General features: G+C 42.1%; 66 protein-coding genes and 1 pseudogene (2 of these 67 cut by a window edge). 44 read left to right on the top strand and 23 right to left on the bottom strand.

What is annotated here, in order from left to right; translation table 11 throughout:
* The 3 genes from NSS78_RS18070 to NSS78_RS18060 form a co-directional block, all read right to left on the bottom strand.
* A protein-coding gene (locus NSS78_RS18070; protein WP_050944496.1) for a cupin domain-containing protein crosses the window boundary here: on the bottom strand, positions 1–58 show its 5' end (the start). It extends 560 nt beyond the left edge of the window; 58 of the gene's 618 nt are visible here — the first part of the coding sequence; it begins with the start codon at positions 56–58; its stop codon lies beyond the left edge, outside the window.
* A gap of 132 nt (positions 59–190) precedes the next feature.
* Positions 191–733 (bottom strand): spore coat protein GerQ, encoded by a 543-nt coding sequence (gerQ, locus tag NSS78_RS18065; protein WP_003215192.1) that lies wholly within the window; start codon positions 731–733, stop codon positions 191–193.
* 185 nt (positions 734–918) lie between these two features.
* The gene (locus NSS78_RS18060) at positions 919–1584 is read right to left on the bottom strand and encodes a YIP1 family protein (protein ID WP_223251281.1); all 666 of its coding nucleotides are present in this window, start codon (positions 1582–1584) and stop codon (positions 919–921) included.
* Positions 1585–1768: 184 nt separating this feature from the next.
* On the opposite strand from NSS78_RS18060, the gene NSS78_RS18055 reads away from it, so the two are divergent.
* The 12 genes from NSS78_RS18055 to NSS78_RS18000 all read left to right on the top strand — a co-directional run bounded on the left by NSS78_RS18055 (position 1769) and on the right by NSS78_RS18000 (position 12816).
* Positions 1769–2539, top strand: a complete 771-nt coding sequence (locus NSS78_RS18055; protein WP_327839474.1) for a glycosyltransferase family 2 protein — start codon at positions 1769–1771, stop codon at positions 2537–2539.
* 6 nt (positions 2540–2545) lie between these two features.
* The gene (locus NSS78_RS18050) at positions 2546–3958 is read left to right on the top strand and encodes a CDP-glycerol glycerophosphotransferase family protein (RefSeq protein ID WP_327839475.1); all 1413 of its coding nucleotides are present in this window, start codon (positions 2546–2548) and stop codon (positions 3956–3958) included.
* Between the two features lie 21 nt (positions 3959–3979).
* Positions 3980–5158: a DegT/DnrJ/EryC1/StrS family aminotransferase gene (locus tag NSS78_RS18045; RefSeq protein ID WP_113387471.1), complete on the top strand. Its 1179-nt coding sequence runs from the start codon at positions 3980–3982 to the stop codon at positions 5156–5158.
* Positions 5155–6030 carry a GNAT family N-acetyltransferase gene (locus NSS78_RS18040; protein WP_327839476.1) on the top strand — a complete coding sequence of 292 codons (876 nt, stop codon included), beginning with the start codon at positions 5155–5157 and terminating at the stop codon, positions 6028–6030. Before NSS78_RS18045 ends, NSS78_RS18040 begins: the two co-directional genes overlap by 4 nt.
* A 1-nt stretch (position 6031) precedes the next feature.
* Positions 6032–7156, top strand: coding sequence for an N-acetylneuraminate synthase family protein (locus NSS78_RS18035; protein WP_327839477.1), 1125 nt, complete (start codon positions 6032–6034; stop codon positions 7154–7156).
* Positions 7146–7886: a glycosyltransferase family protein gene (locus NSS78_RS18030; protein ID WP_342468243.1), complete on the top strand. Its 741-nt coding sequence runs from the start codon at positions 7146–7148 to the stop codon at positions 7884–7886. Before NSS78_RS18035 ends, NSS78_RS18030 begins: the two co-directional genes overlap by 11 nt.
* Positions 7883–8911, top strand: a complete 1029-nt coding sequence (locus NSS78_RS18025; protein ID WP_137054235.1) for a glycosyltransferase — start codon at positions 7883–7885, stop codon at positions 8909–8911. Before NSS78_RS18030 ends, NSS78_RS18025 begins: the two co-directional genes overlap by 4 nt.
* A gap of 2 nt (positions 8912–8913) precedes the next feature.
* Positions 8914–9654 (top strand): sugar phosphate nucleotidyltransferase, encoded by a 741-nt coding sequence (locus NSS78_RS18020; protein WP_050944489.1) that lies wholly within the window; start codon positions 8914–8916, stop codon positions 9652–9654.
* Positions 9651–10616, top strand: coding sequence for a dTDP-glucose 4,6-dehydratase (gene rfbB, locus NSS78_RS18015; protein ID WP_342468242.1), 966 nt, complete (start codon positions 9651–9653; stop codon positions 10614–10616). Before NSS78_RS18020 ends, rfbB begins: the two co-directional genes overlap by 4 nt.
* A gap of 3 nt (positions 10617–10619) precedes the next feature.
* A complete protein-coding gene (rfbD, locus tag NSS78_RS18010) occupies positions 10620–11474 on the top strand; it encodes a dTDP-4-dehydrorhamnose reductase (RefSeq protein WP_003214612.1) in 855 nt (284 codons plus the stop codon).
* Entirely contained in the window at positions 11467–11922 is a 456-nt protein-coding gene (locus tag NSS78_RS18005; RefSeq protein ID WP_342468241.1) for a dTDP-4-dehydrorhamnose 3,5-epimerase family protein, read from the top strand. The genes rfbD and NSS78_RS18005 overlap by 8 nt, the downstream gene beginning before the upstream one ends.
* 102 nt (positions 11923–12024) lie before the next feature.
* A complete protein-coding gene (locus NSS78_RS18000; RefSeq protein ID WP_342468240.1) occupies positions 12025–12816 on the top strand; it encodes an SDR family oxidoreductase in 792 nt (263 codons plus the stop codon).
* A gap of 14 nt (positions 12817–12830) precedes the next feature.
* Here NSS78_RS18000 and NSS78_RS17995 read toward each other — a convergent pair whose 3' ends face one another.
* The 6 genes from NSS78_RS17995 to NSS78_RS17970 all read right to left on the bottom strand — a co-directional run bounded on the left by NSS78_RS17995 (position 12831) and on the right by NSS78_RS17970 (position 18931).
* Positions 12831–14024, bottom strand: a complete 1194-nt coding sequence (locus NSS78_RS17995) for an aminotransferase class I/II-fold pyridoxal phosphate-dependent enzyme (protein WP_342468239.1) — start codon at positions 14022–14024, stop codon at positions 12831–12833.
* An 18-nt stretch (positions 14025–14042) separates the two neighbouring features.
* Complete coding sequence (locus NSS78_RS17990) at positions 14043–15464, bottom strand: ATP-grasp domain-containing protein (protein WP_327839481.1); 1422 nt, start codon at positions 15462–15464, stop codon at positions 14043–14045.
* Between the two features lie 15 nt (positions 15465–15479).
* Positions 15480–16241 (bottom strand): glucose 1-dehydrogenase, encoded by a 762-nt coding sequence (locus tag NSS78_RS17985; protein WP_106029500.1) that lies wholly within the window; start codon positions 16239–16241, stop codon positions 15480–15482.
* The gene (locus NSS78_RS17980) at positions 16238–16945 is read right to left on the bottom strand and encodes a cupin domain-containing protein (protein ID WP_327839482.1); all 708 of its coding nucleotides are present in this window, start codon (positions 16943–16945) and stop codon (positions 16238–16240) included. The genes NSS78_RS17985 and NSS78_RS17980 overlap by 4 nt, the downstream gene beginning before the upstream one ends.
* A 1-nt stretch (position 16946) precedes the next feature.
* Positions 16947–17549 carry a hypothetical protein gene (locus NSS78_RS17975; RefSeq protein ID WP_003215386.1) on the bottom strand — a complete coding sequence of 201 codons (603 nt, stop codon included), beginning with the start codon at positions 17547–17549 and terminating at the stop codon, positions 16947–16949.
* A gap of 149 nt (positions 17550–17698) precedes the next feature.
* Positions 17699–18931, bottom strand: coding sequence for an MFS transporter (locus NSS78_RS17970; protein ID WP_050944482.1), 1233 nt, complete (start codon positions 18929–18931; stop codon positions 17699–17701).
* A 145-nt stretch (positions 18932–19076) separates the two neighbouring features.
* Between NSS78_RS17970 and NSS78_RS17965 the strand changes: the two genes are divergently transcribed.
* Positions 19077–19556: an Lrp/AsnC family transcriptional regulator gene (locus NSS78_RS17965; RefSeq protein ID WP_327839483.1), complete on the top strand. Its 480-nt coding sequence runs from the start codon at positions 19077–19079 to the stop codon at positions 19554–19556.
* A gap of 13 nt (positions 19557–19569) precedes the next feature.
* On the opposite strand, the gene NSS78_RS17960 is transcribed toward NSS78_RS17965, so the two are convergent.
* The gene (locus NSS78_RS17960) at positions 19570–19737 is read right to left on the bottom strand and encodes a hypothetical protein (protein ID WP_233421712.1); all 168 of its coding nucleotides are present in this window, start codon (positions 19735–19737) and stop codon (positions 19570–19572) included.
* A gap of 196 nt (positions 19738–19933) precedes the next feature.
* Here NSS78_RS17960 and NSS78_RS17955 point away from each other — a divergent pair, with 196 nt between their 5' ends.
* A complete protein-coding gene (locus NSS78_RS17955; RefSeq protein WP_106918397.1) occupies positions 19934–20902 on the top strand; it encodes an alpha/beta hydrolase family protein in 969 nt (322 codons plus the stop codon).
* Between the two features lie 345 nt (positions 20903–21247).
* On the opposite strand, the gene hemQ is transcribed toward NSS78_RS17955, so the two are convergent.
* A complete protein-coding gene (hemQ, locus tag NSS78_RS17950) occupies positions 21248–22018 on the bottom strand; it encodes a hydrogen peroxide-dependent heme synthase (RefSeq protein ID WP_309216063.1) in 771 nt (256 codons plus the stop codon).
* A gap of 240 nt (positions 22019–22258) precedes the next feature.
* Between hemQ and pta the strand changes: the two genes are divergently transcribed.
* From pta to NSS78_RS17860, 18 genes and pseudogenes are all read left to right on the top strand, one after another.
* Positions 22259–23230, top strand: coding sequence for a phosphate acetyltransferase (gene pta, locus NSS78_RS17945; RefSeq protein WP_003215086.1), 972 nt, complete (start codon positions 22259–22261; stop codon positions 23228–23230).
* Positions 23231–23363: 133 nt separating this feature from the next.
* The gene (locus NSS78_RS17940) at positions 23364–24215 is read left to right on the top strand and encodes a MurR/RpiR family transcriptional regulator (RefSeq protein ID WP_327839484.1); all 852 of its coding nucleotides are present in this window, start codon (positions 23364–23366) and stop codon (positions 24213–24215) included.
* A 143-nt stretch (positions 24216–24358) separates the two neighbouring features.
* Complete coding sequence (locus tag NSS78_RS17935; protein WP_137054240.1) at positions 24359–25030, top strand: RraA family protein; 672 nt, start codon at positions 24359–24361, stop codon at positions 25028–25030.
* 11 nt (positions 25031–25041) lie between these two features.
* On the top strand, positions 25042–25917 hold the full coding sequence (locus tag NSS78_RS17930; RefSeq protein ID WP_050944478.1) for a prephenate dehydrogenase/arogenate dehydrogenase family protein: 876 nt from the start codon (positions 25042–25044) through the stop codon (positions 25915–25917).
* Positions 25918–25962: 45 nt separating this feature from the next.
* Positions 25963–27297 (top strand): TRAP transporter large permease subunit, encoded by a 1335-nt coding sequence (locus tag NSS78_RS17925; RefSeq protein WP_003214816.1) that lies wholly within the window; start codon positions 25963–25965, stop codon positions 27295–27297.
* A 13-nt stretch (positions 27298–27310) separates the two neighbouring features.
* Positions 27311–27577 (top strand): hypothetical protein, encoded by a 267-nt coding sequence (locus NSS78_RS17920; protein WP_003215032.1) that lies wholly within the window; start codon positions 27311–27313, stop codon positions 27575–27577.
* Positions 27578–27752: 175 nt separating this feature from the next.
* On the top strand, positions 27753–28163 hold the full coding sequence (locus tag NSS78_RS17915) for a DUF5082 family protein (RefSeq protein WP_309216061.1): 411 nt from the start codon (positions 27753–27755) through the stop codon (positions 28161–28163).
* Positions 28156–28434: a YwqI/YxiC family protein gene (locus NSS78_RS17910; protein WP_309216060.1), complete on the top strand. Its 279-nt coding sequence runs from the start codon at positions 28156–28158 to the stop codon at positions 28432–28434. Before NSS78_RS17915 ends, NSS78_RS17910 begins: the two co-directional genes overlap by 8 nt.
* An 11-nt stretch (positions 28435–28445) precedes the next feature.
* Positions 28446–29972 carry a T7SS effector LXG polymorphic toxin gene (locus NSS78_RS17905; protein ID WP_309216058.1) on the top strand — a complete coding sequence of 509 codons (1527 nt, stop codon included), beginning with the start codon at positions 28446–28448 and terminating at the stop codon, positions 29970–29972.
* Positions 29973–29987: 15 nt separating this feature from the next.
* Entirely contained in the window at positions 29988–30314 is a 327-nt protein-coding gene (locus NSS78_RS17900; protein WP_309216057.1) for a hypothetical protein, read from the top strand.
* A 244-nt stretch (positions 30315–30558) separates the two neighbouring features.
* Positions 30559–30954, top strand: coding sequence for a hypothetical protein (locus NSS78_RS17895; protein WP_309216056.1), 396 nt, complete (start codon positions 30559–30561; stop codon positions 30952–30954).
* 117 nt (positions 30955–31071) lie between these two features.
* Positions 31072–31764, top strand: a pseudogene (locus tag NSS78_RS17890) (pre-toxin TG domain-containing protein); the annotation flags it as partial.
* Positions 31764–32207 (top strand): SMI1/KNR4 family protein, encoded by a 444-nt coding sequence (locus NSS78_RS17885; RefSeq protein WP_050944474.1) that lies wholly within the window; start codon positions 31764–31766, stop codon positions 32205–32207. The pseudogene NSS78_RS17890 and the gene NSS78_RS17885, both read left to right, overlap by 1 nt.
* A 162-nt stretch (positions 32208–32369) precedes the next feature.
* Positions 32370–32762, top strand: coding sequence for an SMI1/KNR4 family protein (locus NSS78_RS17880; RefSeq protein ID WP_050944473.1), 393 nt, complete (start codon positions 32370–32372; stop codon positions 32760–32762).
* A 167-nt stretch (positions 32763–32929) separates the two neighbouring features.
* Positions 32930–33775, top strand: coding sequence for a lipoate--protein ligase family protein (locus NSS78_RS17875; protein WP_327839485.1), 846 nt, complete (start codon positions 32930–32932; stop codon positions 33773–33775).
* Between the two features lie 28 nt (positions 33776–33803).
* Positions 33804–34289: a tetratricopeptide repeat protein gene (locus tag NSS78_RS17870; RefSeq protein ID WP_003215006.1), complete on the top strand. Its 486-nt coding sequence runs from the start codon at positions 33804–33806 to the stop codon at positions 34287–34289.
* A gap of 126 nt (positions 34290–34415) precedes the next feature.
* Positions 34416–36692: a glycosyltransferase gene (locus NSS78_RS17865; RefSeq protein WP_050944470.1), complete on the top strand. Its 2277-nt coding sequence runs from the start codon at positions 34416–34418 to the stop codon at positions 36690–36692.
* On the top strand, positions 36689–36922 hold the full coding sequence (locus tag NSS78_RS17860; protein ID WP_050944469.1) for a DUF5970 family protein: 234 nt from the start codon (positions 36689–36691) through the stop codon (positions 36920–36922). The genes NSS78_RS17865 and NSS78_RS17860 overlap by 4 nt, the downstream gene beginning before the upstream one ends.
* Before the next feature lie 34 nt (positions 36923–36956).
* Here NSS78_RS17860 and NSS78_RS17855 read toward each other — a convergent pair whose 3' ends face one another.
* Complete coding sequence (locus tag NSS78_RS17855) at positions 36957–37757, bottom strand: RsfA family transcriptional regulator (protein ID WP_044140194.1); 801 nt, start codon at positions 37755–37757, stop codon at positions 36957–36959.
* A gap of 238 nt (positions 37758–37995) precedes the next feature.
* On the opposite strand from NSS78_RS17855, the gene NSS78_RS17850 reads away from it, so the two are divergent.
* The 3 genes from NSS78_RS17850 to NSS78_RS17840 all read left to right on the top strand — a co-directional run bounded on the left by NSS78_RS17850 (position 37996) and on the right by NSS78_RS17840 (position 40220).
* Positions 37996–38217 (top strand): DUF1450 domain-containing protein, encoded by a 222-nt coding sequence (locus NSS78_RS17850; RefSeq protein WP_003215259.1) that lies wholly within the window; start codon positions 37996–37998, stop codon positions 38215–38217.
* A gap of 170 nt (positions 38218–38387) precedes the next feature.
* Positions 38388–39689, top strand: a complete 1302-nt coding sequence (locus NSS78_RS17845; protein ID WP_007497716.1) for an HD domain-containing protein — start codon at positions 38388–38390, stop codon at positions 39687–39689.
* Positions 39690–39719: 30 nt separating this feature from the next.
* Positions 39720–40220 (top strand): YwgA family protein, encoded by a 501-nt coding sequence (locus tag NSS78_RS17840; RefSeq protein ID WP_050944468.1) that lies wholly within the window; start codon positions 39720–39722, stop codon positions 40218–40220.
* Positions 40221–40312: 92 nt separating this feature from the next.
* On the opposite strand, the gene NSS78_RS17835 is transcribed toward NSS78_RS17840, so the two are convergent.
* The 8 genes from NSS78_RS17835 to ssuE are packed head-to-tail and all read right to left on the bottom strand — an operon-like array spanning position 40313 to position 45819.
* Positions 40313–41056 (bottom strand): amino acid ABC transporter ATP-binding protein, encoded by a 744-nt coding sequence (locus NSS78_RS17835; RefSeq protein ID WP_003215167.1) that lies wholly within the window; start codon positions 41054–41056, stop codon positions 40313–40315.
* Complete coding sequence (locus tag NSS78_RS17830; RefSeq protein WP_268459161.1) at positions 41053–41763, bottom strand: ABC transporter permease subunit; 711 nt, start codon at positions 41761–41763, stop codon at positions 41053–41055. Before NSS78_RS17830 ends, NSS78_RS17835 begins: the two co-directional genes overlap by 4 nt.
* Positions 41764–41779: 16 nt before the next feature.
* On the bottom strand, positions 41780–42622 hold the full coding sequence (locus NSS78_RS17825; protein WP_003215163.1) for a transporter substrate-binding domain-containing protein: 843 nt from the start codon (positions 42620–42622) through the stop codon (positions 41780–41782).
* Between the two features lie 17 nt (positions 42623–42639).
* On the bottom strand, positions 42640–43401 hold the full coding sequence (locus tag NSS78_RS17820; RefSeq protein WP_003215084.1) for an amino acid ABC transporter permease: 762 nt from the start codon (positions 43399–43401) through the stop codon (positions 42640–42642).
* Between the two features lie 13 nt (positions 43402–43414).
* Positions 43415–43978 carry a GNAT family N-acetyltransferase gene (locus NSS78_RS17815; protein WP_003215102.1) on the bottom strand — a complete coding sequence of 188 codons (564 nt, stop codon included), beginning with the start codon at positions 43976–43978 and terminating at the stop codon, positions 43415–43417.
* A gap of 26 nt (positions 43979–44004) precedes the next feature.
* Positions 44005–44259 carry a glutaredoxin family protein gene (locus NSS78_RS17810; RefSeq protein ID WP_284907446.1) on the bottom strand — a complete coding sequence of 85 codons (255 nt, stop codon included), beginning with the start codon at positions 44257–44259 and terminating at the stop codon, positions 44005–44007.
* Positions 44259–45284 (bottom strand): LLM class flavin-dependent oxidoreductase, encoded by a 1026-nt coding sequence (locus NSS78_RS17805; RefSeq protein WP_003215315.1) that lies wholly within the window; start codon positions 45282–45284, stop codon positions 44259–44261. The genes NSS78_RS17810 and NSS78_RS17805 overlap by 1 nt, the downstream gene beginning before the upstream one ends.
* Entirely contained in the window at positions 45268–45819 is a 552-nt protein-coding gene (gene ssuE / locus NSS78_RS17800; protein WP_050944466.1) for an NADPH-dependent FMN reductase, read from the bottom strand. Before ssuE ends, NSS78_RS17805 begins: the two co-directional genes overlap by 17 nt.
* 150 nt (positions 45820–45969) lie before the next feature.
* On the opposite strand from ssuE, the gene NSS78_RS17795 reads away from it, so the two are divergent.
* Complete coding sequence (locus NSS78_RS17795; RefSeq protein WP_106032098.1) at positions 45970–46854, top strand: LysR family transcriptional regulator; 885 nt, start codon at positions 45970–45972, stop codon at positions 46852–46854.
* A gap of 38 nt (positions 46855–46892) precedes the next feature.
* Here NSS78_RS17795 and NSS78_RS17790 read toward each other — a convergent pair whose 3' ends face one another.
* A complete protein-coding gene (locus tag NSS78_RS17790; RefSeq protein WP_309216054.1) occupies positions 46893–48221 on the bottom strand; it encodes an LLM class flavin-dependent oxidoreductase in 1329 nt (442 codons plus the stop codon).
* A 373-nt stretch (positions 48222–48594) separates the two neighbouring features.
* Between NSS78_RS17790 and NSS78_RS17785 the strand changes: the two genes are divergently transcribed.
* Positions 48595–49407, top strand: a complete 813-nt coding sequence (locus NSS78_RS17785) for a zinc-dependent metalloprotease (protein WP_050944464.1) — start codon at positions 48595–48597, stop codon at positions 49405–49407.
* A gap of 52 nt (positions 49408–49459) precedes the next feature.
* On the opposite strand, the gene NSS78_RS17780 is transcribed toward NSS78_RS17785, so the two are convergent.
* Positions 49460–49645, bottom strand: coding sequence for a 2-hydroxymuconate tautomerase (locus NSS78_RS17780; RefSeq protein ID WP_003214939.1), 186 nt, complete (start codon positions 49643–49645; stop codon positions 49460–49462).
* A 107-nt stretch (positions 49646–49752) separates the two neighbouring features.
* On the opposite strand from NSS78_RS17780, the gene NSS78_RS17775 reads away from it, so the two are divergent.
* Both NSS78_RS17775 and NSS78_RS17770 read left to right on the top strand, forming a co-directional pair.
* Positions 49753–50415, top strand: coding sequence for a site-2 protease family protein (locus NSS78_RS17775; RefSeq protein ID WP_309216052.1), 663 nt, complete (start codon positions 49753–49755; stop codon positions 50413–50415).
* A gap of 12 nt (positions 50416–50427) precedes the next feature.
* On the top strand, positions 50428–50946 hold the full coding sequence (locus tag NSS78_RS17770) for a YwhD family protein (protein ID WP_253622063.1): 519 nt from the start codon (positions 50428–50430) through the stop codon (positions 50944–50946).
* A 125-nt stretch (positions 50947–51071) separates the two neighbouring features.
* Here NSS78_RS17770 and NSS78_RS17765 read toward each other — a convergent pair whose 3' ends face one another.
* On the bottom strand, positions 51072–53141 hold the full coding sequence (locus NSS78_RS17765; RefSeq protein ID WP_137054258.1) for a transglycosylase domain-containing protein: 2070 nt from the start codon (positions 53139–53141) through the stop codon (positions 51072–51074).
* Between the two features lie 224 nt (positions 53142–53365).
* Here NSS78_RS17765 and speE point away from each other — a divergent pair, with 224 nt between their 5' ends.
* The 5 genes from speE to argS form a co-directional block, all read left to right on the top strand.
* On the top strand, positions 53366–54196 hold the full coding sequence (speE, locus tag NSS78_RS17760; RefSeq protein ID WP_003214614.1) for a spermidine synthase: 831 nt from the start codon (positions 53366–53368) through the stop codon (positions 54194–54196).
* Between the two features lie 69 nt (positions 54197–54265).
* Entirely contained in the window at positions 54266–55138 is an 873-nt protein-coding gene (gene speB / locus NSS78_RS17755; RefSeq protein WP_003214818.1) for an agmatinase, read from the top strand.
* A gap of 78 nt (positions 55139–55216) precedes the next feature.
* Positions 55217–55450: a hypothetical protein gene (locus NSS78_RS17750; protein WP_309216049.1), complete on the top strand. Its 234-nt coding sequence runs from the start codon at positions 55217–55219 to the stop codon at positions 55448–55450.
* 238 nt (positions 55451–55688) lie between these two features.
* On the top strand, positions 55689–56111 hold the full coding sequence (locus NSS78_RS17745; protein WP_003215400.1) for a DUF1934 family protein: 423 nt from the start codon (positions 55689–55691) through the stop codon (positions 56109–56111).
* Positions 56108–56528, top strand: partial view of an arginine--tRNA ligase gene (argS, locus tag NSS78_RS17740; RefSeq protein WP_050944459.1) — the start only. The gene runs 1253 nt beyond the window's last position; the window shows 421 of its 1674 coding nt (coding positions 1–421); it begins with the start codon at positions 56108–56110; its stop codon lies off the right edge, out of view. Before NSS78_RS17745 ends, argS begins: the two co-directional genes overlap by 4 nt.

The raw sequence follows: 56528 nt of genomic DNA, 5'->3' as shown, positions 1-56528 counted from the left end.
GATTCAGATCGTATGAATATTTAACATTTGGTGATGTATAATCCAGCTCAACAGTCATGAATGTCACCTCTAGGCGTTTGATAAAAACTACTAGGCATCTTATGACGAGCGCCCTAGAGGTGTGACAAAAACCTAATCAAAAGAAAAAAGCAAGGGCGCCTGCTCCTTGCTTTTGCGATATGTGCGTTATCTACCTCGGAGAATACGTGGACATGGAGTATGGATAGTCGTATTGAATTTCCCCATCAAACGTAATGTAATCAAGATAGATCGTTAATAGTAAGTATCGTGTTCCTGTCTTGTTGTCACTAATGATAATGTGGTCACGTCCTGCAGCTTCAATGACGCCTCTGAAAATCTTCGAGTTCCATTCCTTACTTGCCTCAAACGTCATATAAATCGTGGCTACCTTGCCGCGGTTCAATCGTAAAATATTTTCAATATAGGACTGCTCGATTGGCAGCTGACCAGTGACATTCTGCTGATAAATCGGTCCAGAAGGAATTTGATAAGGCTGCCCGCCGCTCTGCGTGCCCTGCCCCCCTGGTGAAGAACCAGTAGACGGCATTGGTGAAAATCCCTGCTGCATTTGTCCTTGCATTTGACCCTGCGTTTGGGGAGGGACTGAATAACCCATCTGCTGCGCAGGATACGGATTTGCTCCATATTGTTGCTGGCGAAAATCTTGACCTTCGAAACCCGAACCTTGCCCAAATTGATTTTTCAATTTCATAACGTTCCTCCTCTTTCCTCATGGTGTTCTAAACAGAAGGCGCTTGAGCACCTGTTGTTTCCATAGCATTCTTTCTCTCTTTCACACTATGAGACAGGAGGGGAGAATATGTACATTGAACGAAAAAAAGGAACTGTGGTGCAGTTCCTTAGGCGCGGGCAAACCCTCGCATTCTTTGTCAGGCCTTACATCATCCAATTTACAGCGCGCTGGACACCAAATAAAAGAGTAATGATAAGAAAACATGCCGCAAGCGGTGTGATCACGATGAGGAAGGCTTGCCATAATTTCAGCTTCATCACAGCGACAATGCCTAAAACAGTCATTCCAAATATCCACGTCTTTGCATAAGCATCAATCAGTGTCAAAAGATCGAGATAATACCATACCTCAAAATGCTGATCTAAATAGGGTGAGATTTTGACAAACGTATACGGACCAAGCATTCCAATCGTGCAAATCCAACTGAGTGCAAATAAAGCGGAAGGGAAAAAGGTCGTCAGTGTGAAGGCTTTGAGTACATCTCGATATGCCGTTTGACTGCCGAAAAAAAGACGCCCTAACCACTTTAGGATGAGTACACCGAAAAATAGACCGAGATTGCCTGCGAGAATACCATATCCCGCACCTTGTAACAAAATAAAAGGAAATGGAATATGATTGCCCATATACTCGCTAAAATACCCTTCGTAGACCCAGCCTGTACCAGCGATACTTGCAAGGAGCATCATCAGCCAAATGGGAATATAGGAATGTTGATATGAGCGAATAATCGTTTTTGTTGCGACAAAAATTTTGAAAAATCGAAAAAAACCTTTTACTTCCTCTTGTTGGGAGTGATCATTCTTCATAGCTTCCAATGTTCTTTACTCCTTTAATACACATAAATGATTACTTATATTACCAAAAAGTTCGCGTTTTTCAAAGATAGATCATTAAAAAAATACAATTTTATAAAAAATAGGTCACTCTACAGTCTCTTTAAGAGGAGACACATATGATAAACATAGTTTGAAAGAGACCGAGGTGAAAACTTTGACAAAAGTAACTGTCATTATGACGAGCTACAACAAGGCGGCTTACGTCGGCAGATCGATTGAAGCGGTTTTGCAGCAGACACTGTCAGACTTTGAACTATTTATCATGGACGATGGTTCAAATGAAAAAACCCTTGCCGCGATTGAGCCCTTTCGCAAAGATCCCCGTGTTCATTTTATCCAAAGCGGTGTCAAATCGCTGGAGGAGAGAACAGCGAAAACCCGATACGCCGTCCTCATTAATCAAGCTTTAGAACTAGCAAAGGGCGAGTATATTTCCTATGCCACAGATGACAATGTCTATGCCCCGGACCGTTTAGAAAAGCTCACACATTATCTAGATGCTCGACCAGGTGAAGATATTGTCTATTCTGCATCGAAAGTAATCTATTTAAATAGCAATAAAGATCCAGTAAAGGAAACGATTCGACCTGCGCAAACGGTGCAATGGAATGCACCTTGTGCCATAGATCATTGCTCGGTCGTTCATCGTGCTTCTATTTTAACAAAAATTCATGCTGAATTTGGGTCTTACTGGGACGAGAGTCCGCATTTTTATCGAATAGGGGATGCCCGGTTCTTTTTTCGATTAAATCATTTTTATCCGTTCTATCCCTATGATGAAGTGTTAGATACAAATTACATCACAGAACAGTCGATTCACTATCAATTGGCGGAAGAAGAGAAAAGTGCCTTTATTCAAGCACTTCCTGAGCAGTCTACCTGCTGGGAGCTCCGCCATATATTAAAGCAAAGACATGGGAGGTGACCTGAAGTGTCGCACTATATTCATCATTATTGGCAGGTGTATTTTGAGTATGTGAATCTCATGAAGGATTTGTCCTATCAACAAATTCCTCTTGGGTTGATCAGCAATTTCTATCAATATATCAGTCCTGAAGTAAGGGAACGTATGGAGGATGAAGCATTCGGTCAAGAATTGACAACCGATTGTCCATTGCCGGAAGAGATTCAGCCATTTTTTGATCAACATAAGCAGCAGATCAAGCGTATTGCTTATCGTCCGGCGAATGGAAAGGTCTTGCTTCACTTTGAACATCTGCGTTTTACTGAACAAAATTACACGCGGTTCCATCCGAGTCAAACGGTGGTGCTTGCTCGCTGGAAGAAGGCAGACTATTTCGGTTTACCGGTCATCAGCAAGCCGGAATTAGCGGGAGAGGTTAATAAAGAAGCCCATGCTGAATATATTGAGAAAGCAAATGCTCTCCTTAAACCTTACGCAAAGCACCCCGTCTTTGGCAATGTCTTTTTTAGAGAAAAGCTTCGGAAGGACATTGTGCAATTTATTGATGTGATTGACCAGACAGAAGTGCTATTTCAGATGGAACCAATTGCAGCCATTATTGTGGGGACAACGGAGGATGCTTACAGCCGCGTACTTGCACTGCAAACTGTGAAACGCCAGCTCACGAGTATCTGTCTTCAGCACGGCGCACTGATGGGAGACGAAGCCTTTTTGCCGATTTTCACGACGTGTCACGGGGTGTTTGGAAAGTATGAAAAAGACTGGTATGTACACAAAGGCTGTCAGCCGGAACAGGTGGAGATCACAGGTCATCCGAGGTTTGACTTGGTGAAGGATCGAACGCCGCTTCAACAGGAAATGGTCTTTCGAAAATTGAACTTCAATCCTGCCAAAAAGACCGTGCTTGTGGCAACGCAGCCGTTTTCAGAAGCCTTCTATGGTGATGTGCTTAAAACGATTGCAAAACGGAAAGACATTCAGTTGATCATTAAGCCGCATCCGTGGGAAATTGCCCGAAACCGATTAAATGAGTATGTGTCCATTGAACGAGCAGGAAATCATGTGAGATTGATTAAAAAAGAAATCGACTTGTATGACCTATTGCCTTATATGGATATGGTCATTACGCTCACATCAACCGTCGGCCTTGAAGCGATGCTGTTTGAAAAGAGTGTGCTGATCGGGAAAATGACAGAAGGCAGAAGATACCCTTATTACGAGTCGCTTGGCAGCTATCATATGGAAAACCCTGTTGAACTGGCTGAGAAAGCCATTCGTATTTTGTCGGATGATCAAGAAATGAAGCTGGCAAAGAGGCAAGGAGCTGAGTTCATTAAACAACATTATCCGCATGCGCGATCGACCGATGTTCTGCTTTCTCTGCTTCAAACAAAAACAGGTGTGGATTTTCAGAGATGAGGATAGGGGTGTGCAAGCGATATGGAAAAAAAGAGAGAACAATTTCTTCCTTATGCCCTGCCGTTGATTGAGCAGGAAGAAATTGACGAAGTCATTGGAACATTAAAATCCGGCTGGCTGTCAACCGGACCAAAAGTCAGACAGTTTGAAGAAGAGTTTCGGCAGCTGACCGGTGCAAAACATGCGATCGCTGTCAATTCATGTACGGCTGCTTTATTTTTAGCCTTAAAAGCAAGAGGGATTGGGAATGGGGATGAGGTGATCACAACGCCTCTGACATTCTGCGCAACAGCCAATACGATCATTCATACAGGGGCAGCTCCTGTATTTGTCGATATTGACCCAGCGACACTCAACCTCGATGCAGAGAAACTAGAAGCGGCGATTACACCACACACAAAAGCGATTGTCCCTGTTCATTTTGCTGGTCAATCGTGCGATATGGAACGGATTTTAGCCATTGCCAAAAAGTACGATTTATTTGTGCTTGAGGATGCCGCTCATGCTCTTTACACAACGTACCACGGTCAGCCCGTTGGTTCGATTGGTGATGCGACTGCCTTTAGTTTTTATGCGACGAAAAATATAGCGACCGGAGAAGGCGGCATGCTGACGACGAATGATGATGCACTTGCCGCTCGGATCAGAAGACTAGCACTCCATGGGATGAGCAAAGGAGCATGGAATCGTTATGGAGAAAAAGGAACGTGGTACTACGAGGTCGAGGAACCTGGCTATAAAATGAACATGTTTGATGTGCAGGCATCGTTAGGGCTTGTTCAGCTAAGCCGTTTAGATGATATGCAGGCACGGAGAGAACAAATTGCAAAAGCATACAATCAAGCATTTCAAAAGGAAGCAGGGCTGATCCTGCCGCCAGTCCATCATGAGGGAAGACATGCATGGCATTTATATGTACTGCAAGTGGACCCGAAAGAAGCATTCATCACACGCAATGAGCTGATTGATCAGCTGCAAAAGGACTATAAAATCGGCACGAGTGTTCACTTTATCCCTGTTCATTTGCATCCATACTATCAACAAACCTATCACTATTCACCAGAGGATTTCCCTGAGTCACTCGCGTACTACAAGCGGACTCTCTCACTGCCTCTTTATCCAAGTATGACAGATGAAGATGTGCAGGATGTCATCACTGCGGTGCTGTCTATTTTAAAAGAACAGAAGGCATCTTCATGAAGGCCGTTCATGCAATAGACGATCAGGTGCTGTCCGCTTGGATTGAGAAATACGGTCAACAAATTGAACAAATGAAAGGCTTCAAACAGTTTGGTCTTGTCAGTGGCGCCCAGCTGAAAGCAGTGCTGTTATACGACTGGTCAAAATGGGAAAGCGGCATATTTGATCAGCATATTTTTCATGTGAAGTTTGCGGAAGCTGAGTCAGCATCTGCTTTTCAGGAATTGATGGAGCGCTTCATCAATTGGATGAGAACAGAAAAATGCGATTTTTTCTTTTTACGTCTTGAAGCGGCGGATGTTGAAAAAAACCGCATCGTCCAAAAGCTGTCACATGTGTACTATGTGGGCGGTCTCACTCGTCTTGAAGCGCCACCTGTTCACATGGAAATGCCATCAACAGGTGAAGATGTGGTCATCAGTCAGCCGGATGAAAAGGAATACGATGAGGCGGTGTCACTCGCTTATCAGGCTTTTGTGAAAAGCCGGTATGCCCTCGATCCATTTTTAGACCAGAATGTCGTCCAGCATTTCTATCAAGAATGGATGAGAAATAATGTGCTCGGACGTGCAGATATCAATATCGTAGCAAAGGTGAACGATGAAGTCGTGGGCTTGATACAAGGGATGACCAAGGGCGATGAGCTGGCGCTTGAGCTGTTTGCGATTAGACCGGATGTACAAGGAAAAGGGATCGGGAAAAAGCTGTTTATTGAGATGATGAAGGTCTCTTATGAGAGAGGGCATCGTTTTATTTCTGCCGGAACACAGCTGCATAACACAACCGCCATTCAGCTGTATGAAAAGATGGGATTTAGAACAACAAATGCCTTCTTGTATTACCATGTATGGCCGAAAAAAGGAGAGAGGTAAGATGGCGCATTTCTACATTGGAGATCGCAAAGTGGGGGATGGTGCGCCTGTCTTTATCATTGCAGAGGCAGGCATTAACCATGATGGAAAGCTGGATCAGGCGCTTGCTTTAATTGATGTGGCAAAAGAAGCAGGTGCCGATGCAGTGAAGTTTCAAATGTTCCAAGCTGATCGGATGTATCAAAAGGAACCGGGTTTATACGAAACAGCCAAGGGGGAAGAGGTGTCCATTTTTTCCTTAGTCGAACAAATGGAGCTGCCGCCAGAATGGCTGCCGGTGTTATTAACCCGCTGTGAGGAAAAAGGGCTAATATTTTTAAGCACAGTGTGTGACGAAGAATCTGCGGATTTATTAAATCAAACCGATCCACCAGCTTTCAAACTGGCATCCTATGAAATCAATCATTTGCCTCTTTTGCGTCACACAGCTTCTTTTCAAAAGCCCATCATTTTCTCAACTGCCGGAGCCACTATTGCAGATGTTCATGAAGCATATGAGGCGGTTACAAGCGTGCAAAACGATCAGGTCGCCATCATGCATTGCGTCGCAAAGTATCCAGCACCTAGAGCTTATACGAATCTTCGTGTGCTCCAAACCTTAGCCGCCGCTTTTCCTGAGGCAGTCATCGGTTTTTCCGATCATAGTGAGCATCCTACTGAAGCTCCTGTTGCTGCTGTGAAGCTTGGGGCAGCCATGATTGAAAAGCATTTTACGATAGATAAGACGCTGCCTGGCGCCGATCATTCCTTTGCACTCGATCCCGAAGAATTAAAGGAAATGGTTCAGCATATTCGAGCGGCAGAAAAGGACCGAAATCAATCAGAAACAGACGCTCATTCTGTGTCAGAGGAGCTCCTTGGCAGTTCTTTTAAAACGACAACAGCCATTGAAGGGCAGATTCGTGAATTTGCGTATCGAGGGATTTTTACGACAAAAGGGATTGCAAAGGGCGAGACATTGACCGAAGAAAATCTAGCCGTATTACGTCCAGGACAAAAAAGCCAAGGTCTGCATCCGCGGTACATGGAGATTTTACTTGGCGTCAAGGCTGTCAGAGACATTCCAGCCCATACAGGGGTTTCGTGGAAAGATGTGCTCATGCAGGAGTCTACAAATGATCAATGATGTGCTCTTTGTCATACAGGCTAGAATGGGCTCAACAAGACTGCCAAAAAAGGTGATGAAGCCGATCGGAGGTATGGCATTGATCGATTTCATCGTTGAACGGGTAAAGCAATCAGATCATTACAATCACAAAACGCAGAACCTCATGATCGCCACAACAGTCGAAGCAGAAGATGATCTATTGGCTCATTATTGTTTATCAAAGGGCTATAAGGTATTTCGTGGCAGTGAGATGGATGTATTGCAGCGATTCGCAAAGATAGCTCAACATTTTGAACCACAAACCATTGTACGTTTAACGGGAGATAATCCATTTATAGATCCGGCGCTTTTGTCGAAAATGCTTGAAGAACATAGACGGAAGAAGGCTGATTATACGTATACGACTGGAACGCCACTCGGTATTTCCGGGGAAATGATCGACGCATCCATTTTACGTAAAATCGACAATTTTCCCCTTACGCAGCCGGAGCGTGAGCATGTCACGCTGTATATCCGAAAGCATCCTGATCGATTTCAACTGCAATTATTCACACCGCCCAAAGAACTCGCATATCCTGCTTATCGATTCACGATTGATACAGAAGAAGATTATGTATTTGCTACCCGTTTACTTGAGAAAGCCGGTGGATCTATTACTGTGCCTACGGCTGAGCTTATCGTCATTTGTGAACAAGACCCTAATATTGTTCGGTTGAATCAATTTGTGAGACAGAAGGATGCTGAATGAATAAAAAAATCATGATTGTTGTGTACGGTGGTTTTTTAAGAGGGATGGGGCATGTCGTTAGAATGAAACGGCTGGCAAAGGAACTGATTGAAGAAGGAAACGACTTATATTTTTATACAAATGAACAGATTTGTGTAGAAATGCTCTCGCATCCAGCATGGCACGTTCATTTGGTGCAGGAATCAAACGTATTCCTTCAAATGGAGCAGGACATAAAAGAGCTAAATCCTAATCTTCTGCTAATCGATGTCCTTGATTGTGACCTTCAGTTCCTTCGATCGATCAAAGCGTCCTCCAGAAATGCAAAACTGGTCTTATTTGAAGAAGAAAGAACAGAAGCTTGCCAGCTTGCTGATGCTGTCGTAAACGGCATTTATGGTGGACTGGATGAAAAGCACCTGCAAGTAAATGGAACGGACTACTTTTATGGAACACCTTATTTATTGTTAGATCACGAGATCAGCAAATTAAAAGACTCATATGAGGTTCGCAAAGAATGTAAGAAGGTGGTGATCAGCCTTGGAGGCAGTGATCCAAGCGGATTATTAACAAAGGCTGTATCAGCACTTCTCGAAGCCTGCCATTTACACATTCTAGCGGTTACAGGAAAAGCCTCTCGCATCGAAGAAGAAATCGAGGCTGCACATATTCAATTCATTCGTCATACGGATCAATTACCTGCCCGTCTTGCAGAAGCCGATCTAGCGATTGTTGCTGGCGGGATGACGTTATATGAGGCCGTTTGTATCGGAGTGCCCAGCATTGTCCTTTCGCAAGTAGACCACCAAGCAGTAACAGCCACTCGTTTTGCACAAAAGGGAGCCTGTCACCATCTTGGATTAGGTCGCCTTGTGGATGAAAAGGATATATGGCGTGCTACTCGCAGACTATCCGGCAGCTACTTTCTCCGCAGGAGCATCCATCTCAATGGACGGTCACTCATTGATGGAAAAGGAACCGAACGAGTGAAATACATTCTTATACACCTCATGAATCATCACCAAAAAGAACATAAGGATGTGTAGATGTGAAGGGAGTTATTTTAGCAGGAGGAAAGGGATCACGACTGGCACCTTTAACAAAGATTTTCAATAAGCATTTATTGCCGGTTGGCCCATATCCGATGATTTATTGGTCATTGTTCAAATTGAAAGAAGCGGGAATATTGGATGTAATGGTCATATCACAAGCAGAACAAATCCCGCTGTTTCAAAAGCTACTTGAAGGCGATCAGGAACTAGGGATGAACATTGTGTATCAGGTCCAGCCTGAAGCTTCTGGAATTTCGGACGGCTTATCCTACGCAAAGCCCTTTGTAGAAGGGGAAAAGTTTGTGCTAATGCTTGGTGATAATGTATTTGAGGATTCGCTAACCCCTTTTGTTGAAGCCTTTCAGCAGCAAGAAAGCGGAGCGAAGGTTCTGTTGAAAGAAGTGGCAGATCCAAAGCGGTTTGGTATTGCAGAAATTGATGCCACCCACCACCGAATTTTATCAATTGAGGAAAAACCGGAGCATCCGCGTTCATCCTACTGCGTCACGGGTATCTATTTTTATGATCAAGAAGTCTTTCAATATATTGAGAAAATCTCGCCGTCAGATCGAGGCGAATTAGAGATTACAGATGTAAACAATCTCTATATATCAAATAGCCAGCTGACCTATGATATGTTAAAAGGGTGGTGGATTGATGCAGGAACACATGAATCTCTCCACCAAGCATCGACGAAAATGTTTGAAACGATGAAGAAAAAAGAGGGATACGAATGACGAAGTCTTATTTAATTACAGGCGGAGCTGGATTTATTGGACTGAATTTTGTGAAGCTGTTGCTTCAGGAAACAGATGTCCGGCTCACTGTTTTTGACAAGTTAACATATGCCAGTCATCCAGAGGAGATGGAGGAATTATTAAAGCTGTCTCATTTTCGTTTTATTCAAGGGGATATCGCTCTTCAACATGAGCTAGATCAAGCGTTTGATGAAGTCTATGATGCCATCATTCATTTTGCAGCGGAATCCCATGTTGATCGCAGTATTGAATCGGCAGAGCCTTTTATTCAAACAAATGTCCTCGGTACCTATCGTATGCTTGAAGCGGTCTTAAAAGGAAAGGCGAAAAAGCTTATTCATATTTCAACAGACGAAGTATATGGAGATTTAGAGCCAGATGATCCTGCTTTCACAGAACAAACACCACTTTCACCGAATAATCCTTATTCAGCAAGCAAGGCAAGCTCAGACCTGCTTGTAAAATCTTATATCCACACTCACCAATTACCCGCAATGATCACAAGATGTAGCAACAACTATGGACCGCATCAGCATGAAGAGAAATTAATACCGACGATTATTAGAAAAGCAATCAATGGAGAAAAGATCCCGATTTATGGGGACGGCCAGCAGATTCGCGATTGGCTGTATGTAGAGGATCATGCGAGAGCTGTAAAGCAGGTCCTTGAAAACGGAACAGCTGGGCAAGTGTACAATATTGGCGGCGGCAACGAGAAAACGAATCTCGATTTGACCAAAACCATTCTGACGCAGCTCGGGATCAGTCATGACCGTATTGCGTTTGTTGAAGACCGTAAAGGACATGACAGACGGTATGCGATTGACGCCAGTAAGCTAAAACGGGAGCTTGGCTGGACGCAGGAGACATCATTTGTAGCAGGTATTGAAAAAACGATCAATTGGTATCATGCCAAATATGATCAGAGCGAAGAAGGGTGACGGATGAAAGTTTTAATCACCGGTGCAGGCGGGCAACTAGGGAAAGAATTGAGCAGACAGCTCAAGGAGAAAGACATCACCGTCATTGCCTTAACGAGGAGCATGCTCAATATCGCAGACCAGCAAGCAGTCAGACACGCGATGAGACACTTTCGCCCTAATATTGTTGTCAGTGCAGCAGCATATACCTCTGTAGATCAGTGTGAAACAGAAACGGAAAAGGCGTATCTTGTTAATGGCATTGGCGCCTACTATACAGCGCTGGAGGCTAAGAACATAGGGGCTGATGTGCTACATGTCAGTACAGATTATGTGTTTGACGGGCAAGCAGACACGCCTTACCAAGTCGATGCACAGCCAGATCCTCACACCATTTATGGAAAAAGTAAAAAGCTTGGTGAGGAATTGCTTCATCTTGTATCAGACGAAGTGAAAATTATCCGTACATCGTGGCTATACGGACATGAGGGACATAATTTTGTGAATACCATCCTTCGGCTCGCAGAAACAAAGGATCATTTGCGCATCGTGAATGACCAAATAGGCTCACCTACTTATACAAAAGATGTCGCAGAGGCCATCATTCATTTATTTGATCAACAGGCAGGAATTTATCATGTCAGTAACCGAGAAAGCTGTTCCTGGTTTGACTTTGCGTCAGAAATTGTGACAAAAAGCGGCCTGTCTACGACCATTGAGCCAATTTCCACAGAAGAGTACGGCTTCCAAACACCTCGTCCAGCCTATTCTGTGTTAGACCTTCAAGCGATTGAAGCCACAGGCTGGAAGCCGAGACATTGGAAGGATGCGCTTCACGAATTTTTGCAGAAAGAAGGGAGATGGCATCAGCATGATTGATGGTGTACAAACGAAAAAACTCATGAAACATTGTGATGATCGCGGCTTTTTTGCAGAGCTCATTCGAGATGATGAGCCCATGCTGCAACGTTTTGGGCAGGCATCGTGGTCGAAAAGCTTTCCAGGTGTGATCAAAGCCTTTCATTATCATGAAAAGCAAGATGACGTTTGGTTTTTCCCAGCAGGTCATGCTCAGGTCGTTTTATACGATTTGCGTGAGGACTCTCCTACAAAGGGTCAAACCGATGTGTATTATATGGGGGAAGACAATCCAATGCTCCTCCTCATCCCAAAGGGTGTCGCACATGGCTACCGGGTGCTAGGCGAGACGCCGCTGCAAATTGTCTATTTCACGACACAATCCTATGACCCGAAAAACCCAGATGAAAAGAGAATCGCTTGGAATGACGAGACAATCGGATTTGATTGGGAAACGACATTTAAATAAAGAACAAAGGCCTTTCGCAGGAGAAAGGTCTTTTTTTGTTGAAATACATTCTGTAAGTGTCATTTTATGTATTTTTCTAAGTTAAGCAGAAAAGGGATGTGGATGAGTTTGTCTAAAAGAATTGCATTTGTAACAGGGGCAAGTACAGGGATTGGAAAGGCAATCGCCATAAAGCTTGCCGCCCAGGACCATGTAAAGGTCATCATCAATTCTAGAAATCAATCCTTACTAGAAGATGCGCGGCAGCATATTGAGCGTATGGCAGAAACAAAGGAGCCGGTGTCTCTTTTCTGTGGTGATATGTCGCATGAAGGAGTGCGAGCTGAGGCCTTTGCGGCAATAGATCAAGAGTTTGGCAGACTGGATGTGTTGATTAATAACATTCCAGGAGGGAAGCCAGATACTTTTAATTCATGTGAATGTGAGCAGATGCTGGCAGCATTTTCTCAGAAAGCCCTAGCGTACATTGATATGATGAAACGTGCGGCAGCGATGATGAAAAGACATGAATATGGCCGGATCATTCAAATTGTCGGGAACCTTTGGAAGGAACCTGGTGATCAAATGTTTACGAACAGTATGATGAATGCAGCGATTATCAATGCTAGTAAAAATGCAGCCACACAGCTTGCGCCTTCAGGGATCACAGTGAATTGTTTAAACCCAGGATTTATTGCTACAGATCGATATGAACAGTTTATCGAAAACATGATGCGTGAGCAGTCATTATCACGGGAAGAAGCTGTACAGGCTGTTGCGTCAGGGATCCCGATGCAAAGAGTAGGTTCAGCGAGTGAAATGGCTTCATTGGCGGCATTTATCGCATCAGAGGAAGCCTCCTATGTCACCGGACAGCAAATATCTGTCGATGGTGGTTCGATGAAAAGTATATAAATATGAAAAACCCGCTATATGCGGGTTTTTTGTTGAAAACGAATCGGCAGTATATGCAGCCGATCGATAAAAAGGGCAAGCTGTTCAATTGGCGCCACCATTGAGATGCGGACATGATGTCTTCCATGTGTTCCAAACACACCCCCAGGCGTCACGACGACATCTGCATGCTCGAGTAAATAGTCGGCAAATGTATGAGAATCCTCGAAATCATCAGGAATCGGTGCCCACAAATAAAAGGCGCCGGCTGGACGTTCAATGGTCCAGCCAAGCTGCTTCTCCGCTTGACGGATGAAGAAAGCCATTCGTTCAATGTAGACTTCTTTCAATGATTGAATATGACAGTCATCACTTTGTAAAGCGACGGTGGCGGCATGCTGAAATCCACCATACATACTGACAAACACATGATCTTGGAAGGCGTTAATGGCATGAATGATGTCCTCATTGCCTACAGCAAAAGCGACTCTCCATCCTGCCATATTGAATGTTTTGGATAAAGAATATAATTCCACTCCTACGTTTTTCCCAAGAGGAGCCTTTAGAAAGCTCACTGGTTTTTGCTCATAATGAAAGGAACCATAAGCAAAATCATGAATCACATGCAGATCGTGAGCGGACGCAAATTCTGCAGCCTCTTCAAAAAAAGCTTCATTCGCCACAGCACCAGTTGGGTTATTCGGATAATTTAAGAAAAGCACCTTTGCCTTTTTTAACACGTCTGGATCAATTGAAGAGAAATTCGGCAAATAGCCATTTTTCTTTTCAAGCTGGATGCAATGTGGCTTTGCGTCCGCCATCAAGATACCTGAATGATATTCTGGGTATCCCGGATCGGGGACGAGGGCAATATTCCCTGGATCAAGCAGGCACTGACTCATCACATAAAGCCCTGTTTTTCCTCCATTGAAAAGGGCAATTTCCTTCTTCGGGTCAACCTCAATGCCGAATTCCTTTCTGTAGAAATCTGCAATGGCTTGCTTGAAAAAGTCAAAGCCTCTAAAAGGTGCATATTGCTGAAATTGCAAAGAGCCTGCTGCCTCTTGAAGGGCATTCACAATGTGTGCCGGAGTAGGAAGATCAGGATTTCCCTGACCAAGGTTCACAATGTTCGCTCCGTGTTGTGTTTTATGCGCAATTTTCTCAAATACGGTTCCAAATTTTTGTTCTGGCAGCCGTTCAATCATGTTAGATGGTAAGATCTTCACCACGACATCCTCTCTTTCTTATCCCTTCACTAATTCATCCATTAACTGAATGGCTGCCTGCTTTTGAATGTTACGGATGGAGGCGGCAACATCCTGAGAAGACGACCCTTTTAATTCAAGAGACACGATGCCATTAAATGCTTCAAATAAAGATAGATCTACAAAGGTTCCTTTAGGTGGGACAGATTCGCTGATGATGACAGTATCTCCAACTAAAGTGTCCTGCGGAATATGCACATGATCAATGGTGATGTGTGTGGCCTCAGGCGGAATGTGTCCGCTCTCTTTGAAATGCTGAGGGTATAAATGACAGTCTGCTACATAATGCGTATGTCCAGAAAGTAGTTCTTTTGGCAAATTAGCTTTTTTTCCATCGACTAATACATCAATCAGCAACTTAGCCATATCCACCCCAAAGACCTTTTTGATATTCGGAATCATATTCCAGCCAGCAAATCTAGCTGCTGATTCGATCAGTCCGGATTCTCGATGTTTCATAAGCTTGATTTCTGTATGAGTGGCACAGTTTTCAAGACCTAATCCTTCATTTGCTTTCCTCGCTGCCTCAATGATGATTTGCTGGGCTTCATTGTCTAGGATCGACGGAGTGATATGAGCCGTTTCTGTAAAGCCGATTTGAGGGGTCTTATCATGAATGACAAAAGGGATATATTCACCCTCAACAACTAATCCTTCTACACTGACATAATCAGAATAGCCGTCGTCTTGATACCAATCCTCGTAAGCCCCCTCTAAGTACGTTTCAGCGACAAACGGTGCTTCATACGTCACAGCGTTTGGAACGGGAATGGTTTGCAAATAGGATTGTACGTTTAAAAAGAGATCATCACTGCCGGATCGGTCATGAAAAAGGGTCACGCCAATGGAGCTTGCTAAATATGTAGGCTTTAAAATAAGCGGTGTACCAATATGTTCAATGGCTTGCTGAAAATCAGCTAAAGTCGTGACAGGCTGAGTTTTTACTGCTTTGACCCCAGCCGCGTTGAATGCAGCCCTCATTTGGCTTTTATCACGCGCTAATTCAGCCGCCTTTACCCCAGCGCCGCGCAGCCTAAGTCGCTCAGCGGCTTTTGCCATTGGTGCAATGAATAATTCATTATTGGTGGTGATCGCATCCGCTTTGAAAAAGGAAGCGACGCGAACTAGGTCGTCCACCACCTCTTCCTCGGATTTTAGATAATCATCATGTGCCCAGTAAATCGAATCTGGGTGTTCAAAAGAAGGGTTTTTGTCAAAATAATCTCGATCTTTGATGACCGCAATAGAGTATTTTTCGATTAGCTCAGCGTGTCCCTTTGTAATAGCAAAAGGTCTCGGGATATAAGAAACGATATGATACGATGCAGCCACGCTTTCGTAAAACATATGGGGCGGGCATCCTCCTAGATCAGCAATGACAAGTACGGTTTTTTTACTCAATGAAAGCACTCCTTTTTATCTAGCGGTGTAACCGCCATCTGCTGTGACAACACTTCCAGTCATATAGCTGGATAGATCAGAGGCGAGAAACAGCATGACGCTCGCAATTTCTTCGGGTTTTCCGAGACGAAGTAATGGGTTCACCTTTGCTTTTTCCTTTTTAACAACCTCAAGGCTTTCTGAATGATTGTCTGAAAAGGATTTTTCATTTAATGGTGTATCAATAATGCCTGGGGCGATACAGTTCACTCTGATTTGATGGGCGGCATAGTCGACCGCCATCGATTTGGTGAGCTGGATGACACCGCCCTTTGTTGCGTTATAGGCAGGGATGTCAGGCCAGCCGACAAGACCCCCGACAGATCCGGTATTGATAATACTTCCGCTTTTCTTTTCAAGCATATGCGGCAAAGCATGCTTACTCATGAGAAATACACCCGTCAGGTTGACCTGTACAATGTGGTTCCAATCCTCTAGTGTCATCTCGTGAACGGGAGAGACAATTTCAATGCCTGCATTGTTAATCAGCACATCGATTGTCCTAAACTGGGTCAGCACAGACTGAACGGTTTTTTGACAGTCAGACTCATTTGTAATATCTGTTTTGAAAAACGCAACATGCTCGTGCGCCAATGATTCGACGAGCTGTTTGCCACTTTTTTCATTGATGTCAGCCACTGCAACTTTTGCTCCGTGCTCAAGGAAAAGCTTGACTGCGGCAAGCCCAATTCCCGATGCACCTCCTGTAATCAGGACGACTTTTCCGTCGAGGTTCATTTCTTCACCTTAGACGTTTTTGGCTTCAACCGATTATAGCGGGGAGGGAAGAAGAGATTAATAGACTTTGATGCTTCCGGCTTTGGATTTATCGCACCGTGGTCTTCCCTAGGGTCACAAAAGTAGGTCGTACCAAATTCCATTTTCTCTGTAAAGCCTTCAATCGTCATATCATAACCTCCGCTAATGCAAATGCCGATTTGTTCATTCCGGTGTTTGTGAAAAGGCATTTCTCCGCCATTTCCAGGAATGTTGGCTATCATGAGCTCCATCCAATCCTCAACAAAAAAGGTCACTTCCATGCCAGGAAGTAAATCTCGTGTTTTGAAAATGTCTAAGAAATAAGTAGGAGGCGCCGTGTATTCTTCGCCATCTTTTAATCTCTTAATATCAATAGCAATCACTTCTTCATCTGTCAGGTTAGAAGCGCCGTGAGGGACAAAAGGTGGTGCGATATACGCTGATTCTAAAGGGGTGAGTAATTGGATCGATGGGCCGACTGTCATTTGAAGCTCGCCTTTTAATACGATGCCGATTTGTGCTTCGGGATGCTCGTGAGGTTCAATGATCGTGTGAGGAGGGATGTATGAGATGAGCACTTCCGTATCACCTCTGACCGTGGAATATTGTGTGACACCATTCTCCCATTCTATTTTTTTGGCTTGTGGAAAATATTGTTCTTGCGTCTTTTGTTCAGTTTGCATATTATATCTCTCCTTTTCCGAATATGGACCAGCTCATAGGAATACTTTTAAACGTTCGAACGAAGGTGAGGCCATATGTGGCTCTGGCTACCTCATTGGTTAAAGCGAAATCAAATTCGCCGTCTCTTACTTTTTGTGCGGCAGTACTTGTCGAATTGACTAGCTCAAATTCAGCATTTTGGTGAATGAAATATTGAATCAAATTGACAGGTGCAGGGTGAGAGACAATTTTTAAATGGTGGAGCATTTGTTCTTGAAATGGAAAATCTGGTCTGACAGCCAAGCCATACATGGGTGTGTCACATCTGAAAATTTGTAAGAGCTGCAGGTCAGGTCTCATGTAGAAGTGTTTGATTCCTTCGTATGCGTGTGGAACGAGAGTGTATTGGAGTGCGTGAGAGAGAGTATGTTCAATGCAAGTTTCGAATGTGTCATAAAGGGATAGTTTCGTATGAGTGCCGAGAGTAGTGGTGGAATGAGAGATGAAGTGTTTTGCTGCGTATTCACTGCTTGTCCCCTTAGGGCCTAGTGTATTGACTGTAAACATCTTAGGTGAAACGATGGGCTCTTCTTTGAAATGAAAAACATCATTCTTTAAGATCATGTTTACCATCCAATCTTTTTCAAATTTTTACTAGATTATAAAAAATAAAATTGGCAATTGTCAACAAAATTTATAAAAAATGTATTTTATGATGATATTAAAAATTGATCTAAAAAACTGCACATACCTAGATGTGCAGTGAATTGAACTTACGTTTCAAATGTGTTTTTATGTTTCTGCTGTAAGGTTCGTTCACGTTTATAGCTGACGAAGCTAATAAGAAAACCAACAAGCGTAACGAGAGCACATACAAGCCCTACCGTATGATAGCCGAAATGGACATAGACAGGTCCCATAAGAGCGGAACCAAGCATAACGGCAAGATTGGACGCAAGGCTGTAAAAAGCCATCACTTTGCCTCGGTGGGTTTGGGAGCAGTCACTTAGAACAGTGCTCAAAAGCGTGACAGATAAACTTTGCATGGCACCCCAAATAAATAGGGCAAAAATCAGCAATGTCCATGAGAAAGGAGCATAAGGAAGTAAGGCGAGAACGAGCGTAATGCCGCCCAGCACAAAGAAAAGAGAACGAGTTTTGCCAAACCAGTCTGCTAATTTCCCTGTAAATACACTCATGGAAAAACCGACACCGTAAGCCATGATCAGAAGTCCTGCCGTCGATTGCCCTCCAGAAAACAAACTTTGTAGATACGCTCCTAAAAACGAGTACATGCCATAAAATCCAAGCATATTACAAAATGTCACGGTCAAATAGGCGGGGACACGATCAATTTTCAAAGCTCCCCATAAAGAGCCAGCTTTCTCCCTAGCTTGAGGTGTTCCTGTATTCGCTGTGGCGGTTTGTTTACGAGATTCAAGGATGACGAGCAGCAGGACAATGAGACTCATGATGGCGAAAATCCAAAAGGTCCATCGCCAGTTTAAACTCTGCCCGATGAAGGCGCCAATTGGTACACCAAGGACAAGAGAAAGAGACCAACTCGACACAATGAGCCCCATCACTTTGCCTCGATATTCATAAGGAACCCGGTCACCCACAAGCGCATAGGCTGTTGGCACAAATACACCGGTCGCCAGCCCAGAAATAGCACGGCCTGCAAAAAATACGGCCAGATTCGGGGCAGCCGCACACATTACGGTGCCAATCAAAAAGAAAGAAAGCCCGATAATCAGGCATAGCTCCCTTGAATACCGGTCCCCTAAAGGAACAAGCAGCGGGGCTCCAACCAGCACAGCTAACCCATAAATGCTGATGGAAAGGGCGAGAATATCAAGAGAGTGCTGAAAAGAGTTTGATAAATCAGGCAGCAGTGGTGAAATCACCAGTTCTTCCGATCCCGCCGCAAAGACGCCAAGTGTGAGCGCAATGGCAAGTGTGATGGGAAATGTTTTAGAAGCCTGGCTGTCTAAAGATTCTTTCATCAGGTGATCCCTCCATACTTGCTTTTTCATTCAATTCCGTTAAAATAAATTCTACCATTATTTAGTTTTATTTTACATTTCGCATCATAAGTATTATCATAAAATACTTTTCAAATGGAACGATTTTTGGATAGGAGAGGTACGAATGAAAATCACCGATGTTGATGTGCATATTTTAAATGAATTAAAAAAAGATGCTCGCTTATCTATGAGGGAGTTGTCCAAACGAGTCAATTTATCCGCCCCTGCGGTAGCAGAAAGAGTGCGTAAATTAGAAGATGCAGGGATTATCGAAGGGTATTCGGTTCAGGTTAACTATAAAAAATTAGGGCTTATGATTGACTGCCTGCTGGAAGTCACAGTGCTAAACGGGGAGTATCAACGTTTTGTGGCTTTTATGAATCAGCACCCACGCGCTTTTTTTGCTTATCGAGTGGCAGGGCAGTCATGCTTTTTCATTAAGCTGTCAGTCGCTTCCCTTGAAGAAATTGAAGCCTTTATTCAGGCAGTGTCTGGGTTTACAAAAACAGTATCTCATATCGTCTTATCAGGGCACTCTTTTTCTCATCCCATTCAGGAACGTGTGAAACAAATAGAAGAGCCAGAAATGACCGTGGTGAAGTAAAAAAGGACCTGACTCAGGCCCTTTTTGTTCGTTTATCTGACTGATAGCTCATGATCGTAATGATAAGTCCAATGAAGGTTACAGCTGCAGCAAATAACGGAACAAGCTGTAAATGTGTGATTTCGATGGCAAGACCGCCAAGCGCTGCACCGCCGGCATTCCCGATAATGGCTGAGGGCATATATAGAAAATAAAATTCTGTATTCCAAGATATCTTAAACAGACTAAATATATTTATAAAAATGTGAATTGTTAATAAGGTATTATGGCTGATGTGAGTTTGTTGATTGTGGATTTATATTAATCTTTAAACTCATGTTTCTAAAAAAATAACCTTTTTTTATAGTAATAATTTGAGATTAGAGGAGTTAATTCTTTTGAAGCTTTTAAAAGTAATAGATTACGCAGCATTAATGGATATGCACAGAACAAGGAGCAAAGAAAGTCACTATAATAATTTGCCTATTGACGTTGGTAATAGGGATCATTTTTTTAGTGCTCAGCCAATTGATTTAGAATTTCAAATCAATAACCATACAGCAAACTTAAAAAGTGGGATATTTTCTTTTCATTCAAGCATCAGATCTGGTGTAGATAGGAATGACAAGGTTACTGGGGAAGTGTTTTTACGAAAAGAGTCTAAGCACAAGCCCAATATAATCTTCGTACATGGATGGCGCATGGATTCATACGACAGGATTAAGAAGATTTATCACGATAAAATCGTTAAAAATTATGATTGGAATATGTATTACTACACGCTGCCTTATCATTTCGATAGGGAACCACAAAATTCAACATATTCAGGTGAACACATGATTAGCGCCAATATCAGTCGAACAGTGCAATCCTCCCAGCAAGCTATTGTTGAACTTAGAGGGCTGATTAAATGGATTAAGGAAAATGAAGGTGGGGAAATAATCGTAGTTGGTATTAGTTTAGGAGGGTGGCTAACAAACTTATTAGCAACAGTCGAGAAAGACGTGAATATTGTTGTATCAGCTTTTTATGCGAATAATATTGCGCATTCCATCTGGAACACTCTTCCTGGGAAGTATATACGAAGAGATCTGGAGGAACATGGAACAACGTATGAAGAACTCGACAAAGCTTGGGACATTATGAACCCTAGTAAAGCAAAACTTCTCATAGACAAAGAAAATGTACTCTTAATATCAGGAAAATATGACATGTATATCGACATAAACGATGCTGATACTCTGTGGAATAGCTGGAATCAACCTAAAAGGCACGTATACAGTTGTGGGCATGCTGGAATTGTTCTATCTAGAAAGAGAATAGCAGCTGACACACTTCAATTTATTGAAAGTAGGCTAAAGAAATAAAATGATGTTCATCCTAACTGCATTGCTGAGGGCCGTATACGGAATTTTCTCAATGGCAAACACATCATGTAGTTCTTTCTTTATGGGTCTTACACTATGTCTTTATTTCAATAGGTTTGATGGTTTATGCAGTATATACAGAAAAGAGTATAACAAGCAAAAGACAAAAGGTTTATACATGTCTAGTTATTGTTCCAACACTTGATGACAAATTCAGTCATACCAATCGAAAACGCACCGAGCGTTAATGCAAAAATAGCGATGGGGAAGTTTTTCATGATGTGATCACCCTTCTAAAAAAATACATAAAAAGGCTTCGGAAAGATCCGAAGCCTTAAGAGTTTATCATACATGAAAATAAGATGCCAGCTGCTCGTTTGCTAATCGGTTTCCGACAAAGAAGGAACCAAATTCGCCGTAGCGTGCACTGACTTCATCAAAGCGCATTTCATAAACCAATTTTTTGAATTGAAGCACATCGTCAGAGAAAAGAGTGACGCCCCACTCATAATCATCAAAACCGACGGAGCCTGTAATGATCTGCTTTACTTTACCAGCATAGCTGCGGCCGATTAAGCCATGGCTTCTCATGAGTGATTTACGCTCATCCATAGAGAGCATGTACCAGTTGTCATTGCCGGAACGTCTTTTATCCATTGGATAGAAGCACACGTATTGAGAAGAAGGGAGCTCTGGGTATAGACGTGCACGTACATGCGGGTTCTCGTAAGGGTCTCCGCCATCTCCGCCTCCTGCTAAGTAGTTGCTAAGTTCAACAACTGAAACGTACGAATAAGCTGGGATCGTAAACTCTGCTAATCGTGTCTTGTTGAATTCAAGTTCAATTTCACCCAGTTCTTCCATGGTTGGACGCAAAATCATGAGCATAATATCTGCTTTTTGGCCGACAATACTATAGATTGTTTGGCTTCCAGCCTTATCGTGCTCAGCTGTTTTCCATTTTTCTAATAGACCTGTGAACTCATGAAGAATCACTTGGCGCTCATCACTTGTCAGCAGCTTCCAAGCTGTCCAGTCAAAGGTTCTAAAATCATGAAGTGCATACCAGCCGTCTAGTGTCTGAGCTGCTTCATTGGTTGTATGTTGTTCGCTCATTTATTTCACTCCTATTTACAGTTTTCCATCTGTTCCAACTATAACATAGTTTGTCCAAATGGAGATGTGATCAAAACTTGAACGACGAAGTCAGCTTTTATGGAAATTGATTAAATTAGTTTGAAAAATATGAATTTAATTTGTAAGCGCTATAATGTAAGTTGGTAGTTTGAATTTATGTAGAAGAAGAGTATGCTTGAAAGAGAACGCTTTTTTTGTAAAATCAAGGAGGGTATATAAGTGGCAGATATTTTTTCAACAGTTCAGGAAAAGGTTGCAGGTAAAGGAGTAAAGATCGTTTTTCCTGAGGGAATGGACGAACGCATTCTAACAGCCGTTCAAAAACTAGCAGATGGCAAAGTCTTGCAGCCAATTGTTGTAGGTAAAACACAAGAAGTTGAAGCAAAAGCAAAAGAATTAGGTCTTACACTTGATGGTGTTGACGTGTATGATCCTCATACATATGAAGGTTTTGAAGAGCTTGTACAAGCTTTCGTAGAAAGACGTAAAGGCAAAGCAACAGAAGAGCAAGCAAGAAAAGCATTACTAGATGAAAACTACTTCGGTACGATGCTTGTGTACAAAGGTCTTGCAGACGGACTTGTGAGCGGTGCAGCACACTCAACTGCTGACACAGTACGCCCAGCACTTCAAATCATTAAAACAAAAGAAGGCGTAAAGAAAACATCTGGCGTCTTCATCATGGCTCGTGGCGAAGAGCAATATGTGTTTGCTGATTGTGCAATCAACATTGCACCAGATAGCCAAGATCTAGCTGAAATTGCGATCGAAAGTGCAAACACAGCCAAAATGTTCGACATCGAACCACGTGTGGCAATGCTTAGCTTCTCTACTAAAGGCTCAGCAAAATCAGACGAAACAGAAAAAGTTTCTGAAGCAGTTCGCATTGCAAAAGAAAAGGCACCTGAGCTTGTACTTGATGGAGAATTCCAATTCGATGCAGCTTTCGTTCCTTCAGTAGCAGCGAAAAAAGCACCAGATTCCGTCATTAAAGGCGATGCTAGCGTATTTGTTTTCCCTAGCCTAGAAGCTGGAAACATCGGCTACAAAATTGCACAGCGCTTAGGTAACTTTGAAGCTGTAGGTCCAATCTTGCAAGGCTTAAACCAACCAGTAAATGACCTTTCAAGAGGCTGTAATGCTGAAGACGTTTACAACCTTGCACTTATCACAGCAGCTCAAGCACTATAAAATAGCATCTCGGCTAAAGCAGTCAGCGCGATAGATTCGTGCTGGCTGTTTTTTTATTTTGGACAAATGTGTACAATATAGAAAGAAAACAATCTGATCGTAGATAAAGCCGATAGGATGGGCAGGTGCTAAAATGGAGGATTTAATACATAAGCTTCAGCATAAGGTCGCTTTTTTAACCGATGCACAGAGGAGAATTGCAGATTATATCGTACAACATCCAATGGAGGTCGCTTTTTTAACTGTCGATAAATTGGCGTCAAAAGTCGGGACGAGTACAGCAACCATCATGCGCTTCTCTGCTGCTGTGGGGTATTCTGGTTTTTCTGAGTTTCAAAAAGAGCTTCAATCAGCGATGAAGCATAAAGCCGACCCTCAAACAAGACTTGAGGCGAATCTCAAGCATTCAAATAAGAGTAAGCTCCTGCATAACCATGTAGAATTGCAATTTCAAAATATCCAGTACGCATTGGACAATATCACGGAAGAAACCTTTCAGCAAATTGTTGGGAAAATAGCCAATGCGCGCCACGTTTTGTGTACAAGTGTCCGAAGTGGAAGACCTGTTGGCGAATACATGTCGTTAGGAATCAATCGGCTATTGGGGAATTGCCAGTATATTGATGCAGATCAAAGTGACTGGGTGGATGATTTGGTTCATTTCAACTCGAGTGATTTCATTATAGCGGTCAGCTATCCGCGTTATGCAAAGCGGATGAAGGATTTGATGGAAGCAGCAAAGTCTTATGGGGTGGAAGTCCTTTTAATTACAGACACCTACAGCTCTCCACTAACTAAATATGCACAATATGTATTACCGTGTTCCTCAGCAAGTGTAGGCTCTCATAACTCTGTCGTATCTGCTATCTTTATCGTCGATTTCATCTTAAGTGCATTAGCGATGAATGATCCAGAAAGAACAAAACCACGTTTAGATCAAATCAATCATATGTTAACGAAAATGAGTTATCACACAACACAATAGTCGTGTGGGGACTCATTTTTTATTTTTTTGAAAGCGCTTTACTAATTAAAAATGAGATGGTATGATCATATCACGAAAGTAATATATATTACTTTAAATTAATTGAATGTAATGAATATAACTCGAAGGGGATGATGAAAACAATGAGTACTGTTCATTTCGTGTCAAATGATCTTATAGCTAGGGCAAGAAAGCTTAACTCAACCTTGTTGTCAGACGTGATGGGATGCACCGGCGCGATGGATCATCAAATCAAACCAGTTGCGAGAGGCATGAATGTAGTCGGCACAGCTTTTACCGTGAGCTTACGGCCAGGAGATAATCTGTTTCTTCACCAAGCGATTTATTCTGCACAAGTAGGCGATGTACTCATCGTTGATGGGAAAGATCATAGGGGTCACGCATATTTAGGAGAATTGATGGCCGGTTCAGCAAAAGCTGTTGGAATAGAAGGAATCGTGATCGACGGTCTTGTCCGCGATAAAGTCGCTTTAGAGGAATTAGCTTTTCCAATCTATAGTAAGGGATTCACGCCGAATGGACCTTTTAAGGATGGGCCTGGTGAATTGAATGGAATCATCTCGTGTGGAGGGGTCAAAGTATCACCAGGTGACTTAGTCGTTGCAGATGATGATGGAGTGGTGATTGTTCCGAAGGAGAAAGCAGAAGAGATGCTGTCGTTGGCTGAAGAGAAACAAGCATATGAACATCAAAGATTAAAAACCATTCAACATTATATGAGCGAAGGAAAGCAGGATATCAGTCTCTTAGCGCCTGCATGGCTAGAGGGCAGAATGAAAAAATTCCAGAGATAGGGGAATCTGTGATGAAGATAGGCTTTATCGGTTATGGAGAAGCTGCATATGAGCTGTCAACGGGATTGAAAACAGAAGGATTAGATCATTTTTATGCGTATGATGTACTATTACAGAATGAGAAACTTGCTGGACCAATGAAAGAAAAAGCAGCCCGCACAGGCGTCGAATTAACAAGTAATGTGAGTGAAGTCATTGCAAAATCTGACATTGTCATTGCGGCTGTGCCAGCGAATAAAACCCTAGAAGTGGCTCAATCCGTATTAGGAAGTTTGAAAAAAAATCAAGTATATGTGGATGTGTCGGCATCAACTCCAGATATTAAAAAACAAGTGGCAGACGAAATTAAAAAGCAAGAAGCTCTATTTGTAGATGCCGCCATGCTAGGATCTCTTCCGGTTAACAAACACAAGGTTCCAATCACTGCTAGCGGAAGTGGAACAGATCGATTCATTGAATTAACGAAAGAATACGGTATGAATATTACAAAAATCAGTGATCAGCCTGGAGATGCTTCAGCCTTAAAGCTAATAAGAAGCATTTATATGAAAGGGATCGTCGGTTTACTTGTTGAATTTTTGGAAATTTCTAAAAAATATAATGTCGAAGATCAAGTGATTTCTTCACTAAGCGAAACGCTGGACAGCAAAAGTTTTGAAGAGACGATGAATCGTCTTGTGACAGGGAGTGCATTACATGCAAAAAGACGAGCGGTCGAATTACTTGGCTCTATTGAAATGCTGGATTCAGCTCATATTGATGCGAGCATGTCCCGGGCAGCACAACAGAAGCTAGAGAGATTAGCAGACTTTCAATTCGTTGAACGGTTTAATGGGAAAAAGCCGGTCAGCTGGAAAGAAGTCATTGACGTGATGCAGCAAGGGTGATTTTTGTAAGCGTTTTATTTAAGAAAGGGGAGGCGAAGAAACGACATGGGTTTTATTGCATTAATTGTATTCATAGCCGTCATCATTATATGGAATGTCGTCGTGAAACGAAATATGGGAGAAGCCATGCTGTTAGGCTTTATTGCAACCACTTTGTTTGGCGGAATGGATGCGCTTAGACTGTTCTGGGATGGTTTAAAATTTGCATCCACATATGAGGTGCTTTATGCAGCCGTTGCGTTTGTGTTCATGGCCTATTTAATCGAAAAGCTGGAATTAATTCACGCACTCTTGCGCATCCTGAATTCGGTTGTCGGCAAGCTTCCTGGGGGAGCGGCTTATATGAGTACGTTAGGTTCAGCAGTCTTAGGTGCTCTTTCAGGTTCAAATTCTGCAAACACAGCTGCCACTGGCTCTATTACGGCTTCTTGGATGATTAAATCAGGATGGAGCCGAACCCATACGGCCACGATTCTAGCTGGGAATGGCGGACTTGGAGCCGCGCTGCCACCAAACTCTTCCATGTTTATCATGCTGGGCTTTGCACCAGTTGCAGCCCTTGTCTCTGAAGGTGATTTATATATTGCTCTTTTAATAGGAGGACTGTATCAAGTCGTATACCGGTTTATTTTGGTGTATATTCTGGTGAAAAAGAATAAAATCCAAGCGATGCCGCCAGATGATATTGTTCCCTTTAGAGAAGCTGTGAAACAGGGATGGAAATCGATTTTTATTTTTTTCGGTGCCTTGATCCCTATCATCATCACAATTGGTCCGCTGGCAAACTACTTAAAAAGTAATCCAAACATTGGACCAGAGGCAATGGATCAAATTTCTTTAATTACGTGGATTCCGATTCTCATGATGCTGATTAGCTTAACAATTGGAAGAAAAAAAGCGTCTGCGTTAGATTGGTCTCAGTTTTTCAAGTCGGCAATTCCTAAGTTTACAACGATCGGTGCCTTGATGCTGTTTGCTGTTGCTGCTAGTCAGGTGCTTGCTGAATTAGGACTCGCAGAAGATTTGACGCAAATCACGTCAGTACTTGCCATTCCGAAGTGGCTCATGGTGCTCATTGTTGGTGTTCTTGTCACGCTGGTGGCTGGACCATTATCTTCAACTGCCACATTAACAGCTGTTGGGCTTGTCTCATTTTCAGCTTTAATCTCAGTCGGAGTAGACCCTGTTGTCGCTGTTGTCGCCATTCTTGCTTTTTCATCAACAGAAGGCGCTTCCCCGCCGGCATCTGGGTCAATTTTCATCGCTTCTGGTCTTGCAGGAGCCCGGCCGGAGAAAACATTTATACCGCTCATTCTTTACTATATGCTGCCGATTGTAGGAATTGGCTGGCTCATCGGAATGGGCATACTTCCAGTATAGAAAGGAGAAACACATGAGAGCATTGATGGAATTTTTATTTAAAGTGCTGCTTGTCCTTTTCTTAACGTCAGGTACCCTGTTGGTATTCGGTCAAATACTAGGGATTCTCTTGCAGAATGGAGATTTGATCATAGCAAGTACGAACCTATTTAAAAATCCTACACTGGTATTAAGCGCTTTTTTTAGTCTTGTTGGTTTCTCTCTTCATTATATTTCTGAAAAGAAAGACACGTCATTTAGCGATCAACCATCAGCATCAGCTGGTGATTCGATCAAATAAGCGTCAAAAGCTGGATTCAGTTGGTGAATTCAGCTTTTTTTGCGCGTGTGAAATAGGTATAAAAACCCAATACGTACGATTCATTTTTCGTTGAATTCGTTTTCAATCATATGCCTCTTGTGCTAGGAAATGGTAACATAACGGAGGACTATTTAAGGAATAGAGGTGTTTGACGATGTCTGGAGCCATCATCGGTTATACAACAGCCTTGTATTCGTTAAAGGCAGACATATCCATAAAAAAAGAACAAATCATAGAACTGAGCATGTGTCGAAAAGAAATAAAAGAAGCAAAATTGTCTCTGGCAGATGCTGGTAAAAAAATCACTCATCCAGATCTGACATCACATACATGGTTTGGCCTTCTTGCAGATACGTTTGATGACATTCGAGACGAGATGGCATCCGCCAGTCAAGAGATAAAAGGTGTACAACTGACCAATCTAGTGAATCGAATTGATGAGAAAATCAGTGACCTAAAATCGGAAATCCATTCGTTAGAACATGAGATCCATTCCGTTGAAAGAAAAATAGAGAGAGAAAAGCAGAAACAATTGGAAGAAAAAAGAGGGAAGTCACATGAGTAGAGAAATCAAAATAGATGCCAGTGAAATCAAACGAGTTTTACAACATACCAAACAATCAGGCGCTCAAATGAATACAGAACTTCCAACAACCATCAAAGGGAGAAACCAGCTCCTAGCAGCAGATACATTAGAAAGAATCAATCAACAGTTGAACGAATTAAGTACATCCTACATAGGCATTCTTCAGAAACAGCTTGTACAAACAGAACAAGCGGTGAACACCATGATCGAAACGGACAAGGCGCTTGCCTCCAGCAATAAAAGAAAATAAAGGAGAACGCAATGAAAACCCTTGACGCCTTTGCGCTAATAAACGGAATTGACCAAACGCTGAATACATTAAAGCAGCAATCACAACAAATCAGCTCCATAGAAAAACAAATCCATCGCATCATTTCACTTGATGGCGCACTAAAGGGAGAGGCGGGACAAGCCATCCGCTCCTTTTATACAGAATGTCATATTCCCTTCCTGCAATTCTTTCAGGTCGTCATTGAGGAATACAGCACTGCGCTGAAAAGCACAAAACAGGCGCTTCATGCACTTGAATCAAATCAGCACGGCTTGATCTCACAATCATTTATTGAACACGAACTAGATCAAGGACTAAAAAAAGCGGAGCGCACGATATCTGAGATTGTAACGGATGTAAACCATGCCATCGGCAGAATTGGTCATATTGTTCATTTGCCAAATGTAGACGAATCAGCTTTTCAGCAAAACTATCAAAAAGCATGGCTCGAGACCTCAAGAACCGTTGGTCTGCTTCATGCATTTGACAGAGAGCAAACAAGCGCTTTACAAGAAACAAAAAGCTCCCTTCAAACAATGAAGCAATACATAAATACCTTAAGTACCATGTTCACCGGCCCAAAAATCGACATCACGAGCTATCAAAAAGGGTCTATTTTCAAAGATGGAAAAGAAGAAAAAGTGAACAGCACCATCAGTGGATTGAATGGCAAAATAGACAACAACCAAGAAGAAAATCCAATGATGCTCATGCTGAAGAAGCTGAGAGAGAAAGAACGGACGAATGTGGAGACGGTTGTTCGGGAAACGCCGTCTAGTAAAATCAATCAAACGACCGTGACCTTAAATGGAGAAGTATATGATATCAATGAGTACAAAAAGATCAACTTCGAACATGCCAAAACGGTTGAGGTCATGCGAGACGGAATGCTGTATCGGTTACGAATATCAGAAAAAAACAAAGTAACGATTGAGAGCGTTAAACCGATTTCTGATGTAAAAACAGGCGATCAACCCCAAAATATCTTAAATACAGCGGTTGAATTTACAGGAATAAACGACGCGATTCGGGTTATTACAGGAAGAGATCCGATAACAGGTGATAAAGTCGCGGATATGGATCGTTTGGTAGCAGGGGTGTACATGGTTCCAAGCATCAACATTGTTAAAGTGGGGAAATATGTTTTTAAGATTATTAAAGGGGAGAAAGTAGCTAAGAGGGTTGAGAAGAGTGCTAAAAGTGCGAGGAATGGGGCTAAAGATTTTGAAAAGTCGTTAGTGAAATTGCCTCCAGCAGAGCGCGTAGCAGCTGTAAAAATAAAAGTACAAGAAGTTGCTAAAAGTAATGGCTTAATAAAAGATTCAAAATTAAGTAAGATTAATAGTAGGGATGTATATAAAGACCCTAAAACTGGAGATTTATATTCAGTAGATACGCAGCATGGTCGTTTTGAAAAAACAAATAACAAGGGGAAGCATCAAGGGGAAGTTGATTTTGATTTCAAACAAACTAAACCGGCTGATGCATCTGGTGGTCATAATTTAAAAATTAAGTAGAGAGGATGTAATAGAATGATTAAGAATGATTGGATATCTGTTAAGGAAATTGAAGACGATACTCAAATTTGGGCTGGAACCATAGTCAGGGTTTTTAAGGGGAAAATAAATAAGGACAACCTAGAAAGTAATTTCTATGATTACATCGTTTCTTTTATTTATGATAACACTGAATATTTACAATTAACCTGCCTAACTCAAGGGGAGGGTGGAAATATTGTTTGTATATTGCAAACAGAACCAAATTCTAATTATTCATTAGGTAAGGAATTGAAAAGAATGATGGATGATGGTACAAACTCTGTTTTTGTGAAATTTTCACCTGAATGTATCGTTAAATAAATCTCTAATAGGAGTTGGAAAGACCAGAGTTTACAGAGATGTCGTTCATCTTTTTTCTATCCAAGTTAGATGTATGATGGGATATCTCAATCACCGAAAACATCAGTAGCAACAGACTATTCTCTTTGCATAGCTTCTATTATCCCACTTAAGAAAATAGGGAAGGATGGGAATAAAAAGATTATTTTTTATGATTATGAAATGAATTTAATATATTTCCTTTTGATAAATAAGGAGATTTTAGATGAGTTTACTAGATGAGTGTATTGAGGCACTAGGTGAGGGTGCACGTGTTTTATATGATAATGATAGAGCACAAATATTAAGTAATTTGGAAAATCACTTTCCATTTTATTGTTATGGTCAGATTGAATGGGAGAAAGTATCTGCTTATGCTGAAGTGGATACATTCAATGAGATACGGTCCTTTTTATATCAAAAAATGGATGAATACAGTGATATTGTTTATGTAATTTGGGATGAAGGGACGTTACCAATTATTCAATTTACTTTAGATAAAGTATTTGAAGCTATAGATGATGTTACAGCTGTCAGTTTTGATACGTGGATTTTTTCCCCATCTTCTGGATATGTTATTGAAATCTTTCATGATGGTGAAGTAAAAGTAGGATTAAAATAGCATTGATGAACCCTCAAAAAGAATTAATTTGATTCTCTTTGAGGGTTTTTAAATATTTTTGCTAACCAATACTGCGTATAACCAATCATCGTAATTCGACTTAACTACAGCCATAGTAATGCTAAACGCATATTAGACGGTGAAGTCGTCTCAACAGCCGAAAACATCATCCTAGAATACAGCGGCATCTACGACGGATATCGAGCCGTTACTGGCAAAGACCCAGAAACCAGCCAAAACATCAGCAGAACAGACCAAGTTCTGTCCGTAGCTTCAATTATCCCAATCGCTAAAATAGTGAAGGTAGGGAAATATGTTTTTAAGATGGATCAAGGGAAGAATGCGGTGAAAAGGGTTACTATTAGTACAGGGAGCAAGATAGATTCTAACACAATAAGAAAATATGTTAGGGATATAGAAGGACGAACAGGAAGAGAGCTACCTAAAAACCAAATAGATAATTTGAAAGCAGCATTAAGAAATAAAGAGTATAACAAAATGTCACCCATAGAAACGGCTAAGCATCGGGCGAAATTTGATAGTTTGAAAAATAAAGTAATCAAAGATTGGGAAAGAAATACTGGACAAAAGTGGCCAGTGTATAATGAAAATATTATTTCGGAAAAAACCGGTAAAGTAATTAGAAAAAAAGGAGATAAGTATGATGCTCACCATATAATTGAAAATACTTTTGGAGGGGAGCATGAATGGTGGAATATGCATCCTGCAAAATTTCCAAATGAGCATCAAGCTGGTATACATGGTGCAGGTTCACCAGCAAATACATTATTTAAAGGAGTTAAAAAATAATGAGATATGAGTTTATTAAGAAAAACGAAGAAAATAGTTTTTTTTTAGTAACTGAAAAAGAAATAATAGATGTTGAAAAGGAACTTGATTTAAAGTTTCCCAAGGAGTTAATTAATTTTTATATAGAGGTAGGTTACGGTTTTATTAATGGGTCTGAGTTTAACATTAATCGTATTATGGACCCTTATTCTGTAAGAGACTTTCGATTAAGGGCTAATGATTTTGAATTCTATCCAGACATTGAAATCTATGATGAATTTGAGAATAACAAATTAATATTTTTTGAAGCAAATGAGACAGCTTTAATGTCAATTGAATTGAATGAAAAGGATAGAAGCGCAATATACTATTATGATATCCAAATCGCTAATTCTTTAGAGGAGTTTTTAACCAATATCCAAGAGGATGATAAATATTATCTAGATTTACTAGTAGACTATTAAAAGCCTTTCAAGATTTACTTTGCCATTGATCAATTCATATATGAGAATTGGACAAGGGGAAATTCATAAATTGGAATATAATTGTGGATTGAGTGACCTGTTAAGTAAATCTAAAGATAAAGCAAAACTTCATAAACATAGCACTTATCTAGGAGGATCCAAATGGTCGATTTATCCCAAATCCCAGGCCTAATCATCAACAATCCAGGAACTGATATAAACATCAAAAAGGCAGAATCCCAACTAAACATGGTGCTACCCGATGCTTATAAAAACTTGCTGAAACAGACAAATGGATGTTCCATTGGCGGCGATGTCCTACTATACGGCACTGAGGACATTACGGAACGAAATGCAACATGGGAGGTTCAGCAATATGCAAGCGGCTATGTGGCGATTGGCGACGATGGCGGCGGGCGAGTATTTCTCATGCGTCAGGCCGAAGAGGAGAAAAAGGTGTGGATTGTGGATGCTGGTGTAATGGACCCTCAGCATGCAGAGTTGGTGACTGAAAACTTGCTGGAGTGGGTGAGTGGGGGATGTATCATTGAATGATCACAGCCTTCAAATACATGAATCACTGAAAAGTAAAACTGAATCATCCAACTGAACGCTCTGTGACGTCAAATGTCATGGAGCTTTTTTGACGATCTCTCTAATTCTCCCTCCATTCATCCCATGTTATAATAAACACAGTTTATGAACGAGAGGATATGCAGGACATGAAAAATGAACCTATTGAGTTACTGACACAGCCGAAATGGCGAATCATAGATCAATCGAGCCTAGGTCTCTATGTGGACCCGAAGCAATCCTTTGCGATGGATGATACGCTTTGTGCGTCAGTCGGGAAAGGACTCTCACCAGCGACTGCGCGTTCTTGGATTCATCACAATACAATTGTGCTTGGGATTCAGGATACAAGACTTCCATTTCTCCAAGATGGTGTGAAACTGCTTGAGGAAGAGGGGTATCGCGTCATTGTACGTAACTCAGGCGGTCTTGCTGTGGTGCTGGATGAAGGTGTCTTAAATGTGTCGTTAATCTTTGCGGAACAAAAGAAGGGCATTGATATTGACCGCGGGTATGATGCGATGGTGGAATTGGTCTGCCGGATGCTGTCTAAGTATGAGGTGGACATTGAAGCCTATGAGATTGTCGGCTCTTATTGTCCGGGCAGCTATGATCTAAGCATCAATGGAAAGAAATTTGCAGGCATTTCTCAGCGTAGATTACGCGGTGGAGTTGCTGTGCAAATTTATTTGTGTGCAGATGGAAGCGGGCGGGAACGTGCCGACTTGATCCGCCGTTTTTATGACGCCGCTTTAAAGGACAAACGAGAAGAAGTGAAGGCTGTGTTTCCTGATATACAGCCAGATACGATGGCTTCTTTATCAGAATTAACTGGAGAACCAATTGATTGTGCGCTTCTTATGCGTCTTTTACTAGAAGAGCTTCAAACGCTCAGTGATCAGCTGACAGCGTCAGGACTGAACGCAGAAGAACAGCTGGATTTTGAAAAAAACATGACGCGGATGATTGAGCGGAATGAAAAGGTGTTCTCTTAAAAATCTTGAAAAGCATAGAGGTGAAGTGATGGAAACGAAGCTTGAGAAAGCCATTGAACTTCGAAAAAGTGGACACCTTCAAGAATCAAATAAAATGCTCTCTTATCTTGTAGAGAAGTATCCAGACGATGCCTCTATTCATTATCAATGTGCCTGGAGTTATGACTTGTTAGGAGAGGAAAGGCAAGCTGTCTTTTTTTATGAAAGAGCCATTGAGTTAGGATTGTCTTCAGAAGAACTAGAAGACGCTTTACTAGGGTTAGGAAGTACATACAGAACTTTGGGAGAATATGAAAAGTCAAAACAGATATTCCTAAAAGGGATGGAAACTTATCCCGACAACAAAGCCATTCAAACGTTCTATGCCATGACTTTGTATAATTTAAAGGAACATAGCAAAGCGATGGAAATATTACTGAACTGTTTAACTGAAACGACAAAGGATCCTGCTATTTTAAGTTATCGAAAGGCGATTGATTTTTATTCAAATCAGTTAGATAGGTTATGGAAATAATAGTTGATTTGGCTACTTGAATAGAATTGGAGGGGCAATGTGGCAATGTTATGAAAAAACCCCCTCCTTTGTTATGAAATTTTATATGTAATAGTCATTTATGGCATAAGAAAGAAGGAAAATGTATTGTCATTATTCACCACGTATTACCCGCTGTTTATGCTTTGTGTTTTATCTGTGCTGTATGTAATGTATCGTATTCAGCCGGTGGCCACTACTGTTAAAAAAATCATCATTGTGCTCTGTGTGTTAACAAATGCCGCCTATATTTGCTGGCGTCTTTTCTTTACACTGCCGCATGAAGGTATTTTTAATATTGTGATGGGTATTTTGCTTGTTGCCTGTGAATGCATTGGGTTTTTACAGCTGCTTGTGTTTTATACACTTGTTTGGAAGCCTTCCAATCGGAAACAAGTCATGATCAGTGATCTTGACAGGCTGCCAACAGTTGATATTTTCATAGCTACATATAATGAACCAATTGAAGTGCTGAAACGCACTGTTGCAGGTTGTGTGAATCTCTCTTATCCAAAGGACAAAGTCCACATTTATTTATGTGATGATGGCAAGCGGGCGTCTGTAGAGCAGCTTGCTTCTGAGTTTAGTGTTCATTATCTGACAAGAACAGATAACAAGTATGCGAAGGCGGGTAACTTAAACCATGCGATGTCTCAAACAAATGGGGAGCTGATTCTCACACTTGATGCGGATATGGTCCCCCTTCCTTCGTTTTTAGAAAAAACAGTGCCTTACTTTCATGATGGAGCGACGGCGTTTGTTCAAGTTCCACAGGCGTTTTATAACGAAGATCCTTTCCAATATAATATGTTCTCGAAGGATCGAATTCCAAATGAGCAGGACTTCTTCATGCAAACCCTCCAAGCTGGGAAGGATCGGTTTAATGCTGTGATGTATGTCGGTAGTAATACTGTCTTTAGAAGAATCGCCTTAGATGAAATTGGCGGATTTGCTACTGGGGTGATTACAGAAGACATGGCGACAGGAATGCTACTCCAAGGAAAGTTCAAATCTGTGTCTGTCGGAGAAGTATTAGCCGTCGGTCTGGCACCTGAAAGCTGGCTGGATCTGTTAAAGCAGAGAGATCGGTGGTCGAGAGGGAACATTCAGTGTGCCCGTAAGTTTAATCCTTTGAAGGTTCGTGGCTTAACGCTGATGCAGCGAGTTCTTTATTTAGATGGTATTGTGTATTGGTTTAACGGTTTGTTTAAAATGATTTACATTCTCACGCCGATTTTGTTTTTATTGTTTGGTATTCAAAGTTTCTGGGCAGATTTCCAGTCCATTTTCATGTTCTGGCTACCGGCGTTCTTTAGTTCCTATTTAGCATTTAAACTAGTGTCGAATCAAAAAAGAAGCATGTTTTGGAGTCATATTTATGAAAGCTCTATGGCATTCCACCTGGCTGGTGTGGCTTTAAGTGAGCTGTTTTTCAAAAAGAGAGTGGAATTTCTTGTCACACCAAAGGGAATTCAAACGGACAAAAGACACTTTCATTTGAAAACGATGATTCCCCATTTGATCTTTTTGCTGCTCTCATTGCTTGTCCTAGTGAAAATAGGATACGATGTGAAGGTAAATGGGACGATGAATGCTGATCTCATGTTGATTAATATATTTTGGGTGATGTATAACGGTGCAGGTCTATTCATGGCACTGCTTGTGGCGTTTGACCGTCCGCGTTATCGAAAATCAGAGCGGTTTGTCATTGAAAAAGAGGGACAGCTTCATTCTGATCATCAAGATGAGTCGATTGCTTGTTTTCTACTAGATATGAGTGATTCAGGTGCGCGTCTATCCATTCCATTGGATCAAGCTTCTTCTCTTTATCAAGGACAAACGCAATTGTTCTTTTTAGAGGATGAAAGTGTGGCGTGTGATGTGGTTTGGAGCCATCCAGAGGGAGACAAGCTGATGGTTGGTGTTGCTTTTACTGACACACAAAAATCAGAGTATCTATCACTGATCCGCTTCCTATTCACACGAGAGCATGTATCGATAACGGATCGTGAGAAAAAATCCTATGCTGTTCGGACATTTCTCCGCTTTGTAAGAGAAACGAAGAAGGTACCAAAGGCCTTGCAGCGCAAATGGATGAGAAGGCCTTTGCAAGGTGTGGCAGGCACGCTGTCCTATGAGGGCCGGTTAGAAGAGAAGGTGCCGGTGAACATACATGATATTAGTTTATCTGGATGCAAAATCGAGTCTGAAGCTTCAATTGAATTAAATGAGAAAGTGCTGATCACCATTGACGCAGAATCTCTGACAGATCAGCCGGCAATTGCCGTTTGGACTTCAAAAAGGCGCGGCCGCACAATTGTCGGACTCAAGTTTATTCAACCTGAAATCAAGCAGATAGAAGAAAGAGAGGGAGTGGTTTCTTGAAATCAAAAAACGGCGGTTACCTCTATTTACTATGGCTTCCTGTCCTCATGGGAGCCGGCTACGGCATTTCACTAATGGTGCCGTTTCTTCAGCCTGTACTGACACTTGGCATCGCAGGTCTTTATCTTTTTATATTTGGTGATTTTCAGGTGAGACAAGTCAGGTATATTTTTATGTTCGTCTTTTTGATTAATGTTCTTTTTAGTGTGATGCTATTTTTAGGCATTTAAAAAAGTGCTTCCCGCAGATGGGGAGCACTTTTTGTTATTCTGCCATTTTTTCGAGGTTGCCGTTTCGGTCCATTTTAAAGGTTGGAGCGGCAGTGTCGTCCTCTTCAAACAAAACTAGTTTTCTTGCACGGTTCATGATTTTGACGAGTGTTTCATAATCTTCTTGAATCGTGAGCTGATCCTTTTCAAGCTTTTTCACTTCTGCTTCTAGCTGTGTGACTTTATGTGAAAGTTCGTTATTTTCTCGTTTTAACCGGCTGTTTTCCATGCGTAAGGCAGAGGATTGCTGTCCATCGCCTTCATAGCGGCGCAAGAAATCAATGACATCTTCGATGGTTAAATCCTGTTGCTGCCTAAAAGGATTGGCTTCTGGCTTTTTCTCTGCGACATGAGAAGCCTGTGACAATAAATGTGATAAACTAGCTAACTCTTCATTGTAGCTTTGGTCTACAAACTGGAGCTGCTCGGCTGTTTCAGATGCTGGTGCAAACGTTTCTTCCTGCGCTGGTTCCAGCTCCTGTGAGAATTCCTCTTGCATGACCGTTTCTTCTACTTGCGGCTGATAGAGTAATCGTTTCTTTGCAGGCTGACCATTGCCGAGTGCGCGCATCCGTTGTTTCCGCTGCTTTTTGGCAAGGGCTAAAGCTTTTTCATATTGATGCCTCACAACAGCATTCCATCTAAAACCGCATGCCGCTGAGGTGCGATTTAGCTTGTCTCCTACTTCTTCAAACGCATTCAGCTGTGTGCTGCCCTCTCTGACGTGACGTAAGACGGTTTCTGCCAAAAGGAGATCGTCTTCCTCTGACCAAGCATCTTGTCTTTGTTTTGACATGTTTAAACCCCCATATGATTTGATGGTATTAGATTAGCCAAGTTCAAGAAGGTTTATACAAGTTTGCTAAAAGGATAGTGGAAAATACTAGCTTTTTAATGAGCGCGTCTCAGCGTTTACAATGCGTCTTGCAAGTCCAGCCGCTTCGATGTACAATGTTGGGTGGTATATTATGACTCTTGGTTGTCCAACTGTTTCATATAAAATGAAGTTCATCATTGAAAGGAAGCGTAAGACCATGGCTAATGAGTTTCGCGTATGTGACGATTGCGATGCGACGAACCTAAAGACGTTGCTGCCTCGACTCAAATCGGTTGACCCTGATGCAAAAATTGAAATTGGCTGTCAATCCTATTGTGGTCCAGGACGAAAAAAGGCTTTTGCGTTTGTGAACAATCGCCCATTATCCGCACCAACAGAAGATGAGTTACTCGAAAAGGTTCAAAAAAAAGTCAAATAAATGTCACTGAATGTGTTCAGTCGACCTAAAAAGAGGTCCGTCCCTGTCAGGTCGGGCTTTTTACGTCCATGCAATCGTTGAGAACACATTCACGAGCAAATTCAAGGATGTTTTCGGGAAAAGTTACCCGATATAATAGAAACACGTCTTAAAAAAAGAGGGACGAAACGATGGCGTATCCAAAAGGGAAATTATCTGAGGAAAAGGTATTTAAAGATCCTGTGCACCGTTATGTTCATGTACGGGACGCATTAATATGGGACTTAATAGGAACAAGAGAATTTCAGCGCCTGCGCCGAATTAAACAGCTAGGAACCACTTATTTGACGTTTCATGGTGCAGAACACAGCCGTTTCAATCATTCACTCGGTGTATATGAGATTGTGAGACGGATTGTGGATGATGTATTCAAAGGACGGCCGGAATGGGATGAGGGAGAACGCGAGCTTGTCCTGAGTGCGGCCTTGCTTCATGACCTCGGACATGGACCATTTTCTCATTCCTTTGAAAAGGTCTTCCACTTAGATCATGAATCGTTTACAAGAGATATTATTTTAGGGCAAACCGAAGTCAATGAAGTGCTTCGCCGGGTGAGTGATGATTTCCCGAAGCATGTGGCTGAAGTCATTGCCAAAACGTATCAAAACAAACAGGTGGTCAGTTTGATCTCAAGTCAAATTGATGCCGACCGTATGGACTATTTGCAGCGTGATGCCTACTATACAGGCGTCAGCTATGGCCATTTTGATATGGAGCGTATTTTGCGCGTGATGCGTCCGAGAGAAGATCAGATTGTGATGAAGCAGAGCGGGATGCATGCGGTCGAGGATTATATTATGAGCCGCTATCAAATGTATTGGCAAGTCTATTTCCACCCGGTGACACGCAGTGCAGAAGTCATCTTAACGAAAATTCTCCATCGTGCAAAAGAGCTGCATGAAACGGGCTATATTTTCACACATGCCCCTGTTCATTTTTATTCGATTTTTGAAGGGAATGTCACCACAGAGGACTATATTAAACTGGATGAATCCATTGTCTTATTTTATTTTCAGGCGTGGGAAGATGAAGAAGATCACGTGCTGGCTGATTTGTGCCGCCGTTTTATGAACCGCCGATTGTTCCAATATACAGAGTTTAATCCGAATGAAGAAATGACAAAATATTTCAAGCTGACCGCCTTGTTCAAGGAGGCAGGCATTGATCCTGACTATTATTTAGTCGTCGACTCTTCCTCTGACTTGCCATACGACTTCTACAGACCAGGGGAGGAAGAAGAGAGACTGCCGATCCACCTTTTGACGCAAAGCGGTCATATTAAAGAGCTGTCGAGACAGTCAGATATTGTTGATGCCATTTCCGGTAAACGAAGAACCGATCATAAACTTTATTTCCCGATGGACTTAATTGTAGATATGTCGGAAAAAGCTGAAGAAAAGAAGGCGATCATGAAGCTGCTTGGATTGGGATAAGGAAGTACTGAAAAAGGAGATGTCGGGAATTTGTTGAAAGAGCATGCAAAGTTGATGAAGGTATTCTCTGAATCCGGGGAAATCGTTGGACGGAAGAAGCTGCAAAAGATGATTTACATAGCAAAAAAGCTAGATTTGCCTTTTTACGAGAAATACGATTTTCACTTTTATGGCCCCTATTCAGAGGAGTTGACGCTCAGAATTGAAGAGCTGTGCAACCTTGGATTCTTGGATGAAATGAAGGAAAAAAAAGGCGGATACTATCAATATCGCTATTCGCTGACGGACAATGGGAAAGAGTTTCTCGATCAGTGTGAAGTGGACATGCCTGACCTCAAAGTGCTGACGCAGCAGATGAACGAGCAGTCGTCTCGTTTCCTAGAGCTCGTCTCTACGATTTTATACTTTGATGATCTGCCACAAGATGAGGTAAAGGAAAAGGTCTTCACCATTAAAAGCAAGCAGCGCTATACGGACGAAGAATTTGAGGATGCTCTTGCTTATATTGATCAGTTGAAGGAATTGAACTAACGAGAAGAACCAGTGTGTGATGGCTAATGGCTAGAACAGACTGGTTTTTATTTTGCGCAGAAACAAGTCGACCGCATGGATCGACTTGTATTTTATGAATGGTGATAAGAGAATCTCGCTAAAAATTGTTTTGTACGTTCTTCTTTCGTCTGTTCAAAGACTTCTTCCGGCGTACCTGATTCGACGATGACCCCATCTTCCATGAAAATCACCTTGTCGGCAATATCATAGGCAAAGCTCATCTCGTGCGTGACGATGATCATGGTGACCCCGGTTTGCGCTACCTGTTTAATGACATCAAGCGTTTCTCCTACAAGCTCAGGATCTAATGCAGAGGTCGGTTCGTCGAACAAAATGACTTCTGGATTTAAAGCCAGTGCCCGTGCAATGCCAACTCGCTGCTGCTGTCCGCCAGATAATTGATGCGGATAAGCATCCTTTTTCTCTAGCAATCCAACCTTTGTAAGCAATTGAAGAGCTGTGTCATAGGCTTGATCTTTCGGATGTTTACGGGCAATGACTAAACCTTCCATGACGTTTTCAAGTGCTGTTTTATGAAGAAATAGATCGTATTGCTGAAAGACCATGGCGGTTTTTCTTCGAAGTGCGAGAATGGCTTTAGGCTTGGCTTGATTGAACTTGACAGTCGTGTCATCAATGCTAATTTCTCCTTGATCCGCACGCTCAAGAAAATTCAAGCAACGCAGAAAGGTTGATTTCCCAGAACCGCTCGGACCTAATATGACAACCACTTCGCCTTTTTCCACTGATAAATCAATTCCTTTTAGAATCTCGTTCTTGCCGAACGCTTTATGCACCTGTTTTATGTTAATCATGCCAATCGTCTCCTTTTGTTTTTGTGTCCATATTTCTCATATCCGGCTGTGATGGCTTCAATAGAGGCGCACAGTGCCCAGTAAATCAGGGCAACGGCGATGTATGCTTCAAGATAACGATAGTTCACATTGGCTTTGATTAAAGCGCCGTTTAAAATATCGACCACAGACACCATAGAGACGAGAGAAGAGGCTTTGATTAAACTGATCAGCATGCTGTTCAGAAGAGGAAGGGAGATGGGAAAGACTTGTGGAATGATGACCCTTCTTAAGACCTGCTTGCTGGTGAAACCAACGGATAATGCGGCATCGAATTGACCCTTTGGAATAGATGCAAGAGAGCTTCGAAATATTTCGGATAACCCGCTTACGGCATATAAAGTAAGGGCGAAAATGGCAATCCATCGTCTGTCCAAATCACTGAAACGAATCTGAAGAGAAAGAGATGCAGCCAAATGATCCAGCGAGTCTGAAAAAAGAAGATAAGATACGAGCAAAATTAGAACAACAGGAATAGCTTTAAAAATAGCCACAAACCATTTGAACAATTGAGATAATACAGGCACCTGATAAAAACGGATAAGGGCAATACCAAATCCAAAGACAGAGCCAAATATTAGCGGTAGAAAGCCTAACAGCAGAGTTGTTGGCAAATAATGAAGTGCAGCTAGAAAGGCCTGCAGCATAAAGGCAACATCAAAATCCACTCAGATCGCTCCTTTCTTATGATGTAGTAAAGTCTCCGCCCAATATTTTTTTAGACAATTCAGCGAGCTTGCCGTTATCGATCAGCTTTTGTAATGCTTGATCAATGTCTTTTTGAAGTTTTGTATTGTTTTTTTGATAAAGATAGTACGTTTTAGATACATTTACAGGCTTTCCAGATGTCACAAGATTGGCATTGAACTGTTTGTTTAGCTTATTGACGTCATACTTTGTGAGCAAGGCTGCATCGACTGTGCCATTCTGAAGGTTTTTGACTAGAATTTCGTTCCCGCCATCTCCGTAGACAATGTCAATTTTCCGATCGTGCTTTTCGTTATATTGTTCTAGCAGATAAGCGAAATTACTCCCTGTAGAAGTATGTACCTTGTGTCCTGCCAAATCGTCCAGGCTTTGAAAATCATGACCGGATGCTTTATCAACAACCACATAGCTTGTATAGTCTGTGTAGCCAACTTTTCCAAATAGATATTTCTTCTGGCGCTCATCATTGATTTCATATTGATGGGCAGCGAGATCTACTTTACCAGCATCTAAAGCGGGCAGAATATTTTTAAATTCAAAGGATTCATATTTAAACTGATATTGTGGAAGCAGCTGATCGACTTCGTCTAATACAGCCTTCTCATAGCCTGTTAATTTGCCGTTTTCATCTAAGTAAACGAAAGGCTGGTAAGCGTTCCCTGTGCCAACGATGATTTCTTTCGCATCTGGATCATTATTCGTTGCTTCTGCTTTGACTTCATTCGATTGTTCCGTATTTCCGCAGGCAGCAAGCAGCAATGAGCCAAGTGTAAGCAGACCGATGATGGAATGTTTTTTGAATTGTTTGTTATTTTTCATGTGAAATCCTCCTCGTTTTACTTCGCACGCTTTTCGACTGTAAAGGCCGTTTCCGCTCTTTTTAAGGAAACGAACGTTGCTTGACGCTGTTTTCTTGTTTTCGGTGTATTGATCCACTTTTCCAATAGGTCAAACGCTTTTTCTAGCAGCAGACTTAACATTATAAAAATGACGGCAGCAATAAAGTATCCTTCTAATACGCGGTAGTATAATGCTCCTAATGTTTGAACCTTTCCGATAATATCCATTACGCCCAGTGTAAAGGCGAGAGAGGTATTTTGTAATAAGTTGACGATGGCCACACCAATATTCGGTAGTGCGATTTTTCCTGCTTGAGGAATGAGTGTCCTTCTATAAATCTGCCATTTTGTCAGCCCAATCGAGGCAGCCGCTTCATATTGAGATGCTGGGACACTTGATAAGGCTGATCGGAATATTTCTGAAAAGTAGGCAGCAGTATTGAGTCCATATGTAATATAAAGAAAGATCAATTTGTTCCACATGGAGATATCAAGGCCAATTGTTGCGAGCACACCTGGCAGGCCATAAAAGACAATAAACATTTGAACAAGGATAGGTGTTCCGCGAATAAATGAGACATAGATTGCACTGAGCTGATGCAGGACAGGAATGCGCTCAATTCGGAAATAAGCAAGGATGAATCCAAGAAAGCTGCCAATCAAAGTGGCAAATAAAACGATCAGCAAGGTGGTCGGAAGGGCTGATAATACTTTAGGGAAGAGTGTGACCACATACTCCCATTTGAAAAACTCACCCATGTTGAATCACCTCCTATGTAGAAGTCGTTTCGACTTTTTCTTCTGCGGGTGGCGCGCCTAATATGGCAGCATCGAACCGTTCTGGGATAAGTACTTTATACATCAAGATACCTAAGTCACCATTTTCGGCTTCACGTTCAATATATTTTGTGTATCCTTTTCGTTCGTACATGTCTAAAAGCCAAGGGTGTTTCCGGCCAGAAGTGCCCAGTGTATACGCAGGCGCTTTATATGTTTGCCGGAGCAAGGTGTTTTCCACATAATCGAGCAACTTGTTTCCAATCCCTTGCCCTGCTAAATCAGGAGCTGTCGCAAACCACCAAACAAATGGATATCCTGAGACCGGTTGCGTACTCTCCCAAGGAAAACGGATGGTGATGGTTGATATGAGCCGCCCGTCTCGTTCTAAAACAACGGCAGCGGACTGTGTAATGTTTTCTATGACCATTTCAAGTGTGGCGTTCGTGGATGGCCAATCAATGCCCATTTCCCCAAGTGGTTTAAATGCACTGGACAGCAATTCTAAAAAGGCTGGCGCATCTTCTTCGGTAGCGATACGAAAAATATCTCGACTCATGACAAACCTCCATTCAAAATGTAATGTCAGATTATTGCTTTTCTTAAAGTCTCGATATCTGGATTCAACAATGCTTGATACACGTGGGGGTCATGACTGATCTCAACTACAGGCACATAGCGGATGCCGTATTTTTCCTCTAAAATGTTTCTGTAATCATCATGTTCAGTGACATCAATCGTTGAATAAGGGATCTGCTGTTCGTTGAAATAGGATTGAATGTCCTTGCAATAACTGCATCCATTTTTGCTCCATAAAATGATTTTTTGACTGTTTGACATTAGACGTTCACCTCGTGATTTATTTTTTTAGCTGCTGTTTGTTCATGGTTAAACGCTTCTTTTAACAATGTGACAGACGCAATTCTTGCCTCAATGTCTACGATCGGAGTTAGTACAATGAATTCATTGATATCGTATGTCTCGGCCAGCTCAGTCAGCCGGTGATGAACAGTTTCTTTTGTGCCAGCGGTATAGCCGGTTTTTTGTACGTGAATGCTGTAGTGTTCTTTTTTCGTTCCTTTCACTAGCTTTTCTGCATCCTCTATTGATGTGACATTGAGCTTTCTTCCATCGGAAAAGGAGACCTTTACTGTTTCCTTTTGTTTGATGTGCAAGAGTGCTTGTTCATGATCTTCGGCTGCGGAAACGGTGATGGCGAGAAGGAACTGCTGGCGAGTGCCTGCTTTTTGATATGTTTGGAAGGTCTCCCTTGCTTCTTTTAATAATGATTCATCTCCATTAATAAAGAAGGCAAATACAAAGGAGATTCCGAGTTTTGCTGCGAATTTAGCGCTCTCCGTACTTCCCCCTAAAAGGAAGATGTCGGGTGACAAACGTGGGATGGGCTGAGCATTCAATTCATTTGATTGTTCCGTAAGGTAGGTTTTGAGATCCACTAATTTTTGAGAAAAATCTTTCCGTGACGCTTGATAATCCTCCTGAAGTGCTTGTGTCGAGAGGTTCAGCCCTCCTGGTGCTTTCCCAACGCCTAAATCGACTCTGCCAGGCGCTAGTGATGCCAGTACATGAAATGTTTCAGCTACTTTAAATGGGCTATAATGCTGTAGCATGACACCTCCAGAACCAATTCGCAAATTGCTCGTTTTTGCTAATAGATAGCCGGCAAGGGCTTCAGGGGATGAACCTGCTACTTGAGGGTTATTGTGATGTTCAGACACCCAAAACCTGTGATAGCCAAGCTGATCCGCTGCTTCAGCTAATCTGACAGTATGCTGAATGCCCGCCTCTGCGTTCTCGTTTTCACCGACAAGGCTTTGATCAAGAATACTAAGGGTGATCGACATTGGCTGTTCCTCCTATCAGACTTTGATATTGAGATAATGCGAGGTTTAACCTGTTTATGGCATCTGAATCAATTAAATAATTATCTGAACCCTGCTTTTTGACCTGTTGATCCACGACATACACACCAGATTGAACAACTGTTGCACCAAGTTGGTGAATAATCGGTTTAAGAGCATATTCAATGACGAGCAGATGACCATAGGTTCCTCCTAAAACGAACGGAAGGACGGGTTTTCCTTGTAATGCTTTTTGGGGAAGTAAATCTAAAAACGTTTTTAAAATACCGGAAAATGACGCTTTGTAGACAGGCGTTAACACAATGACACCGTCACTCTCATTCACGAGTTCAATGGCCTTGACAATCTCTTCGTTTGAAAAGTCTGCTCCTATTAGTGCGCTGCTAGGCAGCTGGTGAACTTGAATGGTATGTACATCTATTCCATTGAATGTTAACTGCTGCTGAATATGCTGCAGGACACCCGTTAATCGAGATTGGACGGAATGACCTCCTGCTATAATCGTTACTTTCGTCAATTCGTCTCCTCCATTTCTTATAATTCCGTCTAAACAACTTGGAATAGTTGATAATATAAATTATAATAAGGCAAACCAATAGAAAAGTATAATTAGTAATCATAAATACACGATTCAGATATTTAAAATACAGGGAGAAGAGGGGTTTTCATGGAGATTCGAGCGATACGCACTTTTGCCACCATCGTGAAATACGGAAATTTTTTAAAAGCAGCAGCAGCGCTGAATTATTCTCAGCCAACCATTACTTTGCACATCAAACATTTAGAAGAGGAAATTGGAGAGAAGCTTCTAGAAAGAGGGAAGACCTTAAAGTTAACAGCATCAGGACAGCTTTTTTATGAAAGAGCCAATTCTTTACTCAATGAATATGAGAAACTGACGAAAACGCTCCAAGATTTAGAGGTAGGCATTGCGGGGTTCATTCGCATCGGTGTTTCTGAGCCCACAGCCAGCTTAGAGTTCCCATCGCTTCTTGCAGAATTCAAGGAAAGGTTTCCGAATGTAGAATTTTCTGTGCAAGTAGCAGATGCAAATACACTGAGTTCCTTGCTTTCCCATGATGAGATTGATTTTGCGATTTGCGGCGCACCAGAAGCTTCGATGGAAAATAGCTATAAGCCGCTTTTTCAAGATGATATTGTTTTGTTGGTTCCGTCTTCCCATCGATTGGCGGAAAAAGATGCAGCGGAGGTAACAGATTTAGAAAATGAAACCATATTATTCACACCTCACAATTGCCCCATCCGCATCCAAATTGAACAACAAATCGTTAACGTCATTGGGACCAATTACAATAAGTTAGAGATTACGAGCAGCATGTCCCATAAACACTATGTTCAGGCTGGATTAGGAGTGTCTCTTTTTACTCGAACCGCCCATTCTTTTACACTCCCCGGTACAAAGGTATTAGAAATAAAGGGCATTCAAGTGTCCCCGCCAGTTGGTCTATTGAGGAAAACAAATGATGCGCCTGGAAGAGCTGTACTCCAGTTTATTGATCTCATTGAAAATCGATTGCATCGAACAACATGAAAAAGGGGTTAGCCTTTGTGCTGACCCCTCTTTCATGTTTATTTTACGGTTTGTTTAAGAAACTGATTCTTCTTAATAGGCAGACCCAAATTTTCGCGAAGGGTATGAGCTTGATAATTAGGATCATAATATCCTCTTTCTATCAAAACCGGGATCACATGCTCTGTCCATTCGGATAAACCACTAGCTAGAATCGGAGCGCCAAAAATAAATCCATCTGCGGCATCTTCTTCGATCCATTGAATCAATTTGTCAGCCACTTGTTCGTAAGTGCCGAAAAAGGCACTTTTTGGAGTGGTCACTTGTAAAGCGACTTCTCTTAAGGTCAAATTTTGTTCTTTGGCCATTTTTTTAATGGATTCTGTTGTAGATTGAAAGCTGTTTGAACCAGCGTCACCTATATCAGGAAAAGGTTCATCAAGCGGGAATTGACTAAAGTCCAAATGATCAAAGAATCTGCCGAGGTAATGCAGGGCTTCTTCAATAGAGACTAGATGTTTAATGGCTTCATATTTTTCTTCTGCTTCTTCGACTGTTTTCCCTGTAACCGGGTGGATGCCAGGGAATATTTTGATATCGGATGGTTTTCGACCAAGCGCTTCGGCTCTATTTTTCACGTCACGGTAATAGGCTTTTGCCTTTTCAAGTGAATCGGCATTTGTAAATACAGCGTCTGCTTCTTTTGCGGCTAGATCTTTTCCTGCCTCTGAAGCACCTGCTTGGAAAATCACGGGCTGCCCTTGTTCAGATCGTTCAATATTTAAAGGACCTTTGACAGAAAAGTGTTTCCCATGATGGTTTAATGTGTGCAGTTTATCTCGATCGAAGAAGACACCTGTTGAACGATCTCTTATAAAAGCATCTTCTTCCCATGAACTCCAAAGCCCATTCACTACATGTAAATACTCTTCTGCAATTTCGTATCGAAGGGAGTGGCTAGGATGAGAACGGATGATGTGATTTTCAGCAGAACCTTCTAACGGTGAAGTCACAACATTCCATCCTGCCCGGCCTCTGCTTAACTTATCCAAGGAGGCAAATTGTCTGGCAATGGTAAAGGGCTCACTGTAGGAAGTGGATACGGTCCCCACAAGTCCAATTTGTTTGGTGACTGCAGCAAGAGCGGATAAGATGGTTAATGGTTCAAATCGGTTCAAGAAATGAGGAATCGAATGTTCATGAATATATAAGCCATCTGCGACAAAGACAAAACGGAAACCCGCTGCTTCTGCCTTTTTTGTCATCGCTTGATAGTAATCAATATTAACACTTGCATCTGCTGGAACTGATTCATCCTTCCACGCATTCATGTGACCTCCCGGACCATGTAACATTAATCCAAATTGTATGTGCTTTTTTTCAGACATGCGGATCGTCCCTTCTGTTTTGAAATAGCCATGTTTTATGTTTTTCATCATAAGGTAGAATCGTAAAGAAGTATAATTGGTATCAGTAAAGTATGACTTTATCTTTTCTAATATCATTTTTTGTTTCTTTCAGATGTGTCATTGAGTCCATGACATCATTTCTTAAAACCATGGGAGTTTATTAAGTAAATGACCCAGACCAAAAGCGCTATTTTTCGATGAAATCTGTGTCGGAATATCCGAAAAATTAGTGAATATGACGTATTTCGACTTTCTTCCTGTGTATCTAATTCCCTGTTTTTGACTGAACAGAAGGAAAATGGTGAATTTTCAGTGAATATATAACTTTGTGAAAATCAAAGGAGGGATAGGAATGAAAAAGCGTTCAGTCTTTTTGTCATTTTTATTGGTAGGTAGTTTGTTACCGGGAGTAAGTTCAGCTTCAGCACCAGTCGCGAGTGCTGGTCATGGGCATGATCATGGTCATGCGCCGTTCGAAACACATATTAGTGAGGGATTGCCAAAGGCAAACGATTTTAAAGATTTGACGAAAGCACCTCCAATTGAACGAGATGTGACAACAAAGGTATTAGATGAGTCTGGTAAGCAGGTGGGCTCTAGAACCTTTAAGGCGAATACAGGAGATTCTATTTCAACAAAGGCAAGTACAGGCAGTCAAAAAGTAACGGTCTATGCTGTAGCAGATGCGCAGTATCGTGCGAAATATAGTGACTGGCAGACGCGCATTGTCAGCATCATCGAGCAAGCGGACGTCACCTTTAACCGTGATCATGATGTCGACTTTGTCGTACAAGCAGTAGGATCTTGGACGTCTTCGGGATCAAATGCAGAGCAAATTTTGTCTAACCTTGCGCGCAGCTTTGATGGCAGAGGATACGATTTTGTCACTGGATTTACAGCAAATCCAAACTTTGATGCTGGCGGAATCGCTTATGTCTACAATAGTGCACCAAGCGGAAGTGCATTCGCCGTTAACCTTGACCAAGGAACAGCGAATACAGCAAAAGCGGCTACGCATGAATACGGCCATAACTTTGGCTTACCGCACGACCCTCAAGGAAGCGGCATTGTCTGCTTAATGAATTATGATTATTCCTACACTGTCGATTTCTTTGATGCGGCTCATAAAAATCAAGTGAACCGTAACAAAGCGTGGTACAGATAAGAATGAAGACAAAAGGACAAACACCGGAAAAGTGTTTGTCCTTTTTATATGCTTACAGGTCGCTCATTCGCTTTCCTGCTACGGCATAGTGTTCTTTTTTCATTTCTTCAATAATGACAGAGACTTTTTCTGCCCCTGCGCCTGTTGTTTCAACAACGGCATCAGTGACTTTCTCCACAAGCGCTCTTTTCTGCTCGTCTGTTCTTCCTTCAAGCATTTGTACGGTGACAATCGGCAATGTGAAAACCTCCTTTTTCCTTTCATGCTACGCTTCCCTTTAGTTTAAGGGACTTCTTATAGTATACTGAATGAAGTAAATCATTGTATAGAAAGAAAGAGGGATTCATGCCTTTGAACCAATTTCTTGTGTATCCATTAGAACTGATTCCATATGTCGCCATTACGCTTGTTGTTGCATTTACGATGCACGAGCTGGCGCATGCATATGTTGCGTATCGTTTCGGCGACCCGACAGCTAAAAACCAAGGGAGACTCACATTAAATCCACTGAAGCATCTCGATGTATTTGGGACGATTTTGATCTTTGTCGCCGGGTTTGGCTGGGCGAGACCTGTACCGGTCAATCGTTACCATTTTAAAAACCCGCGCTTAGCAGGAATCTGCGTCTCGATTGCTGGCCCTTTAAGTAACTTAGTGTTGGCGTTTCTAGGCTTTTTCGTGTACGTGCTTCTTCAGAAGTTTGGCGGGGAGTCGCTCATGCGCTTTGAGCCGGGCGTCGATAATTTTTTCTTAATCTTTATTAACTTGAATGTCATTTTATTCCTATTTAACCTATTGCCAATTCCGCCGCTGGATGGGTATCGTATTATTGAGGACGTCGTCAGCCCCCGTATCCGGGCGAAAATGACGCAATTCGAACAATATGGGATCATTATTTTTCTCATATTCGTGATCACGCCGCTAGGACAATTTATTTTTGGTCCATTGATCGGAATGCGGGATCAAATCATTCAATGGTTTAATCTTATTTTGAAGCCGCTGCTTTAGGAGGTTTAATGAATGGAAGGTAAAAAGAAGAAACCAATTGGTTTTAACATCATTAAAAAAACAGATGCAACCGACGGACACGGAGGCTTTGGAGCTGGTGCGCTCAGCCTAGATAACATTTCGCCGGTGATCATTGACGTAGAGGAAAAGGAAGCTGTCATTGATATTGGTGCGATGCATGCAAGAAGTGCCGTGGAAAAAGGAATTAAATTCTTGAAAAGCAAAGAAGAGGTACCGAACGGAAAGCCGTATTGGCTCGTATGGGTGACCATTGACCGCAGAGAAGAAGGTCCTTATTATGCGGGTGTGACGGCTTGCGAAATGACCGTCGACCGTTCAATCCGCCGCGGGTATAAGTCGCTTCCAGAGCATGTGAATTTCATGGATAAATCAATGAAGCGAAATATCGTCGTCAGTCATATGGATGATGTATCGAAAAAGGTGCTGGCTGATTTCTTGAAGAGTCATAATGAAGCACTATGGGAAGCATCCACAGATGAATTAAAAGAAGGATTGTCTGTCCCTGAATAATTGTGAAATTTTTGTGAAGAATGGCGAATTGCTACCAATTCCAGCTGGTTTTTGAGTAAACTGGTGTTAAAGCTAGGACATGGAGAATCCCGAGATGTAAATCTCGGGGTTTTTCATGTCTTTTTTTAACGTTTCAACCACTTTTCCCACCATTTCTTTGGCTTTTGATCTTGAACTGGATCTTGCTCAGATGATTTATCCTCAGCACCGTAGCACACACCTGTCGGCTCCGTTCCTTCTATAAAATAGGTGAATACCTTTGATTCACATCCTGGGCCTGCGAGATCGCCGGTTTTTGGATTGATATACACACCTTTTACGCCGTCTGGCGGCATGAAGGAGGAGGCTGGCTGTTTGGAGAGGGCTGATTCCATAAAAGATGCCCATATCTTTTTTGCATAGGCTGTTTCTTCGACCGAGTCAATGGTACGCCCTTTATCATAGCCTGTCCACACACCTGTGACGAGCTGGGGAGAGAAGCCGATCATCCAGCTGTCGGCTCCTGTCGTTCCCGATTTTCCTCCGTATGTTCGCGTGAGATCCTTCATAATGGTGCGGCCAGTGACACTCGTATAGCCGTTTAACTGATCATTGAACATTCCTGACATCATGTCGGTGGTGACAAAGGCTGCCTTTTCATCTAGGACTTGCTCTCGTTTTTGTTTTTCTTCAAAAAGCACGTTGCCTTTAGCATCCGTTACTTTTGTAATAAAGGTGGGTTTGACTCGTTTTCCGCCATTGACAAGCATTGCGTAAGCATTGGTCATTTCAATTGGTTTGACAGGAGACGTGCCTAGGGCAAGTGATGGCACCTGATCTAGTTTTTCGTTGATGCCAAATGTTTTGCCCGCACGTACAAGCTGTTCCATTCCTAAAAATAGATGGGTTTTCACGGCATAAATATTATCAGACAGCGCCAAGGCTTGAAGCATCGTAATGCCATCATTTGCGTAATAGCCATGGTAATTGCTTGGTGAATAAGCAGCACCGCTTCCTTGATCATCGAGCTCAAAAACCGTTTCTTCACTGCGCATGACGGTTGCTGGTGTAAACCCATTTTGCAAGGCAATGTAATAAAGAAGAGGCTTCATTGTTGAACCGGGCTGTCTTTTCGCTTGTGTCACTCGGTTGAATGGACTTTTCTCATAATCTCTTCCCCCGATGAGGGCGAGTACATGACCTGTTTGGGGATGGATAGCAGTAAAGCCGATTTGGATATCTGATTTCGAATAGATTGTGCTTTTTAACGTCTTCTCAGCCATTTTCTGTAATTCTGGATTTAAAGTCGTTTGGATATGAAGGCCATAAGTTTCGATCTGTTCCTCAGTTAACCCCAAGCTTTGTTTCAACTCACGAATCACATCATCATAAAAATACGGAGCTTGCTTTGCTTGCAGCTGCTTCTTTTGCAAAGGGCGATAGGACAGTTTTTCTTTCGCGGCTTCAGCGGCTGCCTTTTTCGTAATCATGCCGTCCTCTTGCATGTGCCTCAGAATCATATTCTTTCTTGCGCCGGCTTTCTCTTCATTCACATAAGGGGAGTAGAGAGAAGGGCCCTTTGGGATACCGGCAAGTAAGGCAGATTCAGCGAGAGTTAAATTCTTCGCTTTTTTCCCGAAATACAGACGGGACGCCGCTTCCACGCCATAAGCTCCATGACCATAATAAATGGTGTTCAAGTATCCTTCTAAAATCTCATCTTTTGTATAGTTTTGCTCTAAGCGAATCGTGTAAAAGGCTTCATTCCATTTTCGCTTCCACGTTTTATCATGATCTAAATACAGATTTCGTGCATATTGCTGGGTGATCGTGCTTGCGCCTTGTACCTTAGCCATGGCACGAATATCAGCCACTGCAGCACCCGCCATCCGTTTCACATCAAAGCCATGATGCTCATAAAAGGTTTTATCCTCAACAGCTACAGCTGCCTGCCTGATATGAGGGGACATGTCCTTTAAGGGCACCCAATATCTCTTTTCTCCAAAGCTGGATTCTCCAAGCTTTGAACCATCGGCTGCATAAATCGTCGTAGATTGGGGAACTTGAACAGAAGGGGCGCCTTGCCATTTGGCTATTAAAAGAATCGTCAAAAAGACAGTGCCTGCAAATAGAAAAGCGAGCAAGCCAATAAAAAAACAGGCTCGAATCGTTTTCACGGTCATGCGGATTTTTTTATTACTCATGATTGTGTCCATGCAAAGCCCCCATTTTGACGGTTTTTTATCAGTATGGAACAAAGAAAACCGTTTTAAACAAATGATTGCAAGAGCGTGCATTAAAATTGAAGAGAACTCATGCAGTTCTTTACAATTTGATATGAATCCACTATACTTTTTTCTTGGACAATCGATATAGTCATAGCCGTTAAAGGCGCTAACAATAGATGTTTGTTTATTATTGGATGAGAGGAAGATGGACAATGAGCGAACTTTGGTATACAGAGAAGCAAACGAAGAATTTTGGTATTACTTTGAAGGTGAACAAAACCCTTCACACAGAACAAACAGATTTTCAGCATTTAGAAATGGTGGAAACAGAAGAGTTTGGCAATATGCTGTTTTTAGACGGTATGGTGATGACGTCTGAGAAAGATGAGTTTGTATACCACGAAATGGTGGCACATGTTCCTCTTTTCACTCATCCAAACCCAGAAAATGTTCTTGTCGTAGGTGGAGGAGACGGCGGTGTCATTCGTGAAATCCTGAAGCATCCAAGTGTGAAAAAAGCGACACTTGTTGATATTGATGGCAAAGTCATCGAATACTCGAAAAAATTCCTTCCTTCGATTGCTGGGAAACTAGACGATCCTCGTGTAGATGTCAAAGTTGGAGACGGCTTTATGCATATTGCTGAAGCTGACAATGAGTACGATGTTATCATGGTGGACTCAACTGAACCAGTTGGACCAGCTGTGAACCTGTTCTCTAAAGGATTTTACGCAGGAATTTCAAAAGCACTCAAAGAAGACGGTATTTTCGTGGCACAAACGGACAACCCTTGGTTCACACCTGAGCTGATTACAAATGTACAGCGTGATGTGAAAGAGATTTTCCCAATCACGAAGCTTTATACAGCGAATATTCCAACGTATCCAAGTGGTCTTTGGACATTTACCATCGGTTCAAAAAAATATGATCCACTTGCTGTAGAAGACAGCCGTTTCTTTGATATTGACACGAAATATTACACAAAAGAATTGCACAAAGCAGCATTCGTTCTGCCGAAATTTGTGAGCGACTTAATCAAATAAATGAAGCGAAGAGGAAATGCGCAAATAACAGTTTGCGCATTTTTTGAAGCGTAAAAGGAGGAATCTTGCATGAGATTCGACGAGGCTTATTCAGGAAAAGTGTTTATTGGAAGTCATCCGACATGGGAAGATGCAAAAGTCATTTTATACGGTATGCCGATGGATTGGACCGTCAGTTATAGACCAGGCTCACGTTTTGGTCCAAACCGTATTCGTGAAGTTTCGATTGGATTAGAAGAATACAGTCCTTATTTAGATCGTGAGCTGCACGAAGTACCATTCTTTGATGCCGGTGACATTCCGCTTCCTTTTGGAAATGCTCAGAAAAGCTTGGACTTAATTGAAGAGTATGTCGACAGCATTTTAGAAAAAGGGAAGTTTCCATTAGGAATGGGCGGCGAGCATCTTGTGTCTTGGCCGGTTTTCCGCGCGATGCATAAGAAATATCCTGATTTGGCGATTATCCATATGGACGCACATACGGATCTTCGTGAGGAATACGAGGGTGAGCCTCTGTCTCATTCTACCCCGATTCGTAAAGTAGCAGGACTCATTGGACCTGAGAATGTGTTCTCTTTTGGGATTCGTTCTGGGATGAAGGAAGAATTTGAATGGGCAAAAGAAGCGGGCATGCACATTTCTAAATTTGAAGTGCTGGAGCCGTTGAAGCAAGTATTGCCAAAGCTGAAGGGGCGTCCAGTTTATGTGACGATCGACATTGATGTACTCGATCCAGCTCATGCACCTGGTACAGGCACGGTGGATGCTGGCGGTATTACATCAAAAGAGCTGCTTGCATCCATTCATGCCATTGCAGGATCTGAGGTTCAAGTAGTCGGTGCAGACCTCGTAGAGGTAGCACCTGTATACGATCATTCCGACCAAACAGCGAATACAGCGAGCAAGCTTTTACGCGAAATGCTGCTTGGATTTGTGAAATAACACCTTGATAGAGGAGCTTGTCATCTCATGTGGACAAGCTCTTTTTTTACATGGATCAAAAAATAAAGGAGGCAGTTCATGTTTTCTTCTATATTGATGGTGCTTCTCGCCTTTTGTGTGTTAGCGGCGGGTTTTCTCACGCTGAAACGAGAGCTCGCAGCTGCGCCGCCCGTTTTTGCTTCGAAAAAGGAAGCAAAGGAAGAGATGTTGGGGTTGTTTCAAGATCGAGGCTTTTTCTATCTGACGGCCATTGCGTTATTCATGCAGGTGGTATTTAAGCGAGCACAGATCGTGCCATTTGATTTTTTTTAGGCATTTTTGGCAAGTTCAGGCGTACAAGCTCTTTTTTATTTAATCAAAAGAAAAGACATGGGCGTAAAGGCTGGATTGGTGGTATTAGTGAGTTTCCTGTTTCTTTTTTTCTAAAGGGATGGTGTAAGATCAAAAACGAAGTTTAATCGCAGTGAAGAAGAGAAATGATGGTATGATAGGCGATCATGAATATGGTATACTATTTTAGTTAAACGGGTCTTAGCAAAGGAAGTGCAAAATGACACAAAACCAAATTTCAATTCATGTAAAGTCAGTGATGAAACCAGAGACGGAGCCGGCTGAAACGATCGAATTCCGCACGACTGGAACGTATCAAGAAAAGAATGACAAAACGTATCTCACTTACCATGAAGAACATGAAATGGGTCAAGTAAAAACCGTTGTGAAAATGAGTGAAAAAGAAATTTTTGTCATGAGATCAGGGGCCATTCAAATGAAGCAGCGCTTTCTCATTGGAGAAACGACCGTCACACATTACACGATGCCATTCGGTACACTACAGCTTGATGTACACACACATGGCATTGATCTCGATGTGGACAAGGGACTGCTGCACATTACGTACGATATGCTGACAGGGGAAGATCAAAAGCATTTACATACATTATCGATTTCGTATAAGGAGGATTTACGTTCATGAATATCGCAGAACAGGTCAAAGATGCGTTAAAGGAAGAAATTATTGCGGCAGTCGTCAAAGCAGGACTTGCTGATGAAAGCCAGGTACCAGATGTCCTTTTAGAAGTGCCGAAAGATAAAACTCACGGTGATTACTCCACCAACATGGCGATGCAGCTTGCCCGCATTGCAAAAAAAGCACCTCGTCAAATCGCAGAGGACATTGTCAAAGCGTTTGATAAAGGGAAAGCTTCTATTGAAAAACTGGATATCGCAGGTCCAGGGTTCATTAATATTTATATGAACAATCAGTATTTAACAAAGCTGATCCCAGCTGTCCTTGAAGCAAAAGAGGCATATGGTGAAACGAATACAGGCGGCGGCCAAAAGGTGCAAGTTGAATTCGTCTCAGCCAACCCAACAGGTGACCTTCACCTTG

It is taken from the genome of Bacillus sp. FSL W8-0920, assembly GCF_038593215.1.
In the GTDB taxonomy this organism is placed as follows: Bacteria; Bacillota; Bacilli; order Bacillales; family Bacillaceae; genus Bacillus; species Bacillus pumilus.
Note: the sequence above shows the minus strand (reverse complement) of the source record. Positions and strands in the feature narration are given on the sequence as shown.

Bases quoted from the DNA above. Each gene is read 5' to 3' on its own strand.
- NSS78_RS17925 (WP_003214816.1), top strand. From the start codon at position 25,963: ATGGGTTTTATTGCATTAATTGTATTCATAGCCGTCATCATTATATGG.
- NSS78_RS17905 (WP_309216058.1), top strand. From the start codon at position 28,446: ATGAAAACCCTTGACGCCTTTGCGCTAATAAACGGAATTGACCAAACG.
- NSS78_RS17935 (WP_137054240.1), top strand. From the start codon at position 24,359: ATGAGTACTGTTCATTTCGTGTCAAATGATCTTATAGCTAGGGCAAGA.
- NSS78_RS17885 (WP_050944474.1), top strand. From the start codon at position 31,764: ATGAGATATGAGTTTATTAAGAAAAACGAAGAAAATAGTTTTTTTTTA.
- NSS78_RS18040 (WP_327839476.1), top strand. From the start codon at position 5,155: ATGAAGGCCGTTCATGCAATAGACGATCAGGTGCTGTCCGCTTGGATT.
- NSS78_RS17930 (WP_050944478.1), top strand. From the start codon at position 25,042: ATGAAGATAGGCTTTATCGGTTATGGAGAAGCTGCATATGAGCTGTCA.
- NSS78_RS17825 (WP_003215163.1), bottom strand. From the start codon at position 42,622: ATGAAAAATAACAAACAATTCAAAAAACATTCCATCATCGGTCTGCTT.
- NSS78_RS17970 (WP_050944482.1), bottom strand. From the start codon at position 18,931: ATGAAAGAATCTTTAGACAGCCAGGCTTCTAAAACATTTCCCATCACA.
- NSS78_RS17940 (WP_327839484.1), top strand. From the start codon at position 23,364: ATGGAGGATTTAATACATAAGCTTCAGCATAAGGTCGCTTTTTTAACC.
- NSS78_RS17910 (WP_309216060.1), top strand. From the start codon at position 28,156: ATGAGTAGAGAAATCAAAATAGATGCCAGTGAAATCAAACGAGTTTTA.
- NSS78_RS17960 (WP_233421712.1), bottom strand. From the start codon at position 19,737: ATGCCCTCAGCCATTATCGGGAATGCCGGCGGTGCAGCGCTTGGCGGT.
- NSS78_RS17805 (WP_003215315.1), bottom strand. From the start codon at position 45,284: ATGTCGATCACCCTTAGTATTCTTGATCAAAGCCTTGTCGGTGAAAAC.
- NSS78_RS17900 (WP_309216057.1), top strand. From the start codon at position 29,988: ATGATTAAGAATGATTGGATATCTGTTAAGGAAATTGAAGACGATACT.
- NSS78_RS17765 (WP_137054258.1), bottom strand. From the start codon at position 53,141: ATGGACACAATCATGAGTAATAAAAAAATCCGCATGACCGTGAAAACG.
- NSS78_RS17920 (WP_003215032.1), top strand. From the start codon at position 27,311: ATGAGAGCATTGATGGAATTTTTATTTAAAGTGCTGCTTGTCCTTTTC.
- hemQ (WP_309216063.1), bottom strand. From the start codon at position 22,018: ATGAGCGAACAACATACAACCAATGAAGCAGCTCAGACACTAGACGGC.
- NSS78_RS17975 (WP_003215386.1), bottom strand. From the start codon at position 17,549: ATGATCTTAAAGAATGATGTTTTTCATTTCAAAGAAGAGCCCATCGTT.
- speB (WP_003214818.1), top strand. From the start codon at position 54,266: ATGAGATTCGACGAGGCTTATTCAGGAAAAGTGTTTATTGGAAGTCAT.
- NSS78_RS18005 (WP_342468241.1), top strand. From the start codon at position 11,467: ATGATTGATGGTGTACAAACGAAAAAACTCATGAAACATTGTGATGAT.
- NSS78_RS17915 (WP_309216061.1), top strand. From the start codon at position 27,753: ATGTCTGGAGCCATCATCGGTTATACAACAGCCTTGTATTCGTTAAAG.
- NSS78_RS17985 (WP_106029500.1), bottom strand. From the start codon at position 16,241: ATGAACCTCGACGGAAAAGTCGTCCTGATTACAGGAGGTGCATCGGGA.
- NSS78_RS18035 (WP_327839477.1), top strand. From the start codon at position 6,032: ATGGCGCATTTCTACATTGGAGATCGCAAAGTGGGGGATGGTGCGCCT.
- NSS78_RS18060 (WP_223251281.1), bottom strand. From the start codon at position 1,584: ATGAAGAATGATCACTCCCAACAAGAGGAAGTAAAAGGTTTTTTTCGA.
- NSS78_RS17785 (WP_050944464.1), top strand. From the start codon at position 48,595: ATGAAAAAGCGTTCAGTCTTTTTGTCATTTTTATTGGTAGGTAGTTTG.
- NSS78_RS17810 (WP_284907446.1), bottom strand. From the start codon at position 44,259: ATGTCAAACAGTCAAAAAATCATTTTATGGAGCAAAAATGGATGCAGT.
- NSS78_RS18025 (WP_137054235.1), top strand. From the start codon at position 7,883: ATGAATAAAAAAATCATGATTGTTGTGTACGGTGGTTTTTTAAGAGGG.
- NSS78_RS18000 (WP_342468240.1), top strand. From the start codon at position 12,025: ATGAGTTTGTCTAAAAGAATTGCATTTGTAACAGGGGCAAGTACAGGG.
- NSS78_RS17875 (WP_327839485.1), top strand. From the start codon at position 32,930: ATGAAAAATGAACCTATTGAGTTACTGACACAGCCGAAATGGCGAATC.
- NSS78_RS17980 (WP_327839482.1), bottom strand. From the start codon at position 16,945: ATGCAAACTGAACAAAAGACGCAAGAACAATATTTTCCACAAGCCAAA.
- NSS78_RS17845 (WP_007497716.1), top strand. From the start codon at position 38,388: ATGGCGTATCCAAAAGGGAAATTATCTGAGGAAAAGGTATTTAAAGAT.
- speE (WP_003214614.1), top strand. From the start codon at position 53,366: ATGAGCGAACTTTGGTATACAGAGAAGCAAACGAAGAATTTTGGTATT.
- NSS78_RS17850 (WP_003215259.1), top strand. From the start codon at position 37,996: ATGGCTAATGAGTTTCGCGTATGTGACGATTGCGATGCGACGAACCTA.
- NSS78_RS17870 (WP_003215006.1), top strand. From the start codon at position 33,804: ATGGAAACGAAGCTTGAGAAAGCCATTGAACTTCGAAAAAGTGGACAC.
- NSS78_RS17750 (WP_309216049.1), top strand. From the start codon at position 55,217: ATGTTTTCTTCTATATTGATGGTGCTTCTCGCCTTTTGTGTGTTAGCG.
- NSS78_RS17815 (WP_003215102.1), bottom strand. From the start codon at position 43,978: ATGAGTCGAGATATTTTTCGTATCGCTACCGAAGAAGATGCGCCAGCC.
- NSS78_RS18045 (WP_113387471.1), top strand. From the start codon at position 3,980: ATGGAAAAAAAGAGAGAACAATTTCTTCCTTATGCCCTGCCGTTGATT.
- NSS78_RS17895 (WP_309216056.1), top strand. From the start codon at position 30,559: ATGAGTTTACTAGATGAGTGTATTGAGGCACTAGGTGAGGGTGCACGT.
- NSS78_RS17820 (WP_003215084.1), bottom strand. From the start codon at position 43,401: ATGGGTGAGTTTTTCAAATGGGAGTATGTGGTCACACTCTTCCCTAAA.
- NSS78_RS17965 (WP_327839483.1), top strand. From the start codon at position 19,077: ATGAAAATCACCGATGTTGATGTGCATATTTTAAATGAATTAAAAAAA.
- rfbB (WP_342468242.1), top strand. From the start codon at position 9,651: ATGACGAAGTCTTATTTAATTACAGGCGGAGCTGGATTTATTGGACTG.
- NSS78_RS17795 (WP_106032098.1), top strand. From the start codon at position 45,970: ATGGAGATTCGAGCGATACGCACTTTTGCCACCATCGTGAAATACGGA.
- NSS78_RS17790 (WP_309216054.1), bottom strand. From the start codon at position 48,221: ATGTCTGAAAAAAAGCACATACAATTTGGATTAATGTTACATGGTCCG.
- rfbD (WP_003214612.1), top strand. From the start codon at position 10,620: ATGAAAGTTTTAATCACCGGTGCAGGCGGGCAACTAGGGAAAGAATTG.
- NSS78_RS17775 (WP_309216052.1), top strand. From the start codon at position 49,753: ATGCCTTTGAACCAATTTCTTGTGTATCCATTAGAACTGATTCCATAT.
- NSS78_RS17745 (WP_003215400.1), top strand. From the start codon at position 55,689: ATGACACAAAACCAAATTTCAATTCATGTAAAGTCAGTGATGAAACCA.
- NSS78_RS18030 (WP_342468243.1), top strand. From the start codon at position 7,146: ATGATCAATGATGTGCTCTTTGTCATACAGGCTAGAATGGGCTCAACA.
- NSS78_RS17880 (WP_050944473.1), top strand. From the start codon at position 32,370: ATGGTCGATTTATCCCAAATCCCAGGCCTAATCATCAACAATCCAGGA.
- NSS78_RS17770 (WP_253622063.1), top strand. From the start codon at position 50,428: ATGGAAGGTAAAAAGAAGAAACCAATTGGTTTTAACATCATTAAAAAA.
- NSS78_RS17855 (WP_044140194.1), bottom strand. From the start codon at position 37,757: ATGTCAAAACAAAGACAAGATGCTTGGTCAGAGGAAGACGATCTCCTT.
- NSS78_RS17835 (WP_003215167.1), bottom strand. From the start codon at position 41,056: ATGATTAACATAAAACAGGTGCATAAAGCGTTCGGCAAGAACGAGATT.
- gerQ (WP_003215192.1), bottom strand. From the start codon at position 733: ATGAAATTGAAAAATCAATTTGGGCAAGGTTCGGGTTTCGAAGGTCAA.